The sequence below is a fragment of the Ruegeria sp. N8 genome (assembly GCF_056531325.1).
Genome location: NZ_JBQFLQ010000002.1, coordinates 1 through 56,833, shown reverse-complemented (window position 1 = coordinate 56,833; position 56,833 = coordinate 1). Strand labels below are relative to the sequence as shown.

Sequence of the window (56,833 nt, the reverse complement as noted above, 5' to 3'; positions counted from 1 at the left end):
CCGGGTGCGAAATTCTGGGGAAGGCCGAGTTCATGAACCCCGGCCAGTCGGTCAAAGACCGCGCCGCGCTCTATATCATTCGGGACGCCATCGCGCGGGGTGAATTGAAACCTGGTGGCACGATCGTCGAAGGCACCGCCGGGAACACCGGGATCGGTCTGGCGCTGGTCGGGGCCTCGATGGGGTTCAAGACTGTAATCGTGATCCCGGAAACCCAGTCCGAAGAGAAAAAGGACATGCTGCGTCTGGCCGGTGCGCAACTGGTGCAGGTGCCTGCCGCGCCCTATCGCAACCCCAACAACTTCGTGCATTACTCGCGCCGTCTGGCCGAGGAACTGGCGCAGACCGAACCCAATGGCGCCATCTGGGCCAATCAGTTTGACAACGTGGCCAACCGTCAGGCGCATGTGGAAACCACCGGGCCTGAGATCTGGGAACAGACCGGCGGAAAAGTCGATGGCTTTGTCTGCGCCGTGGGTTCCGGCGGAACGCTGGCTGGCGTCGCTGATGCATTGCAGCCAAAGGGCGTTAAAATTGGCCTCGTCGATCCGATGGGTGCGGGGCTTTATTCCTACTACACCACCGGTGAGATCGCGATGGAGGGCAGCTCGATCGCCGAAGGCATCGGTCAGGTGCGCATCACCAAGAACCTCGAGGGGTTCAAGCCCGATTACGCCTATCAGATGACCGACAATGAGGCGCTGCCACTCATCTTCGATCTGCTGCGCGAAGAAGGACTGGTTATGGGCGGTTCGACCGCGATCAACATGGCAGGTGCAGTGCGTCTGGCCAAGGACCTTGGGCCGGGCCATACGATCGTGACGATCTTGTGCGACTACGGCACACGCTATCAGTCCAAACTGTTCAACCCGGAATTCCTGCGCGAAAAAGAACTGCCGGTACCCGATTGGATGACCGAAGCCCCACGCAGCATTCCCGGCGTGTTCGAGGACGTGTGATGTTGCGACAGGTCCGCCTGTTCCTGGCGCTTGTCTCGGTTTGTATAGCGGTTCTGTGTGGCCCAGCGGTCGCGCAGCTTTCGGACAGACAGAGCGAGTATTATCAGGGCTGGGTCAAAACAGCGGACCGAGCCGAGACCGTGATCGAAGCGGATCGCGCCTCGAACGCAGCGCTCGAGAATCTGCGTGCGGAAATTCATACGTACCGCGATGACTTCAACCAAGCACGCGGCGCGAATACCGAGCGTATCCAGACGCTTGATGCGCAAATCAAGGCGCTGGGTCCCAAACCCGAAGGTGACGCGACCGAGCCCGAAGACATTGCCGCTCTGCGGGCCCATTTGGAAGAACAGCTGAATACGCTTCAGGTCCCGCAGATCATTTCGGAAGAGGCGTTCAGCCGCGCCAATGGCCTGATCACCGAAATCGACCAGCTCTTGCGGACCCGGCAGACCAAAGAGCTGTTGGAGCGGGGACCGTCGCCGGTCAATCCCGTGTATTGGGGGCCGGCATGGACCGATCTTCGCGAAGCAGGTCAAAGCCTCTTTAACGAGGCGCGTCGAAACTTTGGCACGGATGTCGTGCATGAAAATCTGCGCGATCAGGGGCTGGGTATCGCCCTTCTGGTGGCAGTTGCCGGGGTTTTGCTGTTCTTCGGCAAGCACTGGTCCGAGGTGGCCGGAAACTACATGCGGCAGTTCGGCGGGCAGGGCAGTGGGGTGTGGACCTTTCTGACATCGCTGCTGCGCATTCTTTTACCCTGGCTGGGGGTCTGGCTGGTCGTCAAGGCCATTGTCATGTCCGGACTTCCCGGCTTTCGCGGCACATTGCTGCTGCAAAACGTGCCATATTGGGCTGCGATCATTTTCTATTTCGACTGGATCGGGCGGCAAGTCTATGTGCTGCAAGAAGCACAGGGGTTTAAACGTTTGACCGCCAAGCGCGTGGCTGAGTTGCGGGTCTATCTGGACGTTCTGGCCGTGCTTTTGATCCTGCACGATCTGGTCGACCTATTCGAGCAGATCGAGAATATCTCGGATGCGACGCGCGCTGTTGTCGGGTTCCCCGTCACCATTGTGACCGCACTGGTCCTGTTACGCGTGCGACAGATCCGAAGCACCGAAGCCCCGCTGGATGCTGATGATGGGTCGCTGGCTCGGGGTACGGGTTTGACCCAGTTGATCGAGTTTCTCCGCCGGGCATTGTTCCTGTTGGGTATAGCCAGCCCAATTCTGGCTGTCATCGGCTATACGAATGCCGCCGAAGCGATTGTCTATCCTGCGGTCAAATCACTGGTCCTGATTGGGGCACTGGTCATCTTCCAACGTTTCCTGACGGCCGTTTATGGCTGGATTTCGGGGCAGGGCGAGGCGGCGAAAGATTCGCTTTTTGCGGTCTTGATCGGGTTCGCGATGGCGATCTTTGCGTTGCCAGTTCTGGCGATCTACTGGGGCGCGCGCGAAACCGACTTACTCGAGGTCTGGTCCCGCATCCTGCTGGGTTTTGACATCGGTGGCGTGACGATTTCACCGAAGAATTTCTTAACCTTCCTGATCGTCTTCCTGATGGGCTTTGGCCTGACCCGAATGCTGCAAGGGGGGCTACGCAGTTCCCTGCTGCCCAAGACCAAGATTGACCCCGGTGGCCAGAACGCGATTGTCGCCGGGACAGGCTATGTCGGAATTTTCCTGGCGGCGCTCTGCGCCATTATGGTGGCTGGGTTCGACTTGTCCTCGCTGGCGATTGTTGCTGGTGCGCTGTCGGTCGGTATCGGCTTTGGCTTGCAGACCATCGTGTCTAACTTTGTCTCGGGTATCATCCTGCTTGTCGAGCGTCCGATCTCGAAAGGCGACTGGATCGATGTTAACGGGATGATGGGCTATGTGCGCGATATCTCGGTCCGTTCGACACGGATCGAGACGTTCGACCGATCCGATGTGATTGTGCCGAACTCGGACCTGATCAGCGGTGTGGTGACGAACTATACGCGCGGCAACACGGTCGGGCGAGTGATCGTGCCGGTCGGGGTCGCTTATGGCACCGATACCCGCCGGGTCGAGTCGATCCTGGGCGAGATTGCCAATGCGCATCCCATGGTTTTGGCTAATCCGGCCCCCAATGTGGTGTTTCAGGGGTTTGGCGCAGACTCGCTGGATTTTGAAATCCGGGCTATCCTTCGAGACGTCAACTGGATGCTGTCCGTGAAGTCGGACATGAACCATGAAATCAACCGCCGGTTTATCGAAGAAGGTATCGAAATCCCGTTTGCCCAACGCGACGTCTGGCTGCGCAATCCCGAAACCTTGCGTGTGGCGGATCCCGCCCAGGACAGCGCGGCACAGGCGTCTGCGCCCGCATCCACGCCGATCGAGATGACCGAGGTTGACCTGTCAGGCGGGGACGGGGACGAGCCTTGACGGGTTTCGCGACCCTTTCCGCAAAGCGAAAAAAACGCTCTAATCGGGCCTTGCAAATCCCCAAGCGATAGTCCAAATATCGCCCGCACGGAGAGGTGGCCGAGTGGTCGAAGGCGCACGCCTGGAAAGTGTGTAGGCGGGAAACCGTCTCCAGGGTTCGAATCCCTGTCTCTCCGCCACAATCCCTCAATTCTCGAACCTCAGATTTACCCCCAGACTGTTTTGGCCCGAGGCGAATTTCTCCTTGGACCTTAGGTCGCGTGCCTGCTGGTTTGTTGTCTGAACGTCGCATAGTTTGACCGCTTCAGATAAATAACCGCTTTTGTCGCAAGTTGGGCGCAATACTGCCATATCAGTCGGGCATCGGGACATCGTTGTGTAGTCCGAAACGGCAATGTGACAGATCGGTAACTACAGGCTGAAATCTGACGTGTTTGCATTAGCGGTCGTTTCGGCTTGAGATATCAAGGGTAAGGACCCGAAAACTAGGAGTTGACCGGCCTCGCATGGCGGGGTTGGGATGTGCATAAAACGAGTAGGGCAATTTGCCTGCGGAGGTTAGATGTTATTGTCTGTTGTTGTCCCTTGCATGAACGAAGAGGACTCTCTTCCCATGTTGGTGGACCGTCTGATCGCTGCGACCAGGGCCTGGGCCTCGGAGGTTGAGATCGTGCTGGTTGATGACGGCTCAACGGACAAGACCTGGGACGGCATTTGCGCACAGGCGGATCGACATTCATGTGTGCGCGGCTTGAAGTTGTCGACCAATCGCGGACATCAGGTAGCACTGACCGCAGGTCTGATGGCAGCCAAAGGCGAGCGGATTTTCATGCTGGACGCGGACTTGCAGGATCCGCCGGAATTGCTGTCGGATATGATGGCGATGATGGATCGTGGGTATGATGTGGTCTATGGTCGGCGTAGTGAGCGCAAGGGCGAAAGCTGGTTCAAGAAGATGACCGCGCACGGGTTTTACCGCTTACTGAATCGCCTGTCCGATGTTCCGATCCCGAATGATACGGGCGATTTCCGGCTGGTCAGTCGCCGCGCGCTGGATGCGGTTTTGAACATGCCCGAGCGATCTCGGTTCATTCGCGGCATGTTTGCCTGGGTCGGGTTTCGCCAGATTGGCATTGAATACATCCGCGACCCCCGCGTGACCGGTGAGACTAAATATCCGATGTCCAAAATGATTAGGCTGGCCTTTGACGCTCTGTCCAGCTTTTCGATTAAGCCCCTGCAAATCGCCACTCGCCTTGCCTTTCTGACCCTGATCATTGCGGCCTTGATGGCCGTTTATGTGTTCTGGTCCCTAATCCTTTATAACACTGTGGCTGGTTGGGCCTCGACCGTTCTGGTGATCAGCTTCTTCTCGGGCATTCAACTGCTGACGCTCGGCATCATCGGCGAGTATCTTGGTCGCCTTTATGTCGAGGCCAAGGGCCGCCCGTTGTATTTTGTCGATGAACATGTCGGGCAATCCACGGATGTCTCGGTTAAGGACGTATCAAAGCAGGCATGACCGATACACGTCGCATATTCCGCTTTGCGGTCGTTGGTACAGGCGTGGCTGTCTACTATTTCCTGACCTATCTGGGGCTGTTGCGGCTTGTCGGCTCACCTTGGATTGCCAATGCGCTGGCTTTTGGAACCGCGATCTTGATCCAGTATATAGGTCAGTCTGTCTGGACCTTCGGCAAGCCCGTCATGGCGCCGGCTCAGTTTGGTCGGTTCTTGTGCATGATCGGCATCGGACTTGTCGTTTCATCAACCATTACAGGTGTTTTGGGGCCTCGGTTTGGACTGTCTCAACCGGTCACCGCCGGACTAGTAGTCATCGTCCTGCCTGTCATAAATTTTGTGATCCTGCGGCTTTGGGTCTACCGCGAAGAAAAGTCACTTTGAAAGAGTAGCTATGTCTCACATCTATTCGAACGAGTTCTTTGATTATATCGACCGCGGAGCCCGCGAATCCGCTGTCCGGCTGATCCGTTGTCTTCAGACATGGGTCAAGCCAGACAGTGTTGTCGATTTCGGCTGTGGCCGAGGTGTCTGGCTGTCGGAATGGTCCGCGGCGGGATGCCCGGATATCGCCGGTGTAGACGGAGACTATGTTGATCGTGAGCGTCTGGCCATTTCACCGGATGCTTTTTTTGGAAAGGACCTAACTCAGCCCGTCGATCTTGGGCGGCGTTTTGGTCTGGCCCAATCTTTAGAAGTCGGTGAGCATCTGCCGCATGAGGCCTCGTCCAGTCTTGTGCAAAGCCTGACAGCCCATAGCGACCTTGTGTTGTTCTCGGCGGCGGTCCCGGGGCAGGGCGGAGAGTTCCATATCAACGAGCAACCTTTATCGTTCTGGCAAGGGCTGTTCGAAACGCAGGGGTACACGGCCTACGATTGCCTGCGCCCAAAACTGTTTTCCGACGGGGCAATCGAGCCCTGGTACCGCTACAACAGTGTGCTTTACGCCAATGCGGCTGCAGCAGCGTCCTTACCGCCAGAGGTTTTGGCAACAAAGGTTGCACCCGGAGCGCTGCGTGAGGTTGGAACCATCGGTTGGAACTTGCGAAAGATGATTGTCCGGCGACTGCCATTGCGTACGGTCACCGCAATCGCGCAAGCCCGCGCTTCAATTGTCGCACGGTCTCATCGGAGCAACTGATGACCGCGCGTTCGGATATAACGCTGGTTTTCTGGCTGACGCTGCTTTGCCTCGGAACTCTGATGGCGACCTATGGGCCATTTCTGAGCGATCCATTTGTCCGTCATGACGACTTTCCCGCCTTGCTGGGCCATTTCGACATGGCTTATAGCAAAGCGCTGGATGAGGGGCGCTGGCTAAATTTCTGGTGGCAGTTTCGACCGTTCCTCTGGCCTGCACCGGTCAATTTTGCATTGTACCTTCTGGGTTGGTCGATCTTTTCTGCATGCACCGCGATCATAGTCCTTGGGCGCTCCATACCTGCGTGGTTCCTGTGCGTCATGGCATTGTTCGTCGCGTTGTCGCGGCCGGCTTTTCTGATATCGTTCTGGTTCAACACTTTGCTGCCCGGTATCTGGGTACTAGCGTTGTTTTCACTGGCCGTAGTTTTTCTGTCCCATCGGGCGTCAGTTCTGTTGCTGATCGTGGCGGTGCCGCTGTCGTTTATGGCCTACACCACATACCCGTTCATGATGTTGAGCCTTGTTTTGCTGTCCCGAAAGGCGCCGCAAACCTATGTCAGTGCGGGCGTAACACTGGTGGTTTTTTTTGCGAGCCTCGCATTGGCCTTCGGTGTGGTCTACTCGTTGAACTTCCTGCATCACGGAGTGTTCGACATTCCGGTGGCCGAGTGGCGCGACCCGACCGAGGTCAAGTCGATAAGCGATCTGGCTTTGAACTATCAAAAGCTTAAACTGCACCTGTACGAAAACTTGCATCGCGTCGGCAGCGGGTCTTTGTCCAACGGGGTGTTTTTGATATCGCTCTTCGCGGTTTCGTGGCTTTACCTGTTTCGGCGTCAACGTTATGCGGCAACGATTGTACTTGTCGCGGTTCTCGCCGGTTGTGGCCCTTTGTTCGCCAAAACGCTGACATCAGGTCTTAAGGTTCCGTTTCGGGCACTTGGTTGGAACTGGATTTTGTTCGGTTACACCCTGACAATGTCGGTGTTTATTCTTACGAACACATCCACCCGGTTGGCCAGCGTCGCGCGCATTGTGATCATGTGTGTTCTGTTGATCGCAACAATCCAATTCGGACGCATCACCTACGGCACCTTTCCTCTTTGGCAAAAAACAACGCGGACTTTGGCGGATGAGATCCCAGACGGGATGAACCGTGTGCAGCTTTATGGTAGTTACTACGGATTGGAAGGCGCGCGCGAGGCGTTCATTCAGTTTGATCGCGGATTGCGTCTGCGGTTGGAATATCTGACTGGGGCAGAGGTTGTATCGTGCGACACGACACCAGACGAGTGTACGGATGCCACCCCGCCATTTGATCCGCTGGGCTGGACGCATACATCTTTAGTCGAAACGGATGGCCCCGTGGCATTTGTCCTGCTGCCGAGCCCGCCGGTCGGGCCATAGTCTGACGGCGGTTATGGCAGGTTCGAGATTGCGTTGCGCTGAATCTCCGTCTCTGTCCGGTCGACGGTAAAAACACATTTGTAACCGCAGGGCGAAGGATTTATGACCCTGACGCAAGGTGCCAGTTTATGCGGCCGTCGGCCATGGCGCGCCCCCTTTAGGTATCGGATCCAAATGATTGACCTGACTGACCACACCCCATTGCGCAAAAGCCGGAATTACCTGATCTTTCAGCACCCCGATCGGCAGGATGCCTTGTTGAAAGTCCGCGCGGATGTTCCTGTACGTGATCATTGGATTCCGCGCTATGCGGAATGGCGCTATGGCAACCTGCGCCAATGGAACCGCGAAGCCAACGAATATTTGGCCGCGCTGCATCGCTGTTGCCCCGAGATTGAACGTCTGGCCCATTTCATGGGCTATGCACCGACGTCATTGGGGCCGGCGCTTGTTGTCGAGAAAATGACGGGACCAGATGGAGATCTGGCGCCGACAGTGTACAAGGAATGGATGTCGCTCAAAGAGGATCCCGCTGGACGCAAACGCCTTGGGGAAGAGTTCATGGAGTTGCTAGACGACTTGGAACGGGGGCGGATCATCGTCGGCGACATGAGCCACGAAAACATAGTGCGGGCCGAAGAACGCGGCGGCAAATTGGTGGTGATTGATGGTTTGGGCGAACGTGTCTTGTTTCCGCTGGCCTTGTTCAGCGACTGGGCATTTCGCAAGTCCATGCAGCGTCGTCGGGAACGGATGGGCAGCATGTTTGGAATTCGCTCTTAGGGCTGCATTTCTGCTAGGATCCCCGGATGCATGAGGAAAACAGGATCACGATCGGATTTCTGCTGTTTGACGGCTTTCCGATGGCCTGCCTGACCTCCGTCATCGAACCGCTTCGGGCGGCCAATGAAATCGCCGGGAAGCAAGCCTTTGGATGGGTGCTTGTGTCCGAGCGTGGGCAAAAGGTTCAATCCAGTGCGGGTGTGGGGTTTGAAGCCGCGCTAGCCCTGACAGGGTGCAAGGATATCGACATCCTGTTTCTGCTCAGCAGTCCGACATCCGGGTTTGCCGATCCGCGCACTGGAAACGGCGCGTTACGTGGATTTGGTCGGCACGGCACTGTCCTCGGCGGCATTAGCGGAGGCGTATTCCCCCTTGTTCGCTCGGGCGCGATGGTGGATCAGCCGGTCTCGGTTCATTGGTGTTATGAAGCGGCGTTCGAGGCTGAGTTTCCCGACATAGACGCGCGCAGTGAAGTGATTGTGCGCACCGATACGCGCTGGACCGCCGCGGGCGCGGCCGCTGGATTTGATCTGGCGTTGCACTTGATTTCAGACCGTCTTGGCAGCGAGATCGCGCATGAGGTCGCCTGCTGGTTTCAGCACCCGATGATGCGAGGCGCAGGGGTGCGTCAAAAAGTACCGGACACAACTGCACCTGGTTCAGGTGATCAACTGCCCCCGTTGGTTGCGCGTAGCGTTGAGCTATTTGCCGGCCATCTGAGCGAACCGATCTCGATTGCAGAAGTTGCCGGGCAGATGAGGGTCACGCCCCGCCAGATCGAGCGAGCTTTCAAACAGGCGACGGGTCAAAGCCCAAGCCACTACTATCGGTCTATGCGCATGAAAGCCGCGCGCCAGATGGTTATGTATACGAAAGACCCGATTGCACAGATTGCCGCTGCAGTCGGGTACAGCTCGGTCACGCCGTTGGTATCGCACTACAAAGCGGCCTTTGGGCTAAGTCCTGCAGAGGACCGTCGCCGGATCAACCGGTTCCGGGTCGAGGACAACGCGCCGTTGCCTTCGATCTGATTGTCTTAATGGGCCGAACGCATGGCCGCCAGAACCGCATGGTGCAGCGATCCGGCCGATGATCTGGGACCATAAAGGCTGACATGGTCGGCGCTGCGGCACAGGATGAAACACCCGATGTGATGAACTGCGCCCCGCGCGACGTGACCGGACTGAAACTGACGTAGGTCCAGTTGGCATAGCAATTCCAGAACCGCGTTGATCCCGTCGCCCTGCAAGTCGAACCGCGCCCAGGCATCCGTCTGCTCAGTGACAGAAGCGACGGTTCCGACGGCGGTCTTGACGTAGGCGGCAAGGTCTTCTTGGGTGGAGAAGGGGGCTTCGATCATCCATTGGTCCGGGCCGGACCAGAAGGCGGTCACAGGGTCTCCGGCAAAACGCTGCACGGTCGGTGTTACGGTTCCGATAAGCCGCGCCACCTCATCCTGCGTTGCAGCCTCGTGCCCCAACCGGGCAGTGACTGAGGCCAACGCCACATCTGGGACTTCAGAACATGTGACCGAACCGACCGTATCCACGCGTGGCGCGGCCCCGCCGAGGGCGGTTATTGCAACAAGATCATGCACGCAGTCGTTCTCCTTCGGGGTCAACGAAATGAGCCGAGACAATTTCGACTTCGACATTCAATTCGGTCAGGGGTGACACAAGGCGCATCTTCTCGCCCATCCGCGCGCCGCCGCGTTTCAGCAGGCCCAGCCCGATATGACTGTTCAGATTGGGCGAATAGGCCGCCGAGGTCACATAGCCCTGATCATGTGCTGCATCGACCGGTCCATCCGCATTCATCAAATGGCCGCCAGCGGTGATCTTGTCCTGCGGATTCACAGGCTTTAGCCCGACCAGTTTCAGCACATCCGGTGCGGTCAACGCTTCACGCTCGGACAGAACAGAACCAATGCTGTCTTTCTTCTTTGACACCATCTTGCCCAGACCAAGGTTCAGCGCCGTGGTGGTGCCGTTCAACTCATTGCCGACCGGGTGGCCCTTTTCGATGCGCATCACGCTCAGCGCTTCGGTGCCATAAGGGGTGACGTCAAACTCTGCGCCCTCTGTCATCAACCGCCGCATCAGCGCATCTCCATAGCGCGACGGGACGGCAATCTCGAACGCCAATTCGCCCGAGAACGAGATACGGAACAGCCGCGCCCGTAATCCACCACAGACGGTGATCTTGCCGCAGGCCATGAAGGGAAACGCCTCGTTCGAAATATCGAATTCCGGGTCCACGATCTTTTGCAGAAGCTTGCGCGAATTTGGTCCCGCCACCGCGTATTGCGCCCAACCATCGGTGGTCGAGATCAGCTGCACATCCATGTCCGGGAACAGGCACTGGCGCACGAATTCCATGTGGCGATAAACACTTGCAGCATTCGCCGTGGTTGTGGTGACAACGAAATGATCCTCGGCCAGCCGTGCGGCGGTGCCGTCATCCATGACCATCCCATCCTCGCGCAGCATCAGCCCATAGCGCGTTTTGCCCACTGCAAGCTTGGCAAAGCCGTTGGCGTAGACGCGGTTGAGGAACTCGGCAGCATCCGTGCCCTGCACGTCGATCTTGCCCAGCGTGGTGCAATCGCACACCCCGACCGAGGCGCGGGTTTGGCGCACCTCACGGTCGACGGAGTCGCGCCAATGCGTCTCACCGGGCAGGGGAAACCACTGCGCACGCAGCCAGTTCCCAGCCTCGACAAACACCGCCCCGCGCTCCTTGGCCCAATGGTGCGATGGGGTCAGGCGGGTCGGGTGGAAGTCCTTGCCCGTCATTCGGCCCGCGAAGGCACCGATGGGCACCGGGGTATAGGGCGGGCGGAAAATGGTTGTGCCGGTTTCGGGGATCGACTTGCCCGCAACCTCGGCCATGATCGCAAGGCCCGTGATGTTCGAAGTCTTGCCCTGATCGGTTGCCATGCCCAGCGTGGTATAGCGTTTCAGATGCTCGACCGAGCGGAAGCCTTCCTGATAGCTGAGCTTCACGTCCTTGACCGTCACGTCGTTCTGCTGATCGACCCATGCGCGTTTGCAGCCCTGCACATACCAGAACGGCTTTAGCGCAATGGGCGCGTCCTCGGCTTCTGGCAGGTCCGGCAGGGTGGTCAGGTCCAGCGCGGCAGCGGCCGCTTCGGCTCCCGAGCGCAGTGCGCCGTGGGTTGACATGACGCCATTGGCAGAACCCGCGACGGACATGCCAACCGGTAGGTTTTCTCCCGGAACGAAAGCAGCAAGGGCTTCGTTCCAAACAGGGCGTCCGCGTTGGTGGCAGGTCAGGTGGACATTCGGGTTCCAGCCGCCCGACACGCCCAGCGCGCCACAATCCAGTGTCCGGGTCGAACCATCGGGCAAGGCGACCTCGACAAAGCTCAAGCCCAGACGGCCCCTGGTGTTCATGACCTGCGCGCCTTTTAGCACCTCATAGTCATAGCTGAGGGGGGCATCTTCGCGCACATCGACCACGGCGGCGATTTTAACACCCTTGGCGTGTAGGTCATCGGCCGTGCGGTGGCCGTCATCATTGCTGGTAAAGATCGCAACCCGCGGCGAAGCTGTCACCGCAAAGCGATTGGCATAAGTCCGCAGCGCGCTGGCGGTCATGATGCCGGGGCGGTCATTGTTTTCAAATGCAATGGGACGCTCGGTTGCTCCGGCACACAGCAGGGCCTTTTGGGTATAGATGCGCCACAGGATCTGGCGCGGTTTGCCAGCAGGCAGCGAGGGCAGATGATCACCCGTCCGCTCGACCGCCCCATAGATTCCATGGTCAAACGCTCCGATCACCGTGGTGCGCGGCATCAGCCGGACGTTCGGCATTGCCAACAGTTCGGCCACGGTTTGTGCCGTCCAGTCGGGGGCGCTGTGGTCGCCGACCGAGAAGGTCTCGCTGTTCAGGCGTCCGCCCAGCGTGAAATCCTCGTCTGCCAATATGACATCTGCGCCAGCACGCCCGGCGGTCAACGCTGCCATCAGGCCCGCAGGTCCGGCACCGATGATCAGCAGATCGCAGTGACGAAACCCCTTGTCGTATTCATCCGGGTCCGCCTGCATCGACAGTGAGCCAAGGCCAGCAGCGCGGCGTATGATAGGCTCGTACAGTTTCTCCCAAAACGCAGCGGGCCACATGAAGGTTTTGTAGTAGAACCCCGCCGACAGGAAGTTGGAAAACAAGTCATTCACCGCAAGCGCATCGAACCGAAGACTTGGCCAACGGTTTTGCGAGTTTGCGATCAACCCGTCGAACATCTCGATCGTCGTGGCGCGGGTGTTGGGTTCCTTGCGGGCGCCTGCGCGCAGTTCCACCATGCCGTTGGGTTCCTCGGATCCCGCCGTCAGCAGCCCGCGTGGGCGGTGGTATTTGAACGATCGCCCGATCAGTCGCACATTGTTGGCCAGCAGCGCTGAGGCCAGAGTATCTCCGGGGTGCGCGGTATAGCTGCGCCCGTCAAAGTAGAAGTTCAGGGTCTTATTGCGGTCGATCTGCCCGCCGGTCAATCGGTTCGCTTGTGTCATTTCGAACGTCCCCGCGCGCGGGCCACATCGCGGGCCAGTTCAACCTTGGAAATCTCGTGGGTCAGAGTGTTGCGGGTGACAACTAGCCAAGACCGGTCCCCGGCTTCGTGATACCACAGCTCGTGGTGTTCACCGGCGGGGTTGTCGCGCAGATAAGCATAGTCATAGAACGCGTCGGCGGCATTCTCGGCCATTCCGTCGGGCCGGTCGATCAGGGATGCATCGCCCAGATAGGTGAATTCTGAGGCATCCCGGGGCCCAAGCAGAGGGTGGTTGATGATCATATCCCTAGGTCCCCTCTAGTGCAGGTTGGGCTGGTTGCCCGCGCCTTTTTCGTCGATCATCCGGCCAGTGAGGAACCGGTCCAGGCGATAGGCGGTGGCAACGGGGTGCGGTTCGTCTTTTGCCAGCAAATGCGCAAAGCAATAGCCCGAGGCGGGCGTGGCCTTGAACCCGCCGTAGCACCAGCCGCCGTTGAAATAGAGCCCTTGAACCGGAGTGCGGTCGATGATGGGTGAGCCATCCATCGACATGTCCATCACGCCGCCCCACATCCGCAGCAAACGCGCCCGGCCGATCATGGGCATCAGGGCCATGCCGCCCTCGCACACATCCTCGACCACGGGCAAGTTGCCGCGTTGGGCATAGGTGTTATAGCCGTCGATATCGCCGCCAAAGACCAGCCCACCCTTGTCGGATTGGCTGACATAGAAATGGCCCGCACCAAAGGTGATGACGCTGGGCAGAACGGGCTTCAACCCTTCGGACACAAACGCCTGCAACACATGGCTTTCAATGGGCAGCCGCATCCCGGCCATGCCCATCACGCGGCTCGAGTTTCCAGCGACCGCACAGCCCACTTTGCTGGCTCCGATAAAGCCTTTTGAGGTTTCGACGCCCAAGCAGGTGCCATTTTCAATCCGCAGGCCCGTGACCTCGCAATTCTGGATTATGTCGACCCCGTGCAAATCCGCCGACCGCGCATAACCCCAAGCCACCGCGTCATGGCGGGCCGTGCCCGCGCGGCGCTGGACGAGACCGCCTTTGATGGGAAACCGGGCGTCGTCGAAATTCAAATAGGGATGTTCGGCCCGTACCTGGTCGGAGTCCAGCAGTTCCGCATCAGCACCGTTCAGGATCATCGCATTGCCGCGCCGCGTATAGGCGTCGCGCTGACCGTCCGTGTGGAACAGGTTGATGATACCGCGCTGGCTCATCATGGCGTTATAGTTGACGTCTTGTTCCAGCCCCTCCCACAGTTTCAGCGAGAATTCGTAGAAGGGCTCATTCCCGTCCAGCATGTAGTTCGAGCGCACGATCGTCGTGTTGCGCCCCACATTGCCGCCCCCGATCCAGCCTTTCTCGACCACTGCCACATTGCGCTGGCCGTAGACCTTGGACAGGTAGTGCGCCGTTGCAAGACCGTGACCGCCGCCGCCAATGATGATGACGTCGTAATGAGGTTTTGGGTCAGGCTCGCGCCAGACCGGTTTCCAGCCCTTATGGCCGGTCAGTGCCTCTTTGATGACTCGAAAGCCGGAATATCGCATGAATCGGACCTTTTTTTACAGAATTCATTATTTTGGTGCGGTTGGGTATCCTCAGATGCGACATCGGTCTGTCTGAATCAGACCCAAGTATCTGAATGATGAACCGATGGTGGGAGGTAACACTCAGGTTGCCTAAGGTTGTTTGCGGCCTCGCCAAACTCTCCGACCTACTTCGACAGCAATCATAACATAAGTGCAGATAGCGCAGCTGTTGATGATGCGCTAAACCTGTGGAAACACAGGGAGAGCAGGCATGAAACTGAAGGCACCGAATTTCACAGCACCGGTAGATGCGGTCGTCCGTCAGAGCCTGCCTCCGGTCATCTGCTACCCGCCGGATAGTTTGCCGCAACCCGACATCGCCGGGCTGAATGCTCTTCGACAGGGGGCGAAGAAAACGGCCGAGGCGACGGCGGCCCCGCGCGATGCAGTTTGTGTCGAGGTGCCCGCAGGGGCCTTTCTGCGCGTGCTTTCGGTGGATGGCCCACAGGTGGGCGATCTGAACATGTGGAACAAACATGACCTGACCGAGAGGTTTTATTCGGGTAAAACCCGCGCTTTGCACGGTACGCATTTGTCCACCGGCGACCGTATGTGGTCTAGCTTTCCCAACATGCGCCCGATGGCGACCATCGTCGGAGACACGCTGGACTGGTATGGGTTCGATGCCTACGGAGGATCGGTCCATGACGTGATCGGGACGCGCTGTGATCCTTATACGGGACGGTTGCTGTCGGGGGACGACTATCACTATTGCTGCCATTCGAACCTGACCCGCGCCTTGGCCGATCATTGCGACCTGCCGCTGCACGAGGCCGAGATGCATGTGCATGATGTGCTGAATGTCTTCATGTGTACCGGTTTTACCCGCGACACGGGGCAGTATTTCATGAAGGCCAGCCCGGTACGCCCGGGCGACTATCTGGAATTCTACGCCGAGATCGACCTGATCGTGGGCCTGTCGGCCTGTCCAGGTGGCGATTGTTCATCCGAGCATTCGTCAGACGTGGCCGCCTGCTATCCGCTGGTGATGGAGGTCTATGATCCCGGCGAGGATGTCCGCGCGGCCCATGTTCAGCCCGCGCGGTCCGCCTATGATCGGACGCACGGCACGGGCTAGGCGGTCAGGCGGCGGCCCAGACGGTCCAGCATCCGGCAACACAGGTCCAGCTGTTCGATCTCGACATATTCGTCGGCCTTGTGCGCTTGGGTGATTGAGCCCGGCCCACAGACGATGGCGTGAACGCCAAGCTGCTGGAACAGACCGGCCTCGGTGGCGAAGGCTACAGTGCCTGTGCCGTTGGCGCCGGTCAGTTCGGCCACCAATTTGCGGGCAGCGTTGTCCTCCATCGGCTCCAACCCCTGAACTTCGGCGACGACGTCCTGCGTGATGCTGGCTTCGGGGTGAACGGCCTGCATTTCGGGTAGTAGCGTGTGGTTAATGTAGTCGCTGAGCGTCTGGTTAACGAGATCGGCGTCGCTGGCCTGAACCGGGCGCATTTCCCAGCCGATCTCCGCCTTGCTGGCGATCACATTATGCGCGACGCCGCTATTGAAGAACCCGACATTGATCGTGGTCCATGGGGGTTCAAACGCGCTGCCCGCCGGTGCGCGTGATTTCAAAATATGGCGCAGTTCAAGCAACTTGCCCACATAACGCGCGGCGTATTCAGCGGCATTCACGCCGTCATCCGGGGCCGAGCTGTGACCTTCCAGCCCGGTAAAGCGCGTGGTGTATTCAAAGCAACCCTTATGGCCTTCGATCACCCGCATTTCGGTCGGTTCGCCGATGATGGCAATGTCGGGCACGATGCCGCGTTGGGACAGGTCATTGACCAGATTCTGCGCGCCCAGACAGCCGGTTTCCTCGTCGTAGGTAAAGGCGAAATGCAGCGGTTGGGTCAGTTTTTCGACGTCCAAAGCTTCGGCAAAGGCGAGCGATGCCGCGATGAACCCCTTCATGTCGCAGGTACCCCGCCCATACAGGCGCCCATCTCGTTCAATCATCTCGAACGGGTCTGAGGTCCAGTCCTGATCGGCCACGGGCACGACATCTGTATGGCCGGACAGCAGGATACCTCCGGGTATGTCAGGCCCGAGTGTTGCAAAGACGTTGGCCTTCTTGCCCGTCGCATCGCGCGTTTCGATACAGCGTGCTCCCAGGGCTTCAAGCCGGTCGGTCAGATAGCGGATAATCTCAAGATTGCTGTCGACCGAGACCGTCTCAAACGCGATCAGATCGGCTAGAATGTCTTTGGTTCTTTGAAGGGTCATGGTTTCACGAACAGCTTTCTTGGACGGTTGCAGAGACATTCGGCGGGTCCGGTTTCGTTGATCAGGATGGTCTCGGTGATCTCAAGCCCCCAGTCGTTCATCCAAAGGCCGGGCATAAAGTGGAACGTCATTCCGGGTTCCAGCACGGTTTCGTCTTCCGCGCGCAACGATATGGTGCGTTCCCCCCAATCGGGCGGATAGCTGATGCCCACCGGATAGCCGCAGCGCGCACTGCGCTCGATTCCGGCGCGTTCCAGCGGAGCGGCCAGCGCAAGGGCGATGTCGCGGGCCTTATTGCCCGCACGGGCGGCATTCAAACCTGCCTCAAGTCCCTCCACCAGCGCGGCTTCGGCCCGTTGCAGGTGGTCTGGGGGCTGGCCCAGAAAGACTGACCGGCAGAAAGGTGCGTGATAGCGGCGATAGCAGCCCGAGAGTTCGAAGAAGGTGCATTCCCCGGTTTTGAATGGCGCGCCGTCCCATGTCAGATGCGGGGCGGCGGCATCAGGCCCCGAAGGCAGCAGGGGCACTATGGCGGCATAATCGCCCCAATCCTCACCCACGCCCGAGATCGCATCGTGGTAAATCTGCGCCACCAGTTCGTTCTTGCGCAAGCCGGGTTCGATCCGTTCTATCACCCCATCAATCACATGTTCCGAAATCCGCGCAGCTTTGCGCATCTGGGCGATCTCTTCACCGGATTTCACGGAACGCTGCCAGTTCACCAAAGCGTTGCTATCGACCAACGTGGCCTGAGGCAATTCTGCGGCCAAAGTCAGATGCGCCTTGGCCGAGTAATAGTAATTGTCCAACTCAACCCCGATGCGGGCGCGTTCAAGGCCGCATTCCAAGATCAGGCGGGAAAGGTCTTGCATCGGGTGCCGCTCGGTCGATTGAACATAGTTATCTGCATAGCCGTGAATGCAGTCATCGCTCATCCAGACCGTGCGCCGCGCGCCGTTGGCGTCCTGATTGCGGCCCCACCAGATTGGATCAGTATCGTGTAGGACGACGACGCCCTGATGCACGTAAAAGGACCAGCCCTCATACCCGGTCAGCCACGTAATGTTTGACGGGTCCTGTATGAACAGCGCGTCCAATCCGGCGTCAGCCATGGCCGTACGTGTCTTGGCAAGCCTGCGATCGTATTCGGCGCGGGTGAAGGCCGGATTGGCATGGGGCATGAGGCGCTCCTGTCGCGATGGAGTTTCCGTTGACAGAACGGGACGAATGCAGTCACGTCAATGGGCAACTCAGGAAAGACACCCCAGTGAAGATCACCCTCAATCCCCATCGCGGCGGGCAGAAACTCGCCGGCTCTGCTCCGTACCCTTCTATAAATGCTGCTCGTGTAGCGGATCTTCTGGCGCAGTGTCCGGCGGCGGGGGAAACCGCTTTGATCGATGCCAAGGGGCTGGCCGATGTGGCGAATCTGTGGATCAAGGACGAGCGCGGACGCATGAATCTTGGGTCGTTCAAGGCCCTTGGCGCGGCCTATGTGATTGCACGACATGCTGCGGATGTGTCGGATTTGCCTGCCGAAACAACGCTTAGCGGGCGGACCTATGTCACCGCCAGCGCCGGAAACCACGGGATGAGCGTCGCCGCCGGGGCGCGGATATTCGGCGCGGATGCGGTCGTCTATATCGCCGAGACCGTGCCCGAAGGCTTTGCTGACCGCCTGAGGGCGCAAAACGCTACGGTCGTGCGACACGGCGTGGACTATGCCGCCAGTATGCAAGCTGCTAGTCAGGCCGCGCAGGATAACGGCTGGACTTTGCTGTCCGACAGCTCGTGGGAGGGGTATTTTGAACTGCCCCACACTCTGATGGAAGGCTATCTTCAAATGGCGGCCGAGGCCGTGCGTCAATGCCCCGAGGTGCCGACGCATATCATGCTGCAGGCCGGTGTTGGCGGTTTGGCGGGGGCGGTCGCCGCCTATGCCCGGAATGTCTGGGGCGATGCGCCCCGGATTATCGTCGTCGAACCCGACGCCGCGCCCGCCCTGCAAGCGAGTATCGAGGCCGGAGCCTGCGTCTTTGCCGACGGCCCGGACAGCATCATGGGGCGATTGGATTGCAAAGAGCCTTCGCTGATTGCTTTGAACGGATTGGCGCGGGACGCCGATGTGTTCCTGACTTTGACGGATGATGAGGTCGCGCAACACCTGCCCGCGATGTCGGAGGCCGGTGTGGCCACAACGGCATCTGGCGGGGCAGGCGTGGCCGCCGTCATGAACCCGGACGTTCGCGCCGAACTGGGTATCGGTCCCGACGCACGGGTCCTCTGTTTCCTGTCCGAGGTCGCGGAATGAGGGGGTTTGACACCGCCGAGTTTCAAGCGCGGCTGACGCGCGCGCAAGACAGGATGGCCGAAGCGGGCCTGTCTGCCTTGCTGCTGACCACTGAGCCCGAGATTCGTTATTTCACCGGCTACTTGACCCGGTTCTGGGAAAGCCCCACGCGGCCCTGGTTTCTGATCGTCCCGGCCAGCGGGAAACCTATCGCGGTCATCCCCTCGATCGGGGCTGCTTTGATGGGCCAAACCTGGGTCGAAGATATCCGTAGCTGGAGCGCGCCGGACCTGTCGGATGACGGGGTCAGCCTGTTGGCCGAGACTTTGAGTGAGGTTACTCCGGCTGATGCTGCAATCGGCGTGCCGGACGGGCATGAAACTCATGTCCGGATGCCTATGGCAGACTTGCTGCGGCTTCAGACGCTATTGGGGTCGCGGAGACTCTCGGGCGATGCGGGGATACTGCGCACACTGCGCATGGTCAAATCCGACGCCGAGTTATCCAAGATCGAAACCGCCTGTGCCATAGCCGGGCGCGCATTTCAGCGCGTGCCCGAGATTGCCGGGCGTGGGGTCTCGATTGATCAGGTCTTTCGGCAGTTTCAGATGCTGTGTCTTGAGGAAGGCGCGGACTGGGTGCCTTACCTTGCAGGCGGAGCCGAGCAGGGTGGCTATACCGACGTCATTTCACCCGCTCCGGAAAGCGAGATGAGTAATGGCGATGTTCTCATGCTGGATACCGGTCTGGTGTGGGATGGGTATTTCTGTGACTACGACCGCAACTGGGCGGTCGGCGCGCCCTCGAACGCGGTGCGCAGGGCCTATGCGTCGCTGATCGAAGCCTCGGACACCGCATTTCATATCGCGCGCCCGGGGGCCACTGCGTCGGACCTGTTTCATGCTATGAATGACGTTCTGTCCCGCCACAACGCCGATACCGGGGCCGGAAGGCTGGGGCACGGGCTGGGGATGTCGCTGACCGAATGGCCGTCATTGATCCCGTCCGATCACACGGTGCTTGAACCCGGCATGGTGCTGACGCTTGAACCGGGCATTGCGGTTGGCGGCAAAATCCTAGTGCATGAGGAAAACATCGTCATCAATGACGGTGCGCCGCGCTTCCTCAGCCCACGCGTTGGGCCGGAGTTGCCTGTGATATGAGTTACTTACCTTACGAACTGGAACCAGACGATCCACAGGTCACACCGATGGGTCTGATCGTTCTGCAAACGGATGAAACGATCGAACCCGAGTTCAACGCTTATTTCTCGGACCGTCGCGCGCCGATTTACGTGTCCAGAATTCCCAGCGGTCACGAGGTGACAACCGACACCCTGTCGCAAATGGAGGCCGCATTGCCCGCAGCGGCGGATCTGTTGCCGAAGGCGCGGCCCTACAAAGTGGTTGGCTATGGGTGCACCTCGGCCAGTTCCGTGATTGGCTCGGCTGCCGTTGAGCGAATGGTGCAGAAAACCTGTGCTGCAGCGATGGTTACGAATCCGCTGCGCGCGGCGTCTGCTTGCGCTGCGGACAGGGGGGTGTCCAAGTTTGCGCTGTTGTCCCCGTATATCGAAGAAGTGAACGAACCGTTACGCAAAGCCTTTGCTGAAAACGGGATTGAGATGGGTGTTTTCGGCTCGTTCGGAGAAGCCGAGGAAAGCAAGGTCGTCCGAATCTCACGCGAGTCCGTGGTCGAGGCCGCCGTGCGGTTGGGAGCTGATTCGGCAGTTGAGGCTGTGTTCCTAAGCTGCACGAATCTAAGAACTTTCGATGCGATACCTGAGATCGAAAATCGGCTGGGAAAACCTGTTCTGTCCAGCAATCAAAGCCTTGCGTGGCATATGCGGCACCTGAATTCAGCCTGAATTTCAGGCGGCTGGCGGCGTCATTGACATACTGCTGACATATTTTGGTTGCGCGACCTGTCCTGCTTGTCCTTAAATGGTTCGCGAAAGGTCTTTGAGATCCGGATAAACCGGGCAAGCAAGGACAGACAGGGGAGCCAAGTTGGTAATGTCAAATGACGCAGCGTTCGTCGAGTTTCAACGTGTCCAGAAATCTTATGACGGCGAGATCCTTGTCGTAAAGGATCTGAACCTTTCACTTCCAAAAGGTGAGTTTCTGACGATGCTTGGCCCGTCGGGCTCGGGCAAGACCACGTGTCTGATGATGCTCGCCGGGTTCGAGACGGCCACACATGGCGAAATCATGTTGGACGGGCGTCCTATCAACAATATCCCGCCGCATAAGCGGGGCATTGGGATGGTGTTCCAGAACTACGCACTGTTTCCGCACATGACTGTGGCCGAGAACTTGTCCTTCCCGCTGGAAGTTCGCAAGATCGGCAAGTCTGAGCGCGAAGAGAAAGTCAAACGGGCGCTGGATATGGTGCAGATGGGGGCCTTTGGCAGCCGCCGCCCTGCGCAATTGTCCGGTGGTCAGCAGCAGCGGATCGCCTTGGCGCGCGCGCTGGTGTTCGAGCCCGAGTTGGTTTTGATGGATGAACCGCTGGGCGCGTTGGACAAGCAGCTGCGCGAGCATATGCAATTCGAAATCACGCGTCTGGCGCATGAGCTGGGTATTACCACGGTTTACGTGACCCACGACCAGACCGAAGCGTTGACGATGTCAGATCGTGTCGCCGTGTTTGATGACGGGCGCATTCAGCAGCTTGCCCCACCTGATCTTCTGTATGAAGAACCCGAAAACAGTTTTGTGGCGCAATTCATTGGTGAAAACAACACATTGGAGGGCGTTGTTAAATCGATAGACGGCGACTCTTGCGTCGTGACGCTGGATGACGGATCAGAGATTGACGCCAAGCCAGTGAATGTCAGCGCTGCGGGCGAGCGGACCAAGGTCTCGATCCGACCCGAGCGGGTGGAATTCAATAAGGACCGTTTGCACGCGGATGCGCATACGTTGAAGGCCACTGTGAAGGAATTCATCTATATGGGTGACGTGTTCCGATTCCGCCTGTCAGTTGCGGGGAATGATGACTTTATCATCAAAACCCGGAACGCACCGGATGCGGTTCGCCTGTCACCCGGCCAGGAAGTCGAGATTGGCTGGCTGGCTCATGACTGCCGGGCGTTGGACGCCTAAGGCATGAAGACCCCGCACCATCGGGGAAAAGAACAGCCGGATTGCCCCGTGATCCGGTTCTGAAGTGCAAAATCAACGGGAATAACAGGGAGTTAATCATGAAAGTTAAAACCACTCTGATGGCAAGTGCGATTGCTGCCGTTGCTGGCGGCGCGATGGCCGAAGAGATGACCATCGTGTCCTGGGGCGGCGCCTATTCCAAATCGCAGCTCAAGGCGTATCACGAGCCCTATTCGGAAAAAACGGGCGTCACCATCCTGAACGATGACAGCTCCGCCGAAGCGGTTGCCAAGCTGCGCGCCATGAATGAAGCGGGCAACATTACCTGGGATGTGGTCGACGTTGTGGCTGCGGACGCGATCCGTCTGTGCGACGAAGGTCTTGCGATGGAGATCGACCCCGACGTGCATCTGGCCGCGGCGCCCGACGGGACTTCGGCGGCGGATGACTTCGGTGATCTGCTGGTCAGTGACTGCTTTATCCCGCAGATCGTGTATTCGACCACATTTGGCTATCGCACCGATCTGGTGGGCGACACACCGCCGACCGATGTATGCGCCGTGTTCGATCTGGAAGCTTATCCAGGCAAGCGTTCGTTGGAAAAGCGTCCGATCAACAACATGGAATGGGCATTGATCTGTGACGGCGTTGCCAAAGACGATGTCTATGATGTTCTGGCGACGGCTGAAGGCCAAGATCAGGCGCTGGCCAAGCTGGACACGATCAAAGACAGCGTCGTCTGGTGGTCTGCCGGTGCTGACACACCGCAGCTTCTGGCCGATGGTGAGGTCATCATGGGTTCGACCTATAACGGTCGTCTGTTCAGCGTGATCGAAGAGCAGAAACAGCCCGTCGCCATGCTTTGGGACGCGCAGGTGTTCGATCTGGACGGCTGGATCATTCCGGCAGGTCTGAGTGAAGAACGCACGCAGCGAGCGCTGGACTACATCATGTTTGCGACCGACACGCAGCGTCTGGCGGATCAGGCCAAGTACATCTCGTATGGTCCGGCCCGTGCCTCGTCGGCTCCGCTGGTTGGTCAGCACGCCGACCTGGGTATCGACATGGCGCCGCATATGCCGACTGACCCGGAAAACGCCAAGAACACGTTCCTGTATAACTACGAGTTCTGGGCAGACTACCGCGACGACATCGACGCTAAATTCCAGGCATGGTTGGCTCAATAAGCCTGTTTTAAGTCATTGGTCGGGGCCGCAATTGGCCCCGATCCACCAAAAAAGACCAAGGGACGCAGATGACTGACGCAACTCAATCCGGTCCGATGCTGGCTGCAGATGGTACGCCGCTGAAGAAATCTCTGGCGCGATCATTGCGCCGCCGCAAGTTGCGGGCGCTGGCCCTGATTGCACCGCTGCTATTGTTCGTTCTGCTCTCTTTCGTGATCCCGATCGTTTCGATGCTGTTCCGATCGGTTGAAAACGGCATTGTGGCCGAGACCCTGCCATTGACCGTGGTCGAGTTGAAAAACTGGGATGCGGAAAGCGGCGAACTACCGGATGAAGCACTATACGCCGCGTTCACCAAAGATATGGTCGTTGCCATTGACGAGAAGACACACACCCGGCTTGGTTCGCGCCTGAACTATGAGCAGACGGGTATGTCCTCGATGTTCCGTCGCTCGGGTCGTCAGATCAAAAAACTGGACCCGGAAACCGATGGCCCGTTCAAAGACAAGCTGATCGACATTCACGACGGTTGGGGGGATATCGAAACCTGGCGTACCATCAAGACCCACGCTGTTCCGATCACCAACGGATATTTCCTGAACGCCATCGACATGCGCCGCACGCCCGAAGGCGCGCAGGCGCAGCCTGAAGACAAACAAATTCTGATCAAGCTGTTTGGGCGCACTTTGATGATGTCGCTGATAATCACGGCATCCTGTATCCTGCTGGCCTATCCTGTGTCGTATTTGCTGGCGACGCTGCCGATGCGCGTGTCGAACCTGCTTATGATCCTAGTATTACTACCATTCTGGACGTCACTGCTGGTGCGAACTTCGGCTTGGAAGGTTATGTTGCAGCAGCAAGGTGTTATCAACGAAACTTTAGTGTGGCTTGGGTTAGTGGCCGATGATGCACGGTTGGTGATCATCAATAACCAATTCGGCACAATCATTGCGATGACGCATATCCTGCTGCCGTTCATGATCCTTCCGATGTATTCGGTCATGCAGACCATTCCGCCATCCTACACCCGCGCCGCGAAATCCATGGGCGCGACGAACTGGACGACCTTCTGGCGTATCTATTTCCCGCAATCCATTCCCGGCATCGGAGCGGGGTCGATCCTCGTGTTTATCTTGGCCATCGGCTACTACATCACGCCGGAGATCGTTGGCGGGACCAAGGGTGTCTTCATCTCGAACCGGATTGCGTACCACATTTCATCCTCGTTGAACTGGGGATTGGCTGCTGCGCTCGGGACGATCCTGCTGGCGGTCGTTCTGTTACTCTACTGGTGCTATGACAAGATCGTGGGCATCGACAACGTGAAGCTGGGATAAAGAAGATGGCAGCACTTACACCTATATCCCGCAAACCCATGTCGGTTGTCCTGCCCGCAGTGGCCATTGCCGGAGGTTTCCTGGGCATGTTCGTCGGGGCCGGGCAGGGCAGTGTCTTGCTGGGCATTGTGATCGGCGCGGTTCTTATGGCGGGGCTGGCCTGGGTCTATATCAACGTTCTGGACAATGAACGTATGGCCCGCTGGATCACAATCCTCGGACTGGGCGCGCTTGGTTTGCTGTTTGCTGGCGTGACCGGCCTGATCGTTGGTTTGCTGGCTGGTTGGTTCTTTGCCTTCTTCATCTTCTGGCTTTACGAGGGGCGCTACCGCCAAAAGCTGCTGCCCTATATGACAGGCCAGCAGGTTTTCTGGCACTATGCGTTCCGAGTGATCTGCGGCGCGATCTTCGTATTCCTAATCACTCCGATCCTTGTGGTTCTGCCGCTGTCGTTCAACGCGCAGGATTTCTTTACCTTCACGCCCGAGATGCTGCGGTTGGACCCCGAAGGCTATTCGCTGAAACACTACCGCGACTTCTTCACCAACAATGAATGGCAGCGTAGCTTCAAGAACTCGCTGATCATTGCACCGATTGCTACGATCATCTCGGTCTCGCTGGGGACTCTGGCGGCCATCGGCCTGAGCCAGAGCCACGTTCCGGGGAAACGGGCCATCATGGGTATCCTGATCTCGCCCATGATCGTGCCGCTGATCATCTCGGCCACTGGCATGTTCTTTTTCTACAGCGATATCGGGCGCTTCCTTGAGGGCACACTGGGCTTGGACAAGAACTTTGTTGGCTATGTGAAAGTGATCCTTGCACATGCGGTTCTGGGTATCCCGTTCGTAATCATCACCGTGACCGCGACGCTGGTGGGTTTCGACCAGTCGCTGACGCGGGCCTCTGCCAATATGGGGGCAGGGCCGGTGCGGACCTTCTTCAAGATCCAGATGCCGTTGATCCTGCCGGGCGTTATCTCGGGTGGCTTGTTCGCGTTTATCACGTCGTTTGACGAGGTGGTTGTGGTGTTGTTTGTCGGCTCGGCCAGCCAGAAAACGCTGCCGTGGCAGATGTTTACAGGTCTGCGCGAACAGATCAGCCCGACAATTCTGGCGGTGGCCACGATCCTGGTTGTGATCTCAATCGCGCTGTTGACCACGGTTGAATTGCTGCGCCGCCGGTCCGAGCGTCTGCGGGGTCTTTCCCCCGCTTGACGCGCGCCGCGGCGTGATTTAGCCATTGCGATATGCAGCCCGGTCACGATGGCGTCGTGACATATCTACGGGCGCATGGCTCTCGGTTCCCGAGGCCGCTTGTCCTGAACGCCGGGACTTGTGGCCGGGCACCTTTCGTCCGGCATTGCAGGAGAGAGCATGATGACAGACCTGACAAACCGCCCCGAGTTCTTCACCAGCCACAATGGCGACAAGGCCCCGTTGCCGTTCAGCAACGCCGAATATGACCGTCGCCTGTCGGGCATGCGCGCCATGATGGCGGCACGGGATATTCCGGCGGTGTTGCTGACTTCGATGCACAATATCGCCTATTACTCGGGCTTTCTGTATTGCGCCTTTGGCCGTCCTTATGGCTGCGTGGTGACGCAGGACGCATGTACGACGGTGTCGGCGAATATCGACGCAGGCCAGCCGTGGCGACGCTCGGTCGAAGAAAACGTGATCTATACCGACTGGAAGCGCGACAATTACTGGCGCGCGGTGGCCAGCCTGATCGGCGGTGCCAAGCGGATCGGGATCGAAGGCGACCACATGACGCTGGCCGCGCGTGATACGGCGCTGGCGATGCTGGGGCAGCCCGAGCTGGTGGATGTGGCCACGGATACCATGGCCGCCCGCATGGTGAAATCCGCAGAAGAGATTGAGTTGATCAAGGGCGGTGCGCGCACGGCGGATGTGGGCGGTGCTGCGATCCACGCCGCGATCCGTGAAGGGGCGACCGAGATCGAGATCGCTATGGCTGGGCGCGACGCGATGGAGGTTGAGATTGCCCGCGCATACCCGGATGCCGAATACCGGGACACCTGGGTCTGGTTCCAGTCGGGCCTGAATACGGACGGTGCGCATAACCCCGTAACCAAGCGGGCGCTGCAAAAGGGTGATATCCTGTCGCTAAACACCTTCCCGATGATCTCGGGCTATTACACCGCGCTGGAACGTACCCTGTTTCTGGGCGAACCCGACGCCGACAGCCTGCGCATCTGGAAGGCCAATGTCGCCGCGCATGAGCTTGGCCTAAGCCTGATTAAACCCGGCGCGACTTGCTCGGGCATCACAGCCGAGATCAATCGGTTCTTCGCAGATGAGGGGCTGCTGCAACATCGCTCGTTTGGGTATGGCCATTCGTTCGGAGTCCTCAGCCATTACTATGGTCGCGAGGCGGGGCTGGAGCTGCGTGAAGATATCGACACCGTATTGGAACCCGGCATGGTCGTGTCGATCGAGCCGATGCTGTGGATTCCCGAAGGACAGCCCGGTGCCGGTGGCTATCGTGAGCATGACATTCTGGTTGTCGGCGAGGACGGGGCCGAGAACATCACCGGGTTCCCCTATGGGCCGGAACATAACACGATTGTCTGATCGGATAGGCAAGAGGGGCGCTTAGCCCCTCTTGCCGCGTTCGTGGAAAATGAACCCGATGAAATTCAGCAGCACCTGCGCGGCCAGAATCTGCGTGCTTTCGGTGGGATCATAGTTCGGCGCGACCTCGACCAGATCAATGCCGACCACATCGCCGCGTTGCGCTAGACCTTGCAGGATTTCCAGCACGTCATAATACAGAAACCCCCCGTGGCTGGGCGTGCCGGTGCCCGACGCAATCGATGGGCAAAAAGCGTCGATATCAATCGTCACATAATACCGCGCGCCTTCGGGTATGCGGGCCAAGACCCCCTCGGTTCCCAGTTTGCGGACCTGTCGCACAGACAGGATATCGGACCCTCGGGCGCGGGCATCCTCATAGCCTTCCTTTGCGGTTGAGGACACATTGCGGATGCCCAACTGCGTCATGCCCGAGACATAGTTTTTCTCAATCGCGCGCCGCATCGGGTTGCCGTGGCCGGCAGTGACCCCGTGGCGTTCATCCACGAAATCCAGATGGGCGTCGATCTGAACCACATGGATCGGACCATTTTCCGCGCAATCGTCAGAAAAAGCATTGATACAGGGGATGTTGATTGAGTGATCCCCGCCGATCGTCACGGGCAGGGCACCGGCGTTCAGGATTTTCTCGACCCCGAACTGGATATTGGCGTGGCTTTCGTCGGTCTTGGTGTGGATGATATCGGCGTCCCCGATATCGACCATGCGGACCGAGCTATCCAGATAGGTTGCGTCATCCTCGTGATCATACGCCCCGGCATGGCCAAAGCTGAACAGTGTCGACGCCTCACGCACCGCACGTGGCCCGAACCGAGCGCCGGATCTCCATTGTGTGCCGAAATCGAAGGGTGCGCCCATGATCGCCACATCCGCGTCGATCTGGTCCCAATCCTCGACATATGGCGATTTGCCAAAGGTCGAAATACCGACGAATGGCAGGTTCAGACGGCCACTTGCATACCCATGAGACGACATAGCGCGATTCCCGTTTCTTGTTTGTCCGTTGTAGCTTAGAAGCCTTGTCTTAAGCAGGATAGGTTTCTTTGAGGGGTGGATGGGTTGAATGTCGCCCGCCAAGGGTGTCTATCTGAGCGAAAGGTCTGAAAGGAATTGCCGTGGGACAGCACGAACTGCCACCCGAAACAGGTGTGTTCTATATCAATCTGGACCGCGTCCCCGCCCGTCGGGATTTTATGGAATCGCAGTTCGATCACGCTGGACTATCAGGTGCCACCCGGTTCAGTGCGGTTGACGGGCAGCGACCCGGAGCGTTGCACCAGAACGGCTATCTTCCCGGTTCAGGCAGTCGCTGGGGCTTGAAACAAAGCGAGATCGCCTGTTTCGAAAGCCACCGGGCCGTCTGGCAGGCCGCGGTCGACCAAAACCTGAACACTGTGGCGATATTCGAGGACGATGTCGAGATGTCCGCAGATGCGGGCCGAGTCATTGTGGACGTTCTGAACCATTCGACCGAGTATGATTTCGTCAAGCTGGACTATTCGCCCAGGCCCTTGCGATTTGGGACAGAACGGGATTTGGGGCAGGTGAAAGTTCGCCCCATGCTGGAAATGGCACCAAGCGCGGCGGCCTATGTGGTGTCGCAAGCGGCCTGTCGCAAGTTGCTGGCATGGTCCACGGCCTATTCCGACCATCTGGACGATTTTGTCTCGCTCCCGCGTACGGATTGGCGGATGTTTCAGTGCTTTCCGGCTGTCGGTGTGCAGATGATCTGGTCTAAGCAGCAGGCGGAAATTGTTGACGAGGTGAAGGTCAGCGAACGCTCGCAGGATCAGAAAACCAACAGCGGGTTGGACAAGGGACCGACATGGTTCCGGCTGCGCCGCGAATTGCTGGCGGCCGGGCGTAAGTTGCGCTGGCGCATGGGGGCCCAAACGCGGCTTTTGAAGCAAGGGGGCTATGTCGGTTTCATCCCGTGCGCCGATGATCTGAGCGTTTAGCTGCGCCGGGGTTTTAACCTTTCGAAGCCCTGCGTTTGGCGATCCAAACGCATAAGCGTTAACAAAACTGTCAGTTTGATATAATCTTCCAGTGTTGTTTACGGTTAAACAAGGGTCTGGGGGATGAGTCAGTCAATTTACGACCGCTATGGAGGTTTCAAAACGATCAGTCGGATCGTGATGACCTTCTATGAAATGGCGCTGGATTCCGATCAGATCGGCGGTCATTTCGAAGATATCGACATGCCGCGTCTGATTGATCACCAAACCAAGTTTGTGTCTTCTCTGGTTGGTGGACCTGCCTCGTTCAGTGATGACCGGATCGAGGCAGTGCATCGGCATCTGAACATCACGCATGAAGACTTCGACGAGATGGCCGATTTGTTCGGCGAAGCTCTTGCCCAGCACGGCATGGAAGACGCGCATATCAAGATTGCCTTGGGAGCCATTGAATCCAAACGCGCAATCATCGTTACGCGCTCGGCGGCATGAGCATTCAGGCGATCAACGAACAGTTGCTGCGGGCAATTGGCGTTGGTGTTGCGGTCGTGCGTGCCACGGATCTGAGCTTCGTTTTTCAGAACGGTCCGTTCATTGAATGGTTTGGGACGCCTGAACAAGGGCAAACGCTGCTGGATCTGTTCCCCGATCTGGACGCGCGCGAATTGGAGGACGTCAAGCAATCGGGCCTGCGCTATTCCGTGGAATTGCAGATCAAGCCCAAGCGCCGGACGTTGGTTTTTGCGGTCGCCGTGTCTTTGGCAAGTGGGCTGGACGAGCAGCTTCTCGTGGTCGAATGCCAGAACATCACCCGCATCCGCGAATTGGAAAGCATGATCGACAGCTATTCCTCGATGGTTGAGCGGAACACGCGTGAGTTAGAGCGCGAGAAAGAGCGTGTCGAACGTCTGCTGCTGAACCTGATGCCGCGCGCCGTGTATGAAGAGTTCAAGACATTTGGCGTGGTGACGCCGCAGCTTTATGATGAGGTCTCGGTCGTGATGCTGGACTTTGTCGGCTTCACGGACTTTGCCGCCAAGACGGACCCGACCGTGACCCTGAGCGAGTTGAATGACATTTTCACCGCCTTTGATCGCATCGTCGAACAGTTCGGGTGTGAGCGGATCAAGACCATCGGAGATGCCTATCTGGCGGTGTCCGGTATGCCCGATCCGACCCCGGATCACGCCACCGCCGTTGCGCATTGTGCGGTCCGGTTCCTGCGGTATCTGGAGCGGCGCAATGAAAGCCACCCCCACAAATGGCAGGCCCGTGTCGGGTTGGGTATGGGCCCCGCAGTCGGGTCGGTCGTCGGTATACAGAAATATGTCTATGACGTGTTTGGCCCGGCGGTGAACCTGGCCTCGCGCCTTCAGGTTTTTGCCAACCCGATGCATATCGTGGCGCCGGACGAGATGAAATATGCGCTGATTGACGCGTTTCAGGTGTCCGATATCGGTCGCGTCGACGTCAAAGGCATGGGTGAGATGGACTTGATCAATGTCACGTCGGGCCTGAGTATGCCGAAGCCCAAAACTGTTTTCTGATCAGTCATCCTGTGGGACAAGCCCCAGCCCCCGCAAATAGATACCGATCCCGGACTCCAGAAGATCCTCGGGCGGGAAAGGCGAACTGGCTCCGGTGTTGCGGGCGAACAGCTCCACCACACCGTGGCTCATGGCCCATATATGCGCGCTGAACATGGATGCCGGAGGCCGCTTTTCGGGCGGAATATGCTGTGACAGATCGGATGCAGCCTTTTCCAAAACCGCTTTTGCTCGGTTGGCGGCAAGGGCCAATTCTGGTGTGCGGTTGATCGAGATACCGCTTTCGAACATCGCGATATAGTGGCCAGGATGTTTGCGGGCGAAAGCCAAGTACGCGCGTCCGGTCGCTTCGAACGCGGCAAGGGCCGAGGGTTGGCCTTTGTCATAGGCGAACTGCATCAGATCCGCGAACATCTCAAACCCCTGACGGGCGGCTTCGGCGATCAGGTCCTCGCGGCCCTGATAGTGGCGATAGACGGCGGCAGGCGTCACGCCTGCGGTCTTGGCAGCTTCGGACAGGGTAAACCCGGTTGGGCCTTTTGCCTCGATCAACGATAGCGCCGCCTCGATCAGCGCCTGTTTCAGATTTCCGTGATGATAGCCGCGTTTGCTCATGCCTGTGTTAAGCGCCTTTTTTGTTTTGGCTCGTTGATCTTATGACATAATGCTGAGATGTCGGTACGTCCAACCGATCATCCGTCGGGCGCGGCCTACGCATCCCAGATATCCGGGCCCCCGCAAATTTTCGGATCGTTTGCGCCAATGGCATCCGCGTCTTTTTCGTCATAATCCACTGCGTGCAGCACGGTCCTGATTGCGGCTAGTCGAGCGCGTTTCTTGTCGTCGGACCGGACAATCGTCCACGGGCAGGTATCCGAGTGGCTGCGGGTCAGCGTCTCGGCTATGGACTGTGAATATTCCTCCCATTTACTCAACCCAGCAACGTCAATTGGGCTGAGTTTCCACTGTTTCAGAGGGTCGGTTTCACGCGCTAGAAAGCGATTAAGCTGTTCGGCCCGACCAACATTCAGCCAAAATTTGAAAAGCTGGATTCCGTCATTGACCAAACCGGTTTCAAGCGGCAGGACTTGGCGAAAGAACCGCTCGCGCTCTTCCGGTTCGCAAAACCCGAACACGTTCTCGACCACACCGCGATTGTACCAGCTGCGGTCGAAGAACACGATCTCACCGGCCGAGGGCAGGTGCGGGATGTAACGCTGGAAATACCATTGGCTGCGTTCTTGATCCGAAGGCTTGCTCAGCGCGACATTGCGCGCCCCGCGTGGATTAAGGTTTTCGCGAAAGCGCTTGATTGTGCCGCCTTTTCCTGCGGCATCTCGGCCTTCGAAGATGATTGCGATACGGCTTTCGGTTTCCTTGACCCAAGACTGCATCTTGACCAGTTCGATCTGCAATGCCTCCATCTGCTTTTCGTAGTCCTTACGCTTCATCCGTTCTTCGTAAGGATAGCTGGAGTTCAGAATATCGTCCTTGTCCGCCTTTTCGATCGCAGAGCGAACGTCTTTGGGCGCATCATTTCGAAAATATTTTTCAATGGAGCCTTTTGAGGATCGGGCCATTAGCTACCTCTCGATAAAATCCATATCCTACTATGGATTAGCGCAAGGCTTAACGCAAACCCGCCCTTTGGGCCGCGCGGTCGATGGCGGCGGCCACCTCGGGTGCAGCGACGACCTGCGGCATATGGCCGATCCCCGGCAGTTCGATCAGTTCCGCGCTGGGGATCTGTTCTATCAACCGGTGGGAATGCCAGCCCAACCCGACCGTGGTGTCGGCGGTGCCATGCACGATCTCGGTGGGAACGTCGATATCCTTATAGCGCGGTTGCAGTGCGCGAACCTCTTCTAACAGGTTGGCGCGCTGTTTTGCATTGGCATGCATCGAGGCGCTTCGGATGGTCAGGCCGGGACCGAAGTGGTCTGAATAACCTTCGGGCGCGGTTTGTGGGGAGAAAACACGGTCCAGTGCCTTTTCGACATACCATTCGGGGATAAAGGCGCTGATCAGGGGAAGGGCCAGCGCGTTTCCGGCTGGGGTCGCTGCCATCCTGTTGAACCCGTCTAATGGGGTCTCCCAAGGAATGGCAGCCGGAGCGATCAACACTAGCGCCGAAATGTTTTCGGGGCGTGTCACAGCCCAGGCCAATGACACCGATCCGCCATAGCTTTGTCCGGCGACGATAGGCTTGTCCGCCCCAAGGCGCGCGGCGGCTTCTTGCAAGATTTCCGCTTGCTCGACAATAGTTTCGCCATCGGGGTTAAAGCTGGAGCTGTACCCCAGGCCAGGGCGATCAAAGACGATGACACGAAAATGCTCGGCCAGGATTGGGGCCAACGCAAAGGTCATGTCGCGCGTGTTCCCGCTGGAGCCATGGATCAACACCACATCCGGCCCTTCACCCATGACAACCGCGTGGACAGAAACGCCGTCTACGTCAACAATCTGACCTTCGGGTGGAAAGGCAGCTTCGGATCGCGCCTCATTCTGCGCTGCACGCCAGGTGGTGGTTATGGTCAGCCCGGCAACAAGTAGACCCAGAGTGACAAGCGTTTTAACGGCCAATTTGATCCATCTCGAACGGTGTGGTTTGGTAAATCTGATTAATCCAGTTGCCATAGAGCAGGTGCGCATGGCTGCGCCATCTGTTCTGCGGCGGCTGGCTCGGGTCGTCATCAGGGTAATAATTCATCGGCACATTGATTGGCGTGCCATTGGCGATATCGCGATCATATTCTTGTTTCAGCGTGTCGCTGTCATATTCGAAATGATTGAAGATATAGATCGCCCGATGTTCGGGGTCCTCAACCAGACAGGGGCCGACCTCGTCGCTGCCCAGAAGAGTCGTCAAGCCTGCGGCGCCGTCGATCTCGGGTTGTTTCATCTCGGTCCAGCGGCTGACAGGGATCACGCATTCGTCCGAAAACCCACGCAAAAACGGCGAACTGGGCACGAGATTGCGTTGTCGGAAACAGCCGAATGCCTTCGCGTCCAGCATATGTTTGCGCACGCCGTGGAAGTGATTGATCATCGCCATCCCACCCCAGCACACGCCGAAGGTCGAGTGCACGTTGGTCTGGGTCCAGTCGAAGACCTCGCTGATCTCCTCCCAATAGGTGACGTCATCGAATTCCAGATGTTCGATCGGCGCGCCGGTGATGATGAGCCCGTCAAACTTCTGGTCCTTGACCTCCTGGAACGGGCGATAGAACTCGGCCATGTGGGCGGCTGCGGTGTTCTTTGTGCGATGTTCCGTCATGCGGATCAGCGAAAGGTCGATTTGTAGCGGCGTCGCGCCGATCAGGCGGGCGAACTGGTTTTCGGTCTGAATCTTCTTGGGCATCAGATTCAGCAACCCGATCCGCAATGGACGGATGTCCTGACGCATAGCCTGATCCTCGGCCATGACCATGACGCCCTCTTGCGAGAGTACGTCAAATGCGGGCAGGTCAGCGGGGATCTTGATAGGCATCAGGTGCAAGCCTTTGGTGTTTCAGTACAGAGGCGGTAATTAAGCGCGGTTGGCGCGGGTCTCAAGGGTGCGTTCGATCAACTCATCGAAATCCGCGGCGTCACGCACATTGTGCATGTCGTTTGCGGTTACTGCCACGCCCCAGTTTTCGGCCATGGCCTGATAGCGCGGTTGGCGATGGGCCAACGCGCGGGCATAGGTCCAGCGGACAAAGGCGTCGGGGTCGACCTCGGCGGCGGTGCAGCCTTGTTCGATCAGATACTCCTCCCAGACCCGCGTCAGGAATTCGGGCTGGTAGGACATCGGTTTGGGGGCCTTGTCGAAACGGCGGATCAGCTCGGCAGTGTGGTCTTCGTCCCCCTTGAGCCAGATCATCAGGGTCTGGCGCGACAGTTCCGACAGAACCTGATCGCGCGGATCATTTGGGTCGACCCATTCACAGATAGAGCCGCCAGTATCGCAGATAAAATGCGGATATTGGTAAAGGCGCTGCGCGCGGTCGATAAAGTATTCGGTGTCCAGCAGGGCGTGGATCTCGGCGAGGCGGAACTGTTCCTGCCTGCGGCGGTATTCCGACAGCTCCAATCCGCCCAATGCCGGGTTGCCGGGTTTGCCGAGATAGGCGGCGACGGGGGTCAGGTTTTCGAACGAGATATTCGAGCCGATATAGATCGAATCCGTTAGTAGAAGATCACGCAGGAACGGGACCTTCATCGCTTCGGCCTTGGCGTTGTCGGTGATGTATTCGCCCATATAGCGGGTGCCAATGCGGTAATCGATCGAGTAGTGGAACCAGTCGCCCGAATCCCGCAGCACATTCGACACATAGGTTTTGCCCAGCCCCGACATGCCGAAGAAAAGCACTTTCTTCCGTGCCGCGCCCTGCCAGTCTTTTGCCGAGTTGTAGATCATCGATCGCTATCCCTTTTTCCAACCTTGCTAATTCGGGGCAGCGGCGGCGTCAATCACGTCTGGCCGAGCGGTTAAGGGTCAAGAGCCCGGCCGCCAGAACCGCAAAGCCCAAATAGGCTTGTGGCGGCAGGGCTTCATCCCGCAAAAGGCTGCCTAAAAGGATCGCCACAGGTGGAATGACAAGCGTGACCAGCATCAGATTTCCGGCACCCGCCATGGCGAGAACGCGGTAGTACAGCAGGTATGCACCGGCGGTGGCGATGAGCGCGTAGTAGGCGATTGCCAGCCACGTTTCGGCGGGCAGGGCAAATGACGGCATCCCGTCTGTCATTAGGGAGAGCGGCAATATCATCATCGTTGATCCCGTCAGCATCCCCGCAGCGGCAACGATTGGCGAAAGATCGGCGAGGGTCGCGCGAGCCCATGCTCCGGCGAGGGCATAGGACAGGGTGCCTGCGACGATGGCCAACTGCGCCAGATTGCGCAGGTCGAAGGTGATGAAATTCTGCCAACCGATGGCGATCGTCACCCCGGTAAAGCCCAACCCAACCCCAACCGCGCGGGTCAGCGTCAAGCGTTCGTCCCGAAAGAACACCGCAGCGACCAGTACGCCGAAAATTGCAGTCGCTGCGTTCAGAATCGAGGTCAGCCCCGTTTCGATATGCAACTGAGCCCACGCCATGAGAGAGAACGGGATCGCATTGTTCAAAAGGCCCATAACCAGAAAGGCTCCCCAAACGCGGCGGTTTGTCGGGATTTTCGACCCCTTGATCCAAACGACCAGCCATAAAGCTAACATCGCCCAGAAAACCCGGTGCAACACCGAGGTCATGACCGGTACCGTATCCAATGCAATACGAATCGACACGAAGGACGCGCCCCAGATTACGCCCAACAGCAAAAGTTCAGCCCATGCACGGCTTGAAAGGTGTTTTTGATCCATCATGCCGGTATTTCGCACGCAGCGATGATCCAAGGCGACCCGAAAGATGCGAAAAAGGCCCCACCAATCAGGCAAGGCCTTTCAAACAATCACTGAATGGATCAGTCCAGTGCGTAAGTCAGCTGCAGACCAACACTCCACGCCGAGTTGCCGCTGAATTCACCACCGGTGGTGGTGGTGGCGTCACCGATGTCAGTGTAGCGGATACCGCCCGAGATCTGTGTTTTCTCCAGCGAGTAGGTGCCACCGACGCCAAGGCTCCAGAAGCCGTTTGTCGGACCCAGGTTCGACACCAGCGATCCGGTGTCTCTTTCGTAGCCAGCCGAGATAGCCCCCGAGAATTCATCGGAGAACTGATAGCCAACCCCCAGAGTATAGGTGAGTGTTTCGTCCGCGAAGCTTACAAGTGGATCACTATTAGGGGGCAGTGCTGTGAAAGCCTGAGGCGCAACGTCAGCCTGCGGCCAGTCAACCCAGCGTATAGAACCAAAGACCAGAGTTTTTGGCGCGACACCAGTTTGGAAATCCAAGTTGATCGATTGAGGCGTTTCGACCCTTGTTGTCGAGTCCACGGTCTGGACAACAACTCCTGTCGGGCCTAACGCATTGAATGATTCAGTAGTGTCAATGTCGTGGGTGATCTTAGAGTTGTAGACTAAAGAAACACGCGCTGCAATTTCAGGGCGCTCCCACGCAACACCCACCAGATATCCAAAATCCGTGGTATTGTCGAAATCGACCTCGTAACCCAAGACGGCGGGAACCGCAACGTTTGCATCAATCCTTTGCCCCCGGACTCCTCCGAGCGCACTGAATCCGTTTCCAACTTTGTAGCGCAGCACAGCGGTGATGGCATCGACATCAGCTTCTGCACGCAGAACATCAGTTCGTCCACCAAATGGTGCAAGGGGGTTCTGAGAAAGCGGGAAGTTTGACGGGTACTCAACGTCTGCACCAAAGGGCTGATCATAAATCAGCGCAAAGTCGAGCTTGTCGGTCAGTGCTCGTTTGTAGCCAAGACCAGGGGCGAAGAAATTTTCACCTACGTTCCCGGATTCGACTCCGTTCTGTTCACCGCTGATATCCGGTATCGCATAACCCAGCCGTGCCTGAAGCGCCGAGCCTTCTTCGAAGATCAAGTTGATGCCCTGACCGCTGCGGTCCAGACCCGCAGCGTGAACGCCGGTCGCACCAACGCACAAAGCGCACGCCTGCAGAAGCGCCTTTTTCATAGAATTCCTCCCTAATACTCTCCTGACATCTGCGCGGGGATCGTGTGTGAGTGCGCGCAGTGTGGTTGCTTGGATGCTCGATATTCACTCAGGGGTCATTTTAGCGTCAACTAGTGACCGTGCGTTACTTGTGACGAGTGTTAGGGGAATCTGTTGCCAAACTGTTACGATTCTCTGCCCGAACGTTCAGAAAGATACCTGAAAAGATCACAACGGCACCTAGCAGCGTCCAGTGATCCAGCGGTTCGTGGTAAAGAATCACCCCCACAATGGCAATTGTGGGGAGCCTGGCGAAGTCAAAAGGAACAACAACTGTAGCGGGCGCGATCGCCAGCGCGTTGGTAATGCAGAAATGCGCCAGAAGCCCTGCGAACCCCACCAACAATAAGAACGGGGCGGTCGATAAGGTCGGCAGAACCATCTGACCGTCAACGACTGATGCGGCAAAACCCAGCCCGGTTTGAATGACCGTCAGCCAGAACATGATGCAGCCGATACTGGCGAATTTAGTGAGTTTCTTCGTTGAAATCGTCGTCAGTGCGAAAAAGATGGCAGAGAGAGCTGCGGCGATCACTCCTGCACTTAACGGCACCGCGCCAGGGCGTGCCACGATCAGGATACCGGCAAACCCGATCAGCGCCGACAGGATGCGTATAGTGGTCAAACGCTCGCCCAATAGAAGGGGTGACAGCAGGATCACCCAGATGGGCTGAGTAAACTCAAGTGCAAAAACCTGCGCCAGAGGCACGACCGACACCGCGTAGAACCAAAGGTTCTGTCCGGTAAAGTGCATCACGTTGCGCAGACTGTGCAGCCCCAGACGATGCACCGAAATCTGATGCCATTTGCCTGTCACTGTGAGAACAAGGCTTACCACGCAGATGCCCACAATGCTGCGGTAGAACATGATCTCGAATGTATCATGCGTGACGCTGAGTTCGCGCCCGGCTACAGCCATCGAGGAAAACGACGCAATCGCCCCCAGCATCCAGAGCGCGGCCTTGCCGATTTGCGGTCTGGAACTGTCCATGAAAAGCCCTGTCTATTCTGGAATTTGTTGTCTTGATAAGTAACGGCAAATCGACCGACCAGAAACAAAAAAGCCGGGCAGAAGCCCGGCAATTTATCACTCCCATTCGATCGTGCCCGGAGGCTTTGAGGTGATGTCATAAGTACAGCGGTTGATGCCCTTGACCTCGTTGATAATCCGCGTGGCGGTCTCGCCTAGGAATTCATGGGTGAAGGGGTAATAGTCGGCAGTCATACCATCAACCGAAGTCACCGCGCGCAGTGCGCAGGCATAGTCATAGGTGCGCCCATCGCCCATCACGCCCACGGTGCGTACGGGCAGGATGGCCACGAAGGCCTGCCAGATCTCATCATAGAGACCATGTTTGCGAATCTGGTCGATATAGACGGCATCCGCCTCGCGCAGAATCTCCAACTTTTCGCGGGTGATTTCACCGGGGCAACGGATTGCTAGACCGGGGCCGGGGAAGGGGTGACGACCGATGAAGTTGGCGGGCAGGCCAAGTTCACGGCCCAAGGCACGGACCTCGTCCTTGAACAGTTCGCGCAGGGGTTCAACCAGTTTCAGGCCCATTTTCTCGGGCAGGCCGCCGACATTATGGTGCGACTTGATCGTGACCGAGGGGCCGCCCGAAAAGGACACCGATTCAATGACGTCGGGGTACAAAGTGCCCTGAGCCAGGAACTCGGCCCCGTCGATAGTGTCGGCGTGTTTCTGGAACACGTCGATGAACAGTTTGCCGATGATCTTGCGCTTGGTCTCAGGGTCGGACTGGCCTTCGAGTTCGCCGAGAAACAGCTCGCTTTCGTCCGCGTGGATGAGTTGGATGTTGTAGTTGTCGCGGAACATGCCGACGACTTCCTCGGCCTCGTTCTTGCGCAGCAGCCCGTGGTCGACGAACACACAGGTCAGCTGGTCGCCGATCGCCTCATGAATCAGGATCGCCGCGACCGAGCTGTCGACGCCGCCGGACAGACCGCAGATGACCTTCTTGTCGCCCACCTGTTCGCGGATTTTATCTATCATTTGTTCGCGGTAGGCGCCCATGGTCCAGTCGCCCTTGAACCCGGCGAGCTTCACGAAATTCTCGTACAGCTTCGCGCCTTTCGGCGTGTGATGCACCTCGGGATGAAACTGAACCGCATAGAAGTGACGGCTTGCATCAGCAGTGATCGCGAAAGGCGCGTTAGGCGAGGTGCCGAAAACTTCGAACCCTGGTGCGATTTCGCTGACGTGGTCGCCATGGCTCATCCAGACCTGCTCGTCACCCTCGGCGAACCAGTCTTCGAGAATATCGAGACGGTTCTGAGGCGTCACGAACGCACGTCCGAACTCGGCAGTGCCGTGGCCGCTTTCGACCTTGCCACCAAGTTGATGCATCATCACCTGCTGACCATAGCAGATGCCCAGAATCGGTACGCCATAGTCGAAAATCTCTTGCGGCGCGCGCGGAGAACCCTCGCGCGTCACGCTGTCCGGCCCGCCTGAGAAAATCACGGCCTTGGGCGCCATCTGACGCACGAAGTCCATTGTGACGTTCTGATAAGGGTGGATTTCGCAATAGACGTTCAGTTCGCGCAGGCGGCGCGCGATAAGCTGCGTTACCTGGCTGCCGAAGTCGATGATCAGAAGGCGGTCATGGGTGTCCTGGGTCATGGTTGGCTATTAGGTCGCAAGCCTTGCATGTGCAAGCGCTATGACGGCAATAATGCAGGCATGGCAACGGAAAAGGTCGCAAATGTCTGAAATCGAACTGCGCCCGGCGACCGTGGATGACACACAAGCGGTCACAGACTGCATCGCGGCGGCATATGCCACGGCCTTGCGCGACCTGCCAGATTTGCCGGATGTGACCGATGGTGTGGCCGAGGATATCGCAAACCAAACGGCCTGGGTGGCCGTGCAGGGCGGGGATGTCATGGGCTTCATCGTATTTGGTCAGGTTGATGGCGCGGTGATGATCCATAACCTTGCGGTTTCACCAAGCGCCCAGGGTAAAGGGCTGGCAAAGCGCTTGCTAGGTGTCGCCGAAACCACTGCTCGTGTCAGTGGGTTGAAGAAACTCAGGCTGCGAACTCATCGTTTGATGAAGCAGACTGTATCTCTGTATCTTCATCTGGGTTGGGTGCAGCAAAAGGTGAGTGGAAACAGTGTTCTGATGGAAAAAACGCTGACAGAATAGCAACCGGGTCCACCGCGTTGGCGCAAAGCAGATGTCGCTTTTCCCCCGATAGCGCCGTAATCCATATGCTTTTCCCGCTTTAGCTGCTGTACCAAAATAATCAAACTAACCAACAGACGGGATCTTCACATGGCTGAGGCAAACACCCGGCGCCGGGCAAGAGGTGGCGGTGGCGCCGCCCGCCGGGCCGAGCGCACCGCGGTACGTATCGAAACAGCAAAGTATATCGAACGCAACATTCCGAACTTCGAAGTTCTGAACGAAGAAGCGTTGCAGATCATCGAAACCAACGCCGAAACCATTCTGGCTGAGGTCGGTGTCAACTTTGTCGACAACCCCGCCGCGCTTGAGCGTTGGAAGAACGCCGGTGCCGATGTTGACGGTGAGCGGGTCCGCATCCCGCGTGGTCTGGCGCGTGAGCTGATCAAAACCGCTCCCAGCGAATTCACTCAGCACGCCCGCAACCCCGAGAAATCGGTGGTTATCGGCGGTCGCAATCTGGTTCTGGCCCCGGTCTATGGCCCTCCGTTCGTGCGCGACGCTCAGGGTGGCCGTCGCTATGCGACCATGGATGATTTCAACAAGTTCGTGAAATTGGCGTACATGTCCAAATGGCTGCACCACTCGGGCGGTACGGTCTGTGAACCCACGGACATCCCGGTGAACAAGCGTCACCTGGACATGCTGATGGCGCATATGACCCTGTCGGACAAGCCGTTCATGGGCTCGGTCACCGATCCCAGCCGCGCGCAGGATTCGATCGAGATGTGCGAGATCCTGTTCGGCAAAGAATTCGTTCAGGAAAACACGGTCATGACCTCGCTGACCAACATCAACTCGCCGATGACTTTCGACGATGTGATGATGGGCTCTTTGGAAGTATACGCGGCGAATAATCAAGCCTGCATCATCTCGCCCTTCATCGTGGGCGGCGCTATGGCTCCAGTCTCGGTTGCGGGGACGCTGACTCAGGTGCTGGCCGAAGTGATGGCTGGTGTTGCCTATAGCCAGATCATCCGTCCCGGTGCTCCGGCTATTTTTGGTGCCTTCGTGTCGTCGATCGACATGAACTCGGGCGCGCCGACCTTTGGTACGCCTGAGGCGTCGATGGTCACCTATGGCGCAGGTCAGCTAGCCCGTCGTCTGGGACTGCCGTTCCGCTCGGCCGGGTCATTCTGCGGCTCGAAACTGCCTGATGCGCAGGCCGCGTATGAGACAGCCAACTCGTTGAACATGGGCCTGATGGCCGGTGTGAACTTCATGCTGCATTCCTGCGGCTGGCTAGAAGGCGGTTTGGTTGCCGACTTTGAAAAGTTCGTCATGGATGCCGACCAGTTGGGCGTACTGCACGGTCTGGCCAAGGGCGTTGCCTATGACGATAACGCACAGGCAATGGATGCGATCCGGGAAGTTGGCCCCGGCGGTCACTACCTTGGCTGTGCCCACACACAGGCGAACTTCAAGGAGGCGTTCTGGAAGTCTGATCTGCTGGACTACAAACCGTTCGAAACTTGGGAAGACGAAGGTGGCCGCGACACGCGCCAGTTGGCGTCGTCGCGGGTTGAGCACCTGCTGGCCAACTACCAGCAGCCGCAGCTCGACCCCGGGATCCACGCGGCCCTGAATGAATATATCGAGAAGAAAAAGGCCTCCATGCCGGACGCCTTTGCTTGATTACTGATATTGCGCGGCGCGGCTGGCCTTGTACAGCTGCGCCTCGCCCAGTAGCGCGATCAGCAGGTCCAGATGACGGACCAAGGAATAGGCCGCATCTTCGGCAACTCGCTGCGCGTTGACCTCTCTCTCCATATCCATCAGCCGGATCAGCGCCGCGCCTGTTCCGGGCAGGGATCCGTAGCCCAGAATGCGCTGCAAGTGCCGATCCCGGTCATAGTCCTGCGCGCCGTGTTTTGCCGCCCGTGCCAACAGGCGAGGGCGGCGTAAAGCGGTAATCATGGTCATCAGATCTTGCATGGAAGGGGTCCCTTGTCTGTGTAAAAGTCTCCGTCTTTGTCACACAACCTAAGCGGGTGTTGCTTTAACCGCCTTCCCTCCGAACGATGGTTTCATGACTGTTTATGATTTTGAATCAAATCTGGTTTTTACCCCCGTTGGTTAACGAACGAGTAACGAAAGCGGCTCTAGTTAGAATTGGTTAACACATTCATCGGGGGCGATTGGAATCAGAATTGGATTGTCGACGAGGGCAAGTAACTATGGAAAATAACGTGGCTTTCACCATTCCGGCCTGGGTACCTGAGGGGGCGCAGAGATATCTGGCGCATACCGAGACCGGTCAGTCGATCCGCGACATTGCGCGGTCCGCGGGGTGCCATGCGTCGACCATACTTCGGCAAATACGTCGCGTTGAAATGCGGCGCGATGACCCGCTGGTGGATGCTGCCCTGCAATCCTTGGCCGAGACGCATTTCTCGGACACCTCCGAGAAGTTCCCAGCCGGGCATGAAGATCGGGTTGCTGCGGCCGAAGAAGAATTCTCGCGCGAGGCGCTGCGGGTTCTTAGGCGGTTATGCGAATCCGGTGCGGTGCTGGCCGTAGCCGAGGAAATGGATAAAGCGGTTGTGGTGCGCGACAGTGGCGACAATAGCGCGACCCGAACGGCGGTTGTGGACTGCAAGTTGGCGCAGGCGCTGGCGTTGAAGGATTGGATCACCTGCGACAATCCCGGTCGCATTTCCCGCTACCGGATTTCATCGTCTGGGCGCACCGCGCTCAGTCAGTTGGTCGCCGAGGCCGAGAACAAGGCGCGCAGCCGCAACGACTTTGGAATGGCCGAGGCGCAGGCTCCGTTTCAAACGGCGTCGTCGCTGGCGCAGGTCGGAGCGGCCAAAACGGAAGGACGCCGTCGGATGCGCTATAGCGCGGCCGAGAGCCCACTGATCGCCCTGGCGCGCCGCCGGGACCGGGATGGGAAACCCTTTCTGGATGAAACCCTTGTCCGAGCAGGAGAGCGGTTACGCGAAGATTTCGAACTGGCCCAGATCGGCCCACAAGTGACGCAGAACTGGGATCATTTCCTGACCGCGGGTGGGCGTGGCAGCTTTGGTGCAGGTATGAAAGATGGACGCGGTTCTTCCGATGCGCGGGATCGGGTCGAATGCGCCTTGTCCGATCTGGGGCCAGGTCTAAGCGACGTAGCGCTGCGGTGTTGCTGTTATCTTGAGGGACTCGAACTTGCCGAAAAGCGTATGGGCTGGTCGGCGAGGTCAGGAAAAATTGTCCTGCGGATCGCGCTTCAGCGCCTAAAGCGCCACTACGAGGATCAGGCGGAAAAGAACCGAATGATCGGTTAGGGTAATAATTTGCCCTTGCGGTTGGGCGGTGTTGAGATAATCAAAGGTTATGAATTTCACGCTCAGACAACTTCAATATTTCAATGCCGTGGCCGATCAGCGCAATTTTGGCCGGGCGGCGCAGATGTGCAACGTCTCGCAACCCGCCCTGTCGGTGCAGATCAAGGCTCTGGAGGAAACGCTGGGCGGCCCGCTGTTCGAACGGCAGGCTCGCGATATTCTGCTGACGCCGCTAGGGCGGGACGTTCTGGACTATGCGCAGCAGGTGCTGGGCGCAGCGGACCGGCTTGACCAGTTCGCGCGCGACCATTCAGGCGGGCACAGGTCTTTGTCTATCGGGATTATTCCCACCATCGCGCCCTATATCCTGCCGGGAGTTCTTGCAGGGCTTCGCGCCTCAGATGTCTCGCTACGGGTGCAGATTCGCGAGGCGCGCACGGACCGTCTATTGGCCATGCTGCGCGCTGGAGAGATCGACGCAGGCGTCATGGCGCTGCCGTCTGGCGGCAATGAGCTGTTCGAACTGCCCTTGTTTGAAGACCGCTTCTTGCTGGCAGGCAGCGCGGGTCGTTTGCAGACCATGAGGCAGGACCCCGAGGCGCTGCGCCCTGTCGATTTGCAAACCACGCAGTTAATGCTTCTGGATGATGGCCATTGCCTGACGGATCAGGCGCTTGAGGTCTGCGGGCAGGATCGCAGCAGTGGGTTGATCAATATGGGCGCGTCTTCGTTGGCGACCTTGTCAAGGCTTGTGGCTGAAGGATTCGGTTTGACGCTGATGCCGGAATTGGCGGCGAAGGCCGAAACCGGGGCAGTGCCGGGGTTAAAGTTACAACGGTTCGGCAAACCGCAGCCCTTTAGAACTGTGGGATTGGTCCGGCGCAGGTCTACCCGTGCCGAGGATTGGTTTGACAGTCTGGCCGATGTGATCCGTGTGGTCGGCGAAGACATCGTGTCGATTACGCGTATATAAATCCTGTCGGTCACGCGTACACAAAAAAGACCCGCCACAAGGGCGGGTCGTTCCGACTTCAAAAGATGGACGCTCAGGCCAGCGCAGGTTCTTTTGCGTCTTCCAGATGCTGCATCAGCGTTTCCGGCGAGGATACGCCATATGGGTCCTCAGGGCAGTTATCCATCAGGCCGGGCTCTTCGAACCATGCGTCGACCACGCCATCATTGACGATGGCCGCATAGCGCCACGAACGCATTCCGAACCCCAGATTGTCCTTGTCGACCAGCATCCCCATCTTGCGGGTAAACTCGCCCGAGCCGTCTGGGATGACTTTGACGTTCTTCAGCCCCTGATCCTGGGCCCATTTGTTCATGACAAAGCTGTCATTGACCGACATGCAGTAGATCTCGTCGATCCCTTTGGCGATGAAATCGGCATAGCCGTTTTCGAACCCCGGCAGTTGGTAGGTCGAGCATGTGGGCGTGAACGCACCGGGCAGCGAGAACAGGATGACCCGTTTGCCTGCAAAGTAATCTGCGGTGGTCTTGTCTTCCCAACGGAAGGGGTTGGGGCCTTCGACGGCGTCATCGCGGACGCGGGTGTGGAACGTGACCTCAGGCAGTTTGGCACCGGATTTCATATTCATCTCCTGTGATTCATTGATGATTTTTCGGCTCTTTAAAAGAGTTCCAACCCCGCTTCAATCGGCCTTTTGCTGCAAGTGCGAATTTGCCTAATCTGCTGAAATCGTGCGGTGGTTCGTACCCAATCGCGTGTCGCAACTGTTGAATGCTGCGTCGCAAAAACACCAACGCATGGCGGATATGTCCCAGTGGCATGGTGCGGATCGTCAGACTATGTTAGACGACAGCAAATTGACCCAAAGTCAGGAAAGCCAGCCGTGCGTGATCTGAAGATCCCCGAACAACGTCACCCTGAAAAGGCCCATAAGCCCGATAATGCTCAGCCCAAGAAACCAAGCTGGATTCGGGTCAAAGCGCCGGGCGGCAAAGGTTATGCGGATACGCGGCGGATCATGCGGGACAACAACCTAGTCACCGTCTGCGAAGAGGCAGGTTGCCCCAATGTTGGTGAATGCTGGAGCCAAGGCCACGCCACCATGATGATCATGGGCGAGATTTGTACCCGAGGTTGTACCTTCTGCAACATCGCTACTGGCCGACCGGATGCGCTGGATGTGTTCGAACCGGGTCGTGTGGCCCATGCGGTTGAAAAGCTGGGGTTGAACCACGTGGTGATCACCTCGGTGGATCGCGACGATCTGGCCGACGGTGGGGCAGACCACTTTGCCCAGACCATTCGTGCGGTGCGGCACCGCTCGCCCAAGACGACGATCGAGATTCTGACCCCGGACTTTCTGAAATGCGAGCCATCGGTTCTGGAAGCTGTGGTCGAGGCGAAGCCGGATGTGTTCAACCACAATCTTGAAACTGTGCCGGGTCTCTACCCTGAGGTGCGCCCCGGTGCCCGCTATTTCCATTCTTTGCGCTTGTTGCAGCGGGTCAAGGAACTCGATCCGTCGATCTTTACCAAATCCGGCATCATGGTTGGGCTTGGTGAGCAGGAACAAGAAGTGCGGCAGGTGATGGATGATATGCGCGCTGCCGATATCGATTTTCTAACTATTGGTCAGTACTTGCAACCGACGCCGAAACACCATGCGGTGGATCGGTTCGTGACGCCGGAGGAATTCGCGTCTTATGAGAAAGCAGCCTATGGCAAAGGGTTCCTGATGGTCTCGGCCACGCCGCTGACCCGGTCGTCTTATCATGCGGGCGATGACTTTGCCCGCCTGCGCGCCGCACGGCAGAAAATGTTGGATCAGGGGTGAGTCCCGAGACGCTGGCGCGACTAACCGCTCTGCGCCATGACCTGCACCGGTTTCCCGAACTGTCAGGGCAAGAGAATAACACAGCTGCGCGTGTGGCCGGTCTGCTGACCGATTTGGGCGCTGACGAAGTCCTGACCGGTATCGGCGGTCATGGAGTGGCCGCAGTATTCGATGGCGCGGCACCTGGACCCACCGTCGCCATTCGGTGTGAGTTGGATGGTCTGCCGATTCAAGAACTGGGGGATTTGCCTTACAGTTCGCAGATCCCCGGCAAAGGGCATCTGTGCGGGCATGATGGCCATATGGTCATGGTGCTGGGCGTAGCTGATCATCTGGCCCAGGCCCCTCCGCAAAAGGGCCGTGTGGTGTTGATCTTTCAACCCGCCGAGGAGACCGGGCAGGGGGCAGTATCATATATAGCTGATCCTCAGTTTGCGCCAATCGCGCCGGACTTCGTATTTTCACTGCACAACCTGCCGGGCCTTGCGCTAGGTGAGGTGCTGCTGTGTGAGGGCCCCGCCAACTGCGCGTCACGCGGGATGCGGGTGATGCTTGGTGGCAAGACCTCTCACGCGGCGGAACCGAAGGATGGAATTTCGCCGGCTGGAGCGCTCGCGTCTTTGATGTCGGAGCTTGCGGATCTAGGAACGGGCGGTGCATTGAATGCCGATTTCGCCCTGACGACCGTGACCCATGCGCGGCTGGGCGAACCCACATTCGGCGTCGCCCCCGGAGCGGCCGAACTGTGGGTGACGCTGCGCACCGTGTCTGACACCCGTATGAAATGCTTGATCGCCGAAGCCGAAGATCTTGTCACCCAAACAGCAGAAGCCCAGGGATTGGCGGTCAAGATCACTTATGAGGATGTGTTTGAGGCCTGCACAAACAATGCGCAAGCAGTGGCTGCGGTTGCCGAGGCTTGTGTCACGGAGGGCGTGCCTTGTACTCTCACGAATGAGCCTCAAAAGTTTTCCGAGGATTTCGGCCAGTTTGGCAAAAGCGCCGCGGCGGCGATGTTTTGGCTGGGTGCCGGACAAGCGCACCCGCAACTGCACAACCCGGACTATGATTTTCCGGACGCGCTGATCCCTGTAGGGGTAGATGTTTTCAGTGCAGTAATTCGATCTCTTGTAGGCCGAGCCCTCAGTTTACGAGATCACTGACAATTCCAACGGCATCAATAACTGTTTTTGTGTCATCGGATATCGACAGGATTTCGTCATCTACGCGGATATACCGCTGACCGGCGGGCAGGGGTTTCAACTTCCAACCATCGAGGTCGTCAAGATAGTCAAAATCCAAGTCATTAGGGATTTTCTGACCTCGCGTGTAACGCTTGATCTGTCCGGGCGGTACACCGACGCCTTTATTTGTTTTTACCGACTTTTCAATTTTCGACTTGTCGGGGCCTTTACCTTTGCCCTTGTTGTCCTTTGCATCCGCAATTCCAACTGTTGCGGCTACCGCGCAAGCCGCCATAAGTCCAATAGACAGTGTTTTCATACGTAAAAAACCTCCCAAAGTACTCGAATGGTAGTCTCTTGCTGGGAGGAATGTCCAATAATATTCAAATAGGAGAATTTTTAGGAAGCTTAACCACTGCTACTTGCACAAACTGGATAGGTCAGAGGGCCGCTCAGTCTTTGACAAATCGCACCTTGCCAATAAAGGGCAGGTTGCGATTGCGTTGCGCGTAATCGATGCCGTAGCCCACGACAAACTCATCAGGGATTTCAAACCCGATCCAGTCCGAGCGGAAGTCGACCTCGCGGCGGCTGGGTTTGTCCAGCAACGCAATGGATTTCAGCCGCGCAGGCTTGCGGCTTTGCAGCAGTTTGGTAACGTGGTTCAGCGTGTGGCCGGTATCGACAATATCTTCAACCACCAACACATCGCGTCCTTCAATTGCGCCGCGCAAGTCCTTGAGAATACGTACTTCACGGCTGCTCTCCATGGAATCTCCATAAGAGGACGCCTCGAGAAAATCCACTTCGATAGGCAGGTCCAACTCGCGCACCAGATCAGCGATAAAAACAAAACTGCCGCGCAAAAGACCAACGACAACCAGCTTGTCGGTTGCGCCAAACTCGGCTGTGATCTCGCGGCACAACTCCTCGATCCGGGCGGCGATGGCCTTGGCCGAGATCATCTCATCTATCACATATGCGCGGTCTGTCATCACTGCCCCCTTGATCTTTGGCGCGCAACATACGACATGACGCGCCATTGTCACCTGCAAATAGCGGACCGCCATGCCGACCCATTCCGAGACACGTCACCTGCCGTATACCGCTCAGCAGATGTATGACCTTGTCGCGGATGTGGCGAAGTATCCGCAGTTTTTGCCGTGGTGCGCGGCGGCCCGGATCAGGCGTACTTATGCGGCGGGCGAGGCACAGGTGCTAGAGGCCGACCTGGTGATTTCCTTCAAAGTGTTCCGCGAACGGTTCGGCAGCCGCGTGACACTACACGCCGAGGAGCGCCGGATCGACACCGAGTATCTGGACGGGCCGTTCAAATACATGAAATCCGATTGGCAGTTCGCGGACGCGCCTGAAGGGGGCTGCAACATCTCGTTTCATGTGGATTTCGAGTTCAAGAACGCCATCCTGCAGGGCATCATCGGGGTCGTCTTTAACGAAGCCATGCAACGTGTGGTCAAAGCCTTCGAGGCCCGCGCCGCAGATTTGTACGGCTAAGGCTTTACCCGACCCCGGCGCACGCTAGACTGCGCCGCATGAGTGATTTTACCAATACCTTGGCCAGGTTTGCTGCTGGCCCCGTTTCCACGTCGCGACAAGCCCGTATCGTGACGTCTTTGTCCGTTTTGGATTGGCTGGCGGTGGGGCGGGCTGGGGTAGACGAACCCGTTTCGCAGACCGTGCGCGCCTTGGTTCTTGATGAGGGCGGCACCATGCAGGCCCATCTATTCGGCGGTGGGGCCGCGCCCTTACGCGGGGCGGCTCTGGTTAACGGGACGGTGTCGCATGCGCTCGATTATGACGACACGCATTTCGCCCATATCGGCCATCCGTCGGTGGCCATTCTACCTGCGGCGCTTGCACTTGGTGAATGGGACGACCGCATTCTTGTGGATGTTCTTGAGGCCGCTTTGGTGGGGATGGAGGTCTCAATCCGCGTGGGGCTGTGGTTGGGGCGCGACCATTATCAGGCCGGGTTTCATCAGACGGCTACAGCCGGCGCGTTTGGGGCGGCCGTGGCTGCGGGCCGTATTCTGCGGTTCGATGTGGATCAGATGCGCAAAGTTCTGGGTCTGTCGGCGACCCGCGCGGCGGGGCTCAAAGCGCAGTTTGGAACTATGGGTAAGCCCTATAACGCGGGGCTTGCGGCCTCGGCTGGCGTCGAGGCGGCTTTGCTGATCGCCAAAGGTTTTGATCCAAATGTCGAGGCTATGGAAGGCCCTTATGGGTTCGGCGCAACCCATCAGGGGCAAAACGATACGCAAACCGCGCTGGACCGGTTGGGCGAGGATTGGTTGTTCGAATCCGTCAGCCACAAGTTCCACGCTTGCTGCCACGGGCTGCACGCAGCGCTGGAGGCCGCACGCACGTTGGACATCGCCGAACCCGAAGTGGCCGAGATCACGGTCAAGACCCATCCGCGATGGATGAGCGTGTGCAACCAGATTTCTCCGACAACTGGGCTGGGCGCAAAGTTCTCATATCGGACGGTGATTGCGATGCAGGCGCTGGGATATGACACCGCCTTGCCCGTCAGCTATTCCGAGAAAACCTGCGCCGATCCGCGCCTGATCTCGCTGCGCGATCGCGTTACGGTCGAAGCGGATGAAACGCTGTCCGAGACGCAAGCCCACCTGATCCTGCTGCGCCGTGATGGTGCGCGCAAAGAGGCCAGCCATGATCTTCTGACCCCGATGCCCTTATCTGAGCGAGAAGATCGGGTGCGCGGCAAGGCCGCCAAACTGATCGGCGGTGACGAGGCGGACTCGATCTGGTCGATGCTGCGCACCGGAGGCCGCGCCCGCGATCTGGCGGCATTGCTTGCGGATTAGACCACGCGCCAATGCAGCGGGAATCCTGGGTCGAACACCGTGACAGGCCCGTCACCAGAGTCGATTTTTGCGGGATACACGACCGGTTCGCCCTTGGTCAGTGTGATCGTGTCCTCATTCACCGGCAGGCCATAGAAACCGGGGCCATTGAGCGAGGTAAACCCTTCCAGCTTGTCCAACGCCCCTTCACGGTCGAACATCTCGGCCACTAGTGACATCGTGTTCGTCGCGGTGAAGCACCCGGCACAGCCGCAGGCCATTTCCTTGTTCGCATCCGTATGCGGTGCACTGTCAGTACCAAGGAAGAACCGCGCATCGCCCGAGGTCGCGGCGGCCAACAGCGCTAGCCGGTGTTCCTCGCGCTTGGCGACGGGCAGGCAGTAGTAATGTGGCTTGATCCCGCCAACCAGAATATGGTTGCGGTTGATGATCAGGTGATGCGCCGTGATCGTCGCGCCCAGATCAGTACCATTGGCTTTGACATAGTCCACGCCGTTCGCGGTCGTGATATGCTCCATCACCACGCGCAGGCTGGGGGTCGATTTGCGGATCGGATCCAGAACGCGCTCGATAAACACGGCCTCACGGTCGAAAATGTCGATCTCCGCATCCGTAACCTCGCCATGCACACACATGGGCAGGCCGATCTCGGCCATCTTTTCCAGTACCGGGCGCACCTTGTCGAAATCCCGCACGCCCGAGGCCGAATTGGTCGTGGCCCCTGCCGGATACAGCTTGCACGCCTTGATCAGCCCGCTGGCATGAGCTGCGGCGACATCCTCGGCATCCGTGTCCTCGGTCAGATAAAGGGTCATCAGCGGCTCGAAGCTCATCCCGTCGGGCAGGGCGGCCAGAATGCGGTCACGATAGGCGGCGGCCTGATCGCCGCGCACCACGGGCGGTACAAGGTTTGGCATGATAATCGCGCGGGCGAAATGGCGCGCGGTTTCGGGCAGGACAGCTTCCAGCATCGCGCCATCGCGCAAATGCAGGTGCCAGTCGTCGGGGCGGCGGATCGTCAGGGTATCGGTCATGGCCCCCGGCTAGCACAGTGCGCGCAGCCGTGAAAGGCCCCGAATGCACGGCTGCCCCTTGTCAACATGCCCGAACGTCGTAACTCCTTGCAAAGCCCCGGTCTTGACGCGCGCGCGCCGTCGTGACCTCTTGTGCCCCGAGGGAGATCGCCATGACACAGCCAAATTCCATCGACGCCGTTCAGACCATGCTGGGCGATCAGGGCTATGTCTGCGGACGGGCCTTGGCCACGGTTGTCTTCCTGTCGCTGAAACTGGGCCGCCCGCTATTTTTGGAGGGAGAGGCCGGTGTCGGCAAGACAGAGATCGCCAAGGCGCTGGCCGCCGGGCTGAACCGCCGACTGATCCGACTACAATGTTATGAGGGGCTAGATGCGTCCTCCGCCGTTTACGAATGGAACTTCCCAGCGCAAATGGTAGCAATCCGCACAGCCGAAGCCTCAGGCGGCGCCGACCGGGGTGCCTTGCAATCCGAGTTGTTCTCGGACGACTACCTGATCGAGCGCCCGCTGCTGCAAGCTATGCGCCCGGACGAACACGGCGCGCCGGTCCTGCTGATTGATGAATTGGACCGTACGGACGAGCCTTTCGAGGCGTTCCTGCTCGAAGCGCTCAGCGACTTTCAGGTTACAATTCCCGAACTGGGCACCGTCAAAGCGCCGGAACCGCCCATCGTCATCGTCACCTCGAACCGCACGCGCGAGGTGCATGACGCCCTGAAGCGCCGCTGCCTCTACCATTGGGTCGACTACCCCGATTTCGAGCGTGAGATCGAAATCCTCCATGCCCGCGCACCCGAGGCGGCACAAGCGCTCAGCCGTGAGGTTGTGGCCTTTGTCCAGCATCTGCGCACCGAAGACCTGTTCAAGAAACCCGGCGTTGCCGAGACGATCGATTGGGCCAAATGCCTGCTGGCACTTGATGTGATCAACCTCAGCCCCGAAGTGATCGGCGACACGCTGGGCGCGATCCTGAAATACCAGGACGACATCCAGAAACTGCAGGGTTCTGAGGCAAAACGTATTCTGGACGAAGCCAAAGCCACGCTTGAACCGGTGTGATGGCTGAGCAGCTTCCCCTAGATATCCCAGATGACCCCAAACTGGCGCAGAACATCACCCATTTCGCGCGGGCCCTGCGCAAGGCGGGATTGCCCGTAGGTACGGGCCGTGTTGTCGATGCCATCCGCGCGGTGCAGGCTGCCGGGTTCTCGGAAAAGCAGGATTTCTACTGGACCCTGCACGCCTGTTTCGTGAACCGCCCCGAACATCGCACAGTGTTCGCGCAGGTCTTTCGCATGTATTGGCGCGACCCGCGGTATATGGAGCATATGATGGCCATGATGCTGCCTGCGATCCGTGGTGTTCAGGAAGACCGCAAGGCCGACGCGGGCGAAAAGCGCGCGGCCGAGGCGCTGTTAGACGGTGTCGAACGCGATCAGCCAGAGACGCAAGACACGGGCGAAGAAACTGAGCTTGAGATCGACGCCTCACAAACCGCCTCGACCGAGGAACGCTTGCGCAGTCTGGACTTTGAACAGATGAGCACCGCAGAGATCGCTCAGGCCAAGCGCATATTGGCCCGTATGACGCTACCCGTAAAACCAATCGAATCCCGGCGCGGTCAAGCCAGCCATGTAGGGCAAAGGATCGACCGCGCCCGCACCTTGCGCGCCGCCATGCGCCAGGGCGGAGAGTTGCACGAAATCGCCCGTCAGAAACCCCGAACCCGCTGGCCCAATCTGGTGGTGCTGTGTGATATCTCGGGGTCGATGAGCCAATACAGCCGCATTATCCTGCATTTTCTGCACTCGGTCTCGAACGCGAAAGTCGCGGGATGGGCCAAGGTTCACGCGTTCACTTTCGGGACGCGGCTGACCAATATTACCCGCCACCTGCATCAGCGCGATGTGGACGCCGCTTTGGCCGCCGCTGGGGCGGAAGCGCAGGACTGGGAGGGCGGCACCCGCATCGGCGAATGCCTGCACGCGTTCAACCGCGACTGGTCGCGGCGCGTCATGGGGCAGGGTGCGGTGGTTCTGCTAATCTCGGACGGATTGGACCGGGGCGAACCGCAAGCGCTGGGAAAAGAGATGGAGCGTCTGCACCTTTCCGCCCGCCGTCTGATCTGGCTGAACCCACTGCTGCGCTGGGACGGGTTTGCACCTAAGGCGCAGGGCGTGGCCGCGATGTTGCCGCATGTAGACAGCTTTCGGGCCGGGCATTCGATTGCCTCGCTCGAAGATCTGGCCGAGGTCATCTCGAAACCCGATGACATGGGTGAGAAAGCGCGGCTGATGACCGCGCTTTCGAGTTAGGGTTAACTCAGCTGTTCTTCATTGCACTTGCGGGCCATTTCCATGGCCTTGTAGGTGCCAGTCAGATCCACGGTGAAGGCAAATTCCTTCTCGGGGAAGACAAGCATCACCTTTTGCTTGGCAATGTCTTCAGCAAATTGGGGATCATTGGACAGAACGTAACCGCCCGAATACCCCTTGGTGATGTTACCCTTCATGCCGGTGGCTTCACCGATATAGAGATTGTCGCCCAGAAGAATTGCCACAGCCTCGGTATCGCCGCGCTTGATGTCGGTTTTTTCTTTGGTGAAGACGCCCACATAGCCAACGCCGCGATCTTCGGTTAGCCCCATCTGAACCACGTTCTCGGAGTCATCGATAGCCTCAATCAGGCAGGATTTCTTGTCCTGATCAATGAATACCTTCCAGCCCTCGACCTCGCCATAGCGCAGGAATGTATCTGCACTGACTGCCGTGAATGCCAAAAGTCCGATTGCTGTTCCGAGTGCAAAAATGCGTTTCAACTCTTTGTCTCCCTTGTGAAAATTAAATATGCGCATATTGGAATGCAGCAGATGTATGTGTAGGCTAGAATCTGCTCTGCAGACAATCAATGCTTTGCAGAAAATGGTAAAAACTCAGCCAATTCGCGCCGAAGCCTGACTGCCGCGTCTGACCTTAAAGTCGGGGTTCCTTTTCATCTGGCCAAACCTGCCTATGTTGGGTCAAAACACTATGGGAGGGCGCAATGGACAGATTCGACAACAGCCCAGAAACTGCGCTGAGCTGGTTCAGCAATGGCAAAAAGGCCGCGCTCGCCACCGTGGTTGAGACTTGGGGAAGCGCCCCGCGCCGTGTGGGTGCGCAGTTGGTCATTGGCGGCGATGGTCGGATCGAAGGCTCGGTTTCGGGCGGCTGTGTCGAAGGCGCTGTGATCGTCGAAGCGCTTGAGGCCATAGATGAAGGCGAAGCACGTCTGTTGGAATTTGGTGTCAGCGACGAAGATGCGTTCGCTGTTGGTCTGGCCTGTGGAGGGACGATCCGGGTGTTGGTCGAGCCCATCGGAAGCGTTCTGCCCGAACCCATGCTGCGCGAATTGGTTTCGGCGCGCGCGGCGCGCGAACCACTCGCCTATGAGGTCAATGTCGAAACCGGCCACCGCGCGCTGCGTCGCAATGCTTATGCCGACCGGCTGCGCATGGATCGCTCGGGGTTCGAAGAGGACGGTAAGACCTTTGTGGCTGTTCACAACCCACCTTTGCGCCTGATTGTCGTGGGCGCGGTTCATATTGCGCAGGCGCTGGTGCCGATGGCGCGGATTGCGGGCTATGACCCCGCGATTATCGACCCAAGGGATGCTTTTGCGTCCAGCGCCCGGTTTCCGGGGGAAACCATCCTGACCGATTGGCCGGATGAGGCTGTTGCCAAGCTGGGTCTGGATTCGCGCACCGCTGTGGTGTTGTTGACCCACGACCCCAAGCTGGACGACCCGGCGCTGGAATCAGCGTTGGCCGCCGGGGTGTTTTACATCGGTGCTCTGGGCTCGACCCGGACCCATGCCAAACGCGTGGCTCGTATGACCGAGGCCGGGTTCACCGAAGATCAGATTGCCCGCATTCATGGTCCGGTTGGTCTGGATATCGGGGCTGCCGATCCGTCCGAAATTGCAGTCGCCATATTGGCACAGATGACCGCCGTGTTACGAGGCAAGGCGTGAAGTTCGGTCCTGTCCCCGTTGCCGAGGCCGTAGGCACGATCCTTGCCCATTCGATCAAGGTCGGTGACCGTAAGCTGCGTAAAGGCATCGCGCTGACGGCAGACCACATCGAAGACCTGACCGAGGCTGGCCTTGGCTCCGTCACTGTCGCGCAACTGGAACCCGGTGACTGTCACGAGGATGAGGCCGCCCGGATGCTGGCCGCTGCTCTGGCTCCGAACCCAACCGAGGCGGGTTTACGCGTGACCCAACCTTTTACCGGTCGAGTGAACCTGCTGGCGGATGGACCGGGCGTCGCCGTGCTGGATGTCGAGGCGTTGGAAGCGTTCAATCGCGTCAACCCGATGATCACCGTCGCGACTGTTCCGCAATACCAGCAGATGGGCGAAGGCGGCATGGTGGCTACGGTCAAGGTTATCTCTTATGCCGTGCCCGGAGGCGATGTGATGCACGCAGCACGTCTGGCACAGGCATCCATCCGTATGGTCTCACCGGTTCACAAAACGGCGGGTCTGGTGGTGACTGATATTCCCGGTGGCCCGTCGAACGAAAAGGGGATCGCAGCGATCCGCGGCCGTGTCGAAGCCCTGGGGATGGAACTGTCAGACGTTCGGATCGTCCCGCATCAGGCAGAACCTTTGTCCTCGGCTGTTTCCCACGCTGAGGGGGATATCGTCATGATCCTGACCGGCTCGGCCACGTCCGACGTTTACGACGTGGCGCCCGAGGCGGTACGCGCCGCCGGAGGGCAGGTGGACCGGTTCGGAATGCCGGTCGATCCGGGCAACCTTCTGTTTCTCGGAACGCTTGGCGAGCGGCCCGTGATTGGCTTGCCGGGCTGCGCGCGTTCACCTGCACTGAACGGGGCCGATTGGGTTTTGTCCCGCGTGGCCTGCGGGATCGAAACAACGGGGCTCGACATCGCCAGAATGGGGGTTGGTGGGTTGCTGAAAGAGATCCCGACGCGCCCGCAGCCCCGTTCTTCTCGGAAACCGTGATGCGGTGCGCTTTCCCGACAATCCTCTGAACCGCCTCAGATTTTTGTTCTCAAATGAAAACCCGCGTGTTTAACTCGATCCGAGGAACAACACGAAACGGGAGGATTTCATGGCACAGGTCTCGATGACTGTGAACGGCGTAGCTGTGAGCGGTGAAGTTGAGGGACGGACGTTATTGTCTGGCTTTTTGCGTGATCATTTAGGGATGACGG

54 protein-coding genes, 1 tRNA gene and 1 pseudogene (1 of these 56 cut by a window edge) are annotated in these 56,833 nt (G+C 58.3%); 34 read left to right on the top strand and 22 right to left on the bottom strand.

Annotated features, from left to right (window positions below):
• The 9 genes from ACR0C5_RS04380 to ACR0C5_RS04340 all read left to right on the top strand — a co-directional run.
• Positions 1-959, top strand: partial view of a cysteine synthase A gene (locus ACR0C5_RS04380; protein ID WP_170788575.1) — the 3' portion only. 76 nt of this gene lie to the left of the window's left edge; 959 of the gene's 1,035 nt are visible here — the last part of the coding sequence; its start codon lies beyond the left edge, outside the window; the stop codon is at positions 957-959.
• Positions 959-3,376, top strand: coding sequence for a DUF3772 domain-containing protein (locus ACR0C5_RS04375; protein WP_480874833.1), 2,418 nt, complete (start codon positions 959-961; stop codon positions 3,374-3,376). The genes ACR0C5_RS04380 and ACR0C5_RS04375 overlap by 1 nt, the downstream gene beginning before the upstream one ends.
• Before the next feature lie 89 nt (positions 3,377-3,465).
• Positions 3,466-3,555, top strand: a tRNA-Ser gene (locus ACR0C5_RS04370).
• A gap of 383 nt (positions 3,556-3,938) precedes the next feature.
• The gene (locus tag ACR0C5_RS04365; RefSeq protein WP_480874831.1) at positions 3,939-4,898 is read left to right on the top strand and encodes a glycosyltransferase family 2 protein; all 960 of its coding nucleotides are present in this window, start codon (positions 3,939-3,941) and stop codon (positions 4,896-4,898) included.
• Positions 4,895-5,281 (top strand): GtrA family protein, encoded by a 387-nt coding sequence (locus ACR0C5_RS04360; RefSeq protein ID WP_170769552.1) that lies wholly within the window; start codon positions 4,895-4,897, stop codon positions 5,279-5,281. The genes ACR0C5_RS04365 and ACR0C5_RS04360 overlap by 4 nt, the downstream gene beginning before the upstream one ends.
• Positions 5,282-5,291: 10 nt before the next feature.
• Complete coding sequence (locus ACR0C5_RS04355) at positions 5,292-6,038, top strand: methyltransferase domain-containing protein (RefSeq protein WP_170788578.1); 747 nt, start codon at positions 5,292-5,294, stop codon at positions 6,036-6,038.
• On the top strand, positions 6,038-7,447 hold the full coding sequence (locus ACR0C5_RS04350) for a hypothetical protein (protein WP_480874828.1): 1,410 nt from the start codon (positions 6,038-6,040) through the stop codon (positions 7,445-7,447). The genes ACR0C5_RS04355 and ACR0C5_RS04350 overlap by 1 nt, the downstream gene beginning before the upstream one ends.
• A 174-nt stretch (positions 7,448-7,621) precedes the next feature.
• Positions 7,622-8,230 (top strand): YrbL family protein, encoded by a 609-nt coding sequence (locus ACR0C5_RS04345; RefSeq protein WP_170769555.1) that lies wholly within the window; start codon positions 7,622-7,624, stop codon positions 8,228-8,230.
• Positions 8,231-8,256: 26 nt separating this feature from the next.
• Positions 8,257-9,261, top strand: coding sequence for a GlxA family transcriptional regulator (locus ACR0C5_RS04340; RefSeq protein ID WP_170769556.1), 1,005 nt, complete (start codon positions 8,257-8,259; stop codon positions 9,259-9,261).
• Positions 9,262-9,266: 5 nt separating this feature from the next.
• Here the strand turns inward: ACR0C5_RS04340 and ACR0C5_RS04335 are convergent, their stop codons facing one another.
• Genes ACR0C5_RS04335 through ACR0C5_RS04320 form a run of 4 tightly spaced genes read right to left on the bottom strand, consistent with a single transcriptional unit; the run spans position 9,267 to position 14,312 of the window.
• Positions 9,267-9,827 (bottom strand): sarcosine oxidase subunit gamma, encoded by a 561-nt coding sequence (locus ACR0C5_RS04335; protein WP_480502928.1) that lies wholly within the window; start codon positions 9,825-9,827, stop codon positions 9,267-9,269.
• Positions 9,820-12,762 carry a sarcosine oxidase subunit alpha family protein gene (locus tag ACR0C5_RS04330; protein ID WP_480874823.1) on the bottom strand — a complete coding sequence of 981 codons (2,943 nt, stop codon included), beginning with the start codon at positions 12,760-12,762 and terminating at the stop codon, positions 9,820-9,822. The genes ACR0C5_RS04335 and ACR0C5_RS04330 overlap by 8 nt, the downstream gene beginning before the upstream one ends.
• Complete coding sequence (locus ACR0C5_RS04325; RefSeq protein WP_480874821.1) at positions 12,759-13,046, bottom strand: sarcosine oxidase subunit delta; 288 nt, start codon at positions 13,044-13,046, stop codon at positions 12,759-12,761. The genes ACR0C5_RS04330 and ACR0C5_RS04325 overlap by 4 nt, the downstream gene beginning before the upstream one ends.
• Before the next feature lie 15 nt (positions 13,047-13,061).
• Positions 13,062-14,312 carry a sarcosine oxidase subunit beta family protein gene (locus ACR0C5_RS04320; RefSeq protein ID WP_170769560.1) on the bottom strand — a complete coding sequence of 417 codons (1,251 nt, stop codon included), beginning with the start codon at positions 14,310-14,312 and terminating at the stop codon, positions 13,062-13,064.
• 253 nt (positions 14,313-14,565) lie between these two features.
• Here ACR0C5_RS04320 and ACR0C5_RS04315 point away from each other — a divergent pair, with 253 nt between their 5' ends.
• The gene (locus ACR0C5_RS04315) at positions 14,566-15,432 is read left to right on the top strand and encodes an urea carboxylase-associated family protein (RefSeq protein ID WP_170784605.1); all 867 of its coding nucleotides are present in this window, start codon (positions 14,566-14,568) and stop codon (positions 15,430-15,432) included.
• On the opposite strand, the gene argE is transcribed toward ACR0C5_RS04315, so the two are convergent.
• Positions 15,429-16,625, bottom strand: a complete 1,197-nt coding sequence (gene argE / locus ACR0C5_RS04310) for an acetylornithine deacetylase (RefSeq protein WP_480874818.1) — start codon at positions 16,623-16,625, stop codon at positions 15,429-15,431. The genes ACR0C5_RS04315 and argE overlap by 4 nt on opposite strands.
• On the bottom strand, positions 16,583-17,767 hold the full coding sequence (locus tag ACR0C5_RS04305) for a M24 family metallopeptidase (RefSeq protein ID WP_480874816.1): 1,185 nt from the start codon (positions 17,765-17,767) through the stop codon (positions 16,583-16,585). Before ACR0C5_RS04305 ends, argE begins: the two co-directional genes overlap by 43 nt.
• 86 nt (positions 17,768-17,853) lie before the next feature.
• Here ACR0C5_RS04305 and ACR0C5_RS04300 point away from each other — a divergent pair, with 86 nt between their 5' ends.
• The 8 genes from ACR0C5_RS04300 to ACR0C5_RS04265 all read left to right on the top strand — a co-directional run bounded on the left by ACR0C5_RS04300 (position 17,854) and on the right by ACR0C5_RS04265 (position 27,107).
• Positions 17,854-18,897 carry a pyridoxal-phosphate dependent enzyme gene (locus ACR0C5_RS04300; RefSeq protein WP_480874814.1) on the top strand — a complete coding sequence of 348 codons (1,044 nt, stop codon included), beginning with the start codon at positions 17,854-17,856 and terminating at the stop codon, positions 18,895-18,897.
• Positions 18,894-20,039 carry a M24 family metallopeptidase gene (locus ACR0C5_RS04295; protein WP_480874811.1) on the top strand — a complete coding sequence of 382 codons (1,146 nt, stop codon included), beginning with the start codon at positions 18,894-18,896 and terminating at the stop codon, positions 20,037-20,039. The genes ACR0C5_RS04300 and ACR0C5_RS04295 overlap by 4 nt, the downstream gene beginning before the upstream one ends.
• Positions 20,036-20,743, top strand: coding sequence for a maleate cis-trans isomerase family protein (locus tag ACR0C5_RS04290; RefSeq protein ID WP_480549912.1), 708 nt, complete (start codon positions 20,036-20,038; stop codon positions 20,741-20,743). The genes ACR0C5_RS04295 and ACR0C5_RS04290 overlap by 4 nt, the downstream gene beginning before the upstream one ends.
• Before the next feature lie 148 nt (positions 20,744-20,891).
• A complete protein-coding gene (locus ACR0C5_RS04285) occupies positions 20,892-21,983 on the top strand; it encodes an ABC transporter ATP-binding protein (protein WP_170784616.1) in 1,092 nt (363 codons plus the stop codon).
• Positions 21,984-22,081: 98 nt separating this feature from the next.
• Complete coding sequence (locus tag ACR0C5_RS04280) at positions 22,082-23,170, top strand: extracellular solute-binding protein (protein ID WP_170769567.1); 1,089 nt, start codon at positions 22,082-22,084, stop codon at positions 23,168-23,170.
• Positions 23,171-23,238: 68 nt separating this feature from the next.
• Complete coding sequence (locus ACR0C5_RS04275; RefSeq protein WP_170769568.1) at positions 23,239-24,510, top strand: ABC transporter permease; 1,272 nt, start codon at positions 23,239-23,241, stop codon at positions 24,508-24,510.
• Between the two features lie 5 nt (positions 24,511-24,515).
• Entirely contained in the window at positions 24,516-25,727 is a 1,212-nt protein-coding gene (locus ACR0C5_RS04270; RefSeq protein WP_480874807.1) for an ABC transporter permease, read from the top strand.
• A gap of 162 nt (positions 25,728-25,889) precedes the next feature.
• Positions 25,890-27,107, top strand: coding sequence for an aminopeptidase P family protein (locus tag ACR0C5_RS04265; protein WP_480874804.1), 1,218 nt, complete (start codon positions 25,890-25,892; stop codon positions 27,105-27,107).
• 21 nt (positions 27,108-27,128) lie between these two features.
• Here ACR0C5_RS04265 and speB read toward each other — a convergent pair whose 3' ends face one another.
• Entirely contained in the window at positions 27,129-28,103 is a 975-nt protein-coding gene (gene speB, locus ACR0C5_RS04260) for an agmatinase (RefSeq protein WP_170769571.1), read from the bottom strand.
• Positions 28,104-28,243: 140 nt separating this feature from the next.
• Between speB and ACR0C5_RS04255 the strand changes: the two genes are divergently transcribed.
• The 3 genes from ACR0C5_RS04255 to ACR0C5_RS04245 all read left to right on the top strand — a co-directional run bounded on the left by ACR0C5_RS04255 (position 28,244) and on the right by ACR0C5_RS04245 (position 30,633).
• Positions 28,244-29,086 (top strand): glycosyltransferase family 25 protein, encoded by an 843-nt coding sequence (locus tag ACR0C5_RS04255; protein WP_170769572.1) that lies wholly within the window; start codon positions 28,244-28,246, stop codon positions 29,084-29,086.
• Between the two features lie 123 nt (positions 29,087-29,209).
• Positions 29,210-29,578, top strand: a complete 369-nt coding sequence (locus tag ACR0C5_RS04250) for a group I truncated hemoglobin (RefSeq protein ID WP_170788595.1) — start codon at positions 29,210-29,212, stop codon at positions 29,576-29,578.
• Positions 29,575-30,633 carry an adenylate/guanylate cyclase domain-containing protein gene (locus tag ACR0C5_RS04245; RefSeq protein ID WP_480874799.1) on the top strand — a complete coding sequence of 353 codons (1,059 nt, stop codon included), beginning with the start codon at positions 29,575-29,577 and terminating at the stop codon, positions 30,631-30,633. Before ACR0C5_RS04250 ends, ACR0C5_RS04245 begins: the two co-directional genes overlap by 4 nt.
• Here ACR0C5_RS04245 and ACR0C5_RS04240 read toward each other — a convergent pair whose 3' ends face one another.
• The 9 genes from ACR0C5_RS04240 to guaA form a co-directional block, all read right to left on the bottom strand.
• Positions 30,634-31,248, bottom strand: a complete 615-nt coding sequence (locus ACR0C5_RS04240) for a TetR/AcrR family transcriptional regulator (protein WP_170769575.1) — start codon at positions 31,246-31,248, stop codon at positions 30,634-30,636.
• A gap of 95 nt (positions 31,249-31,343) precedes the next feature.
• Positions 31,344-32,213 (bottom strand): polyphosphate kinase 2, encoded by an 870-nt coding sequence (ppk2, locus tag ACR0C5_RS04235; protein WP_170769576.1) that lies wholly within the window; start codon positions 32,211-32,213, stop codon positions 31,344-31,346.
• Between the two features lie 49 nt (positions 32,214-32,262).
• Positions 32,263-33,216: an alpha/beta fold hydrolase gene (locus tag ACR0C5_RS04230; RefSeq protein ID WP_480874795.1), complete on the bottom strand. Its 954-nt coding sequence runs from the start codon at positions 33,214-33,216 to the stop codon at positions 32,263-32,265.
• A complete protein-coding gene (gene metA / locus ACR0C5_RS04225; RefSeq protein WP_170769578.1) occupies positions 33,206-34,123 on the bottom strand; it encodes a homoserine O-acetyltransferase MetA in 918 nt (305 codons plus the stop codon). Before metA ends, ACR0C5_RS04230 begins: the two co-directional genes overlap by 11 nt.
• A gap of 39 nt (positions 34,124-34,162) precedes the next feature.
• On the bottom strand, positions 34,163-35,035 hold the full coding sequence (locus ACR0C5_RS04220) for an ATPase (protein ID WP_170769579.1): 873 nt from the start codon (positions 35,033-35,035) through the stop codon (positions 34,163-34,165).
• 49 nt (positions 35,036-35,084) lie between these two features.
• Positions 35,085-35,981: a DMT family transporter gene (locus ACR0C5_RS04215; RefSeq protein WP_170769580.1), complete on the bottom strand. Its 897-nt coding sequence runs from the start codon at positions 35,979-35,981 to the stop codon at positions 35,085-35,087.
• Between the two features lie 98 nt (positions 35,982-36,079).
• Positions 36,080-37,210, bottom strand: coding sequence for an OmpP1/FadL family transporter (locus ACR0C5_RS04210; protein WP_170769581.1), 1,131 nt, complete (start codon positions 37,208-37,210; stop codon positions 36,080-36,082).
• Positions 37,211-37,334: 124 nt separating this feature from the next.
• Positions 37,335-38,240 carry a DMT family transporter gene (locus ACR0C5_RS04205; protein ID WP_170788601.1) on the bottom strand — a complete coding sequence of 302 codons (906 nt, stop codon included), beginning with the start codon at positions 38,238-38,240 and terminating at the stop codon, positions 37,335-37,337.
• A gap of 96 nt (positions 38,241-38,336) precedes the next feature.
• Positions 38,337-39,896, bottom strand: a complete 1,560-nt coding sequence (gene guaA, locus ACR0C5_RS04200) for a glutamine-hydrolyzing GMP synthase (RefSeq protein ID WP_480874790.1) — start codon at positions 39,894-39,896, stop codon at positions 38,337-38,339.
• An 82-nt stretch (positions 39,897-39,978) separates the two neighbouring features.
• On the opposite strand from guaA, the gene ACR0C5_RS04195 reads away from it, so the two are divergent.
• Entirely contained in the window at positions 39,979-40,422 is a 444-nt protein-coding gene (locus tag ACR0C5_RS04195) for a GNAT family N-acetyltransferase (RefSeq protein WP_480502913.1), read from the top strand.
• A 129-nt stretch (positions 40,423-40,551) separates the two neighbouring features.
• Positions 40,552-42,096, top strand: a complete 1,545-nt coding sequence (locus tag ACR0C5_RS04190) for a trimethylamine methyltransferase family protein (protein WP_170769585.1) — start codon at positions 40,552-40,554, stop codon at positions 42,094-42,096.
• Here the strand turns inward: ACR0C5_RS04190 and ACR0C5_RS04185 are convergent, their stop codons facing one another.
• Entirely contained in the window at positions 42,097-42,396 is a 300-nt protein-coding gene (locus tag ACR0C5_RS04185) for a DUF6477 family protein (protein WP_170769586.1), read from the bottom strand. It lies immediately after the preceding gene.
• A 242-nt stretch (positions 42,397-42,638) separates the two neighbouring features.
• Between ACR0C5_RS04185 and ACR0C5_RS04180 the strand changes: the two genes are divergently transcribed.
• A complete protein-coding gene (locus ACR0C5_RS04180) occupies positions 42,639-43,736 on the top strand; it encodes a DUF6456 domain-containing protein (protein ID WP_170788603.1) in 1,098 nt (365 codons plus the stop codon).
• A 49-nt stretch (positions 43,737-43,785) separates the two neighbouring features.
• Positions 43,786-44,709, top strand: a complete 924-nt coding sequence (locus ACR0C5_RS04175; protein ID WP_170784640.1) for a hydrogen peroxide-inducible genes activator — start codon at positions 43,786-43,788, stop codon at positions 44,707-44,709.
• 73 nt (positions 44,710-44,782) lie between these two features.
• Here the strand turns inward: ACR0C5_RS04175 and ACR0C5_RS04170 are convergent, their stop codons facing one another.
• Positions 44,783-45,331, bottom strand: a complete 549-nt coding sequence (locus ACR0C5_RS04170) for a redoxin family protein (protein ID WP_480874784.1) — start codon at positions 45,329-45,331, stop codon at positions 44,783-44,785.
• Between the two features lie 261 nt (positions 45,332-45,592).
• On the opposite strand from ACR0C5_RS04170, the gene lipA reads away from it, so the two are divergent.
• Together lipA and ACR0C5_RS04160 are read left to right on the top strand one after the other, a co-directional pair.
• Positions 45,593-46,543 carry a lipoyl synthase gene (gene lipA / locus ACR0C5_RS04165; protein ID WP_170784644.1) on the top strand — a complete coding sequence of 317 codons (951 nt, stop codon included), beginning with the start codon at positions 45,593-45,595 and terminating at the stop codon, positions 46,541-46,543.
• Positions 46,540-47,706 carry an amidohydrolase gene (locus ACR0C5_RS04160; RefSeq protein WP_480874780.1) on the top strand — a complete coding sequence of 389 codons (1,167 nt, stop codon included), beginning with the start codon at positions 46,540-46,542 and terminating at the stop codon, positions 47,704-47,706. The genes lipA and ACR0C5_RS04160 overlap by 4 nt, the downstream gene beginning before the upstream one ends.
• On the opposite strand, the gene ACR0C5_RS04155 is transcribed toward ACR0C5_RS04160, so the two are convergent.
• Both ACR0C5_RS04155 and hpt read right to left on the bottom strand, forming a co-directional pair.
• Complete coding sequence (locus ACR0C5_RS04155) at positions 47,687-48,046, bottom strand: hypothetical protein (RefSeq protein ID WP_170769592.1); 360 nt, start codon at positions 48,044-48,046, stop codon at positions 47,687-47,689. The genes ACR0C5_RS04160 and ACR0C5_RS04155 overlap by 20 nt on opposite strands.
• Positions 48,047-48,179: 133 nt before the next feature.
• Positions 48,180-48,722 carry a hypoxanthine phosphoribosyltransferase gene (gene hpt, locus ACR0C5_RS04150; protein WP_170784648.1) on the bottom strand — a complete coding sequence of 181 codons (543 nt, stop codon included), beginning with the start codon at positions 48,720-48,722 and terminating at the stop codon, positions 48,180-48,182.
• Positions 48,723-48,795: 73 nt separating this feature from the next.
• On the opposite strand from hpt, the gene ACR0C5_RS04145 reads away from it, so the two are divergent.
• The gene (locus tag ACR0C5_RS04145) at positions 48,796-49,242 is read left to right on the top strand and encodes a type II toxin-antitoxin system RatA family toxin (protein WP_170769594.1); all 447 of its coding nucleotides are present in this window, start codon (positions 48,796-48,798) and stop codon (positions 49,240-49,242) included.
• A gap of 38 nt (positions 49,243-49,280) precedes the next feature.
• On the top strand, positions 49,281-50,576 hold the full coding sequence (locus ACR0C5_RS04140) for an MmgE/PrpD family protein (protein ID WP_480874777.1): 1,296 nt from the start codon (positions 49,281-49,283) through the stop codon (positions 50,574-50,576).
• On the opposite strand, the gene pyrC is transcribed toward ACR0C5_RS04140, so the two are convergent.
• The gene (gene pyrC, locus ACR0C5_RS04135; protein ID WP_480874774.1) at positions 50,573-51,610 is read right to left on the bottom strand and encodes a dihydroorotase; all 1,038 of its coding nucleotides are present in this window, start codon (positions 51,608-51,610) and stop codon (positions 50,573-50,575) included. The genes ACR0C5_RS04140 and pyrC overlap by 4 nt on opposite strands.
• Positions 51,611-51,762: 152 nt before the next feature.
• Between pyrC and ACR0C5_RS04130 the strand changes: the two genes are divergently transcribed.
• Positions 51,763-52,671, top strand: coding sequence for an AAA family ATPase (locus ACR0C5_RS04130; RefSeq protein WP_480874772.1), 909 nt, complete (start codon positions 51,763-51,765; stop codon positions 52,669-52,671).
• Positions 52,671-53,927: a vWA domain-containing protein gene (locus ACR0C5_RS04125; protein ID WP_480874769.1), complete on the top strand. Its 1,257-nt coding sequence runs from the start codon at positions 52,671-52,673 to the stop codon at positions 53,925-53,927. The genes ACR0C5_RS04130 and ACR0C5_RS04125 overlap by 1 nt, the downstream gene beginning before the upstream one ends.
• A gap of 2 nt (positions 53,928-53,929) precedes the next feature.
• On the opposite strand, the gene ACR0C5_RS04120 is transcribed toward ACR0C5_RS04125, so the two are convergent.
• Positions 53,930-54,430, bottom strand: coding sequence for a hypothetical protein (locus ACR0C5_RS04120; protein WP_480874766.1), 501 nt, complete (start codon positions 54,428-54,430; stop codon positions 53,930-53,932).
• A 224-nt stretch (positions 54,431-54,654) separates the two neighbouring features.
• Here ACR0C5_RS04120 and ACR0C5_RS04115 point away from each other — a divergent pair, with 224 nt between their 5' ends.
• The 3 genes and pseudogenes from ACR0C5_RS04115 to ACR0C5_RS04105 all read left to right on the top strand — a co-directional run.
• A complete protein-coding gene (locus ACR0C5_RS04115; protein ID WP_480874764.1) occupies positions 54,655-55,623 on the top strand; it encodes an XdhC family protein in 969 nt (322 codons plus the stop codon).
• Positions 55,620-56,621 carry a molybdopterin-binding protein gene (locus ACR0C5_RS04110; protein ID WP_480874761.1) on the top strand — a complete coding sequence of 334 codons (1,002 nt, stop codon included), beginning with the start codon at positions 55,620-55,622 and terminating at the stop codon, positions 56,619-56,621. Before ACR0C5_RS04115 ends, ACR0C5_RS04110 begins: the two co-directional genes overlap by 4 nt.
• A 109-nt stretch (positions 56,622-56,730) precedes the next feature.
• Positions 56,731-56,833, top strand: a pseudogene (locus ACR0C5_RS04105) ((2Fe-2S)-binding protein); the annotation flags it as partial.

Bases quoted from the DNA above. Each gene is read 5' to 3' on its own strand.
- ACR0C5_RS04170 (WP_480874784.1), bottom strand. From the start codon at position 45,331: ATGAAATCCGGTGCCAAACTGCCTGAGGTCACGTTCCACACCCGCGTC.
- ACR0C5_RS04155 (WP_170769592.1), bottom strand. From the start codon at position 48,046: ATGAAAACACTGTCTATTGGACTTATGGCGGCTTGCGCGGTAGCCGCA.
- ACR0C5_RS04340 (WP_170769556.1), top strand. From the start codon at position 8,257: ATGCATGAGGAAAACAGGATCACGATCGGATTTCTGCTGTTTGACGGC.
- ACR0C5_RS04365 (WP_480874831.1), top strand. From the start codon at position 3,939: ATGTTATTGTCTGTTGTTGTCCCTTGCATGAACGAAGAGGACTCTCTT.
- ACR0C5_RS04315 (WP_170784605.1), top strand. From the start codon at position 14,566: ATGAAACTGAAGGCACCGAATTTCACAGCACCGGTAGATGCGGTCGTC.
- ACR0C5_RS04285 (WP_170784616.1), top strand. From the start codon at position 20,892: ATGTCAAATGACGCAGCGTTCGTCGAGTTTCAACGTGTCCAGAAATCT.
- ACR0C5_RS04345 (WP_170769555.1), top strand. From the start codon at position 7,622: ATGATTGACCTGACTGACCACACCCCATTGCGCAAAAGCCGGAATTAC.
- ACR0C5_RS04140 (WP_480874777.1), top strand. From the start codon at position 49,281: ATGAGTGATTTTACCAATACCTTGGCCAGGTTTGCTGCTGGCCCCGTT.
- hpt (WP_170784648.1), bottom strand. From the start codon at position 48,722: ATGACAGACCGCGCATATGTGATAGATGAGATGATCTCGGCCAAGGCC.
- ACR0C5_RS04320 (WP_170769560.1), bottom strand. From the start codon at position 14,312: ATGCGATATTCCGGCTTTCGAGTCATCAAAGAGGCACTGACCGGCCAT.
- ppk2 (WP_170769576.1), bottom strand. From the start codon at position 32,213: ATGGCCCGATCCTCAAAAGGCTCCATTGAAAAATATTTTCGAAATGAT.
- guaA (WP_480874790.1), bottom strand. From the start codon at position 39,896: ATGACCCAGGACACCCATGACCGCCTTCTGATCATCGACTTCGGCAGC.
- ACR0C5_RS04130 (WP_480874772.1), top strand. From the start codon at position 51,763: ATGACACAGCCAAATTCCATCGACGCCGTTCAGACCATGCTGGGCGAT.
- ACR0C5_RS04295 (WP_480874811.1), top strand. From the start codon at position 18,894: ATGAGGGGGTTTGACACCGCCGAGTTTCAAGCGCGGCTGACGCGCGCG.
- ACR0C5_RS04290 (WP_480549912.1), top strand. From the start codon at position 20,036: ATGAGTTACTTACCTTACGAACTGGAACCAGACGATCCACAGGTCACA.
- ACR0C5_RS04360 (WP_170769552.1), top strand. From the start codon at position 4,895: ATGACCGATACACGTCGCATATTCCGCTTTGCGGTCGTTGGTACAGGC.
- ACR0C5_RS04240 (WP_170769575.1), bottom strand. From the start codon at position 31,248: ATGAGCAAACGCGGCTATCATCACGGAAATCTGAAACAGGCGCTGATC.
- metA (WP_170769578.1), bottom strand. From the start codon at position 34,123: ATGCCTATCAAGATCCCCGCTGACCTGCCCGCATTTGACGTACTCTCG.
- ACR0C5_RS04375 (WP_480874833.1), top strand. From the start codon at position 959: ATGTTGCGACAGGTCCGCCTGTTCCTGGCGCTTGTCTCGGTTTGTATA.
- ACR0C5_RS04265 (WP_480874804.1), top strand. From the start codon at position 25,890: ATGACAGACCTGACAAACCGCCCCGAGTTCTTCACCAGCCACAATGGC.
- ACR0C5_RS04275 (WP_170769568.1), top strand. From the start codon at position 23,239: ATGACTGACGCAACTCAATCCGGTCCGATGCTGGCTGCAGATGGTACG.
- ACR0C5_RS04270 (WP_480874807.1), top strand. From the start codon at position 24,516: ATGGCAGCACTTACACCTATATCCCGCAAACCCATGTCGGTTGTCCTG.
- ACR0C5_RS04125 (WP_480874769.1), top strand. From the start codon at position 52,671: ATGGCTGAGCAGCTTCCCCTAGATATCCCAGATGACCCCAAACTGGCG.
- ACR0C5_RS04280 (WP_170769567.1), top strand. From the start codon at position 22,082: ATGAAAGTTAAAACCACTCTGATGGCAAGTGCGATTGCTGCCGTTGCT.
- argE (WP_480874818.1), bottom strand. From the start codon at position 16,625: ATGTCTCTGCAACCGTCCAAGAAAGCTGTTCGTGAAACCATGACCCTT.
- ACR0C5_RS04355 (WP_170788578.1), top strand. From the start codon at position 5,292: ATGTCTCACATCTATTCGAACGAGTTCTTTGATTATATCGACCGCGGA.
- pyrC (WP_480874774.1), bottom strand. From the start codon at position 51,610: ATGACCGATACCCTGACGATCCGCCGCCCCGACGACTGGCACCTGCAT.
- ACR0C5_RS04205 (WP_170788601.1), bottom strand. From the start codon at position 38,240: ATGGACAGTTCCAGACCGCAAATCGGCAAGGCCGCGCTCTGGATGCTG.
- ACR0C5_RS04215 (WP_170769580.1), bottom strand. From the start codon at position 35,981: ATGATGGATCAAAAACACCTTTCAAGCCGTGCATGGGCTGAACTTTTG.
- ACR0C5_RS04245 (WP_480874799.1), top strand. From the start codon at position 29,575: ATGAGCATTCAGGCGATCAACGAACAGTTGCTGCGGGCAATTGGCGTT.
- ACR0C5_RS04115 (WP_480874764.1), top strand. From the start codon at position 54,655: ATGGACAGATTCGACAACAGCCCAGAAACTGCGCTGAGCTGGTTCAGC.
- ACR0C5_RS04220 (WP_170769579.1), bottom strand. From the start codon at position 35,035: ATGATCTACAACTCGGCAAAAGACTGGCAGGGCGCGGCACGGAAGAAA.
- ACR0C5_RS04350 (WP_480874828.1), top strand. From the start codon at position 6,038: ATGACCGCGCGTTCGGATATAACGCTGGTTTTCTGGCTGACGCTGCTT.
- ACR0C5_RS04180 (WP_170788603.1), top strand. From the start codon at position 42,639: ATGGAAAATAACGTGGCTTTCACCATTCCGGCCTGGGTACCTGAGGGG.
- ACR0C5_RS04250 (WP_170788595.1), top strand. From the start codon at position 29,210: ATGAGTCAGTCAATTTACGACCGCTATGGAGGTTTCAAAACGATCAGT.
- ACR0C5_RS04195 (WP_480502913.1), top strand. From the start codon at position 39,979: ATGTCTGAAATCGAACTGCGCCCGGCGACCGTGGATGACACACAAGCG.
- ACR0C5_RS04325 (WP_480874821.1), bottom strand. From the start codon at position 13,046: ATGATCATCAACCACCCTCTGCTTGGGCCCCGGGATGCCTCAGAATTC.
- ACR0C5_RS04305 (WP_480874816.1), bottom strand. From the start codon at position 17,767: ATGCCCCATGCCAATCCGGCCTTCACCCGCGCCGAATACGATCGCAGG.
- speB (WP_170769571.1), bottom strand. From the start codon at position 28,103: ATGTCGTCTCATGGGTATGCAAGTGGCCGTCTGAACCTGCCATTCGTC.
- ACR0C5_RS04210 (WP_170769581.1), bottom strand. From the start codon at position 37,210: ATGAAAAAGGCGCTTCTGCAGGCGTGCGCTTTGTGCGTTGGTGCGACC.
- ACR0C5_RS04145 (WP_170769594.1), top strand. From the start codon at position 48,796: ATGCCGACCCATTCCGAGACACGTCACCTGCCGTATACCGCTCAGCAG.
- ACR0C5_RS04175 (WP_170784640.1), top strand. From the start codon at position 43,786: ATGAATTTCACGCTCAGACAACTTCAATATTTCAATGCCGTGGCCGAT.
- ACR0C5_RS04330 (WP_480874823.1), bottom strand. From the start codon at position 12,762: ATGACACAAGCGAACCGATTGACCGGCGGGCAGATCGACCGCAATAAG.
- ACR0C5_RS04185 (WP_170769586.1), bottom strand. From the start codon at position 42,396: ATGCAAGATCTGATGACCATGATTACCGCTTTACGCCGCCCTCGCCTG.
- ACR0C5_RS04190 (WP_170769585.1), top strand. From the start codon at position 40,552: ATGGCTGAGGCAAACACCCGGCGCCGGGCAAGAGGTGGCGGTGGCGCC.